The sequence below is a fragment of the Streptomyces sp. NPDC056169 genome, assembly GCF_042268445.1.
Classification (GTDB): domain Bacteria; phylum Actinomycetota; class Actinomycetes; order Streptomycetales; family Streptomycetaceae; genus Streptomyces.
The window spans coordinates 342,238-397,984 of record NZ_JBHJUO010000006.1; the positions used below are offsets into that span (position 1 = coordinate 342,238).

Annotated in this window: 56 protein-coding genes (2 of these 56 running past the window's edge); 29 read left to right on the plus strand and 27 right to left on the minus strand. The window is 73.1% G+C overall.

Annotated features, from left to right (window positions below; translation table 11 throughout):
• On the plus strand, window positions 1-562 hold the 3' portion of the coding sequence (locus ACFC0G_RS12280; protein WP_376401255.1) for a trypsin-like serine peptidase. The gene continues 605 nt to the left of window position 1, outside the view; 562 of the gene's 1,167 nt are visible here — the last part of the coding sequence; its start codon lies off the left edge, out of view; its stop codon occupies window positions 560-562.
• Window positions 563-721: 159 nt separating this feature from the next.
• On the opposite strand, the gene hflX is transcribed toward ACFC0G_RS12280, so the two are convergent.
• The 6 genes from hflX to miaA form a co-directional block, all read right to left on the minus strand.
• Window positions 722-2,215 carry a GTPase HflX gene (hflX, locus tag ACFC0G_RS12285; RefSeq protein ID WP_376401257.1) on the minus strand — a complete coding sequence of 498 codons (1,494 nt, stop codon included), beginning with the start codon at window positions 2,213-2,215 and terminating at the stop codon, window positions 722-724.
• A gap of 140 nt (window positions 2,216-2,355) precedes the next feature.
• Entirely contained in the window at window positions 2,356-3,846 is a 1,491-nt protein-coding gene (locus ACFC0G_RS12290; RefSeq protein ID WP_376401260.1) for a M1 family metallopeptidase, read from the minus strand.
• Between the two features lie 95 nt (window positions 3,847-3,941).
• Window positions 3,942-6,194, minus strand: coding sequence for a RelA/SpoT family protein (locus ACFC0G_RS12295; protein ID WP_376401263.1), 2,253 nt, complete (start codon window positions 6,192-6,194; stop codon window positions 3,942-3,944).
• A 232-nt stretch (window positions 6,195-6,426) separates the two neighbouring features.
• Window positions 6,427-7,308: a diaminopimelate epimerase gene (dapF, locus tag ACFC0G_RS12300; protein WP_376401266.1), complete on the minus strand. Its 882-nt coding sequence runs from the start codon at window positions 7,306-7,308 to the stop codon at window positions 6,427-6,429.
• Window positions 7,309-7,374: 66 nt separating this feature from the next.
• Window positions 7,375-7,851: a hypothetical protein gene (locus ACFC0G_RS12305; RefSeq protein WP_376401482.1), complete on the minus strand. Its 477-nt coding sequence runs from the start codon at window positions 7,849-7,851 to the stop codon at window positions 7,375-7,377.
• A 108-nt stretch (window positions 7,852-7,959) separates the two neighbouring features.
• Window positions 7,960-8,898 carry a tRNA (adenosine(37)-N6)-dimethylallyltransferase MiaA gene (miaA, locus tag ACFC0G_RS12310; protein WP_024754921.1) on the minus strand — a complete coding sequence of 313 codons (939 nt, stop codon included), beginning with the start codon at window positions 8,896-8,898 and terminating at the stop codon, window positions 7,960-7,962.
• Window positions 8,899-9,076: 178 nt separating this feature from the next.
• Here miaA and ACFC0G_RS12315 point away from each other — a divergent pair, with 178 nt between their 5' ends.
• A complete protein-coding gene (locus tag ACFC0G_RS12315) occupies window positions 9,077-9,388 on the plus strand; it encodes a hypothetical protein (protein WP_376401269.1) in 312 nt (103 codons plus the stop codon).
• Window positions 9,389-9,458: 70 nt separating this feature from the next.
• Entirely contained in the window at window positions 9,459-9,716 is a 258-nt protein-coding gene (locus tag ACFC0G_RS12320) for an antitoxin (protein ID WP_376401272.1), read from the plus strand.
• 117 nt (window positions 9,717-9,833) lie between these two features.
• Here ACFC0G_RS12320 and ACFC0G_RS12325 read toward each other — a convergent pair whose 3' ends face one another.
• Window positions 9,834-10,541 carry a class III extradiol dioxygenase subunit B-like domain-containing protein gene (locus ACFC0G_RS12325; RefSeq protein ID WP_376401275.1) on the minus strand — a complete coding sequence of 236 codons (708 nt, stop codon included), beginning with the start codon at window positions 10,539-10,541 and terminating at the stop codon, window positions 9,834-9,836.
• A gap of 79 nt (window positions 10,542-10,620) precedes the next feature.
• Window positions 10,621-12,150 carry a tRNA (N6-isopentenyl adenosine(37)-C2)-methylthiotransferase MiaB gene (miaB, locus tag ACFC0G_RS12330; protein WP_376401278.1) on the minus strand — a complete coding sequence of 510 codons (1,530 nt, stop codon included), beginning with the start codon at window positions 12,148-12,150 and terminating at the stop codon, window positions 10,621-10,623.
• Between the two features lie 125 nt (window positions 12,151-12,275).
• Between miaB and ACFC0G_RS12335 the strand changes: the two genes are divergently transcribed.
• The 6 genes from ACFC0G_RS12335 to ACFC0G_RS12360 all read left to right on the plus strand — a co-directional run bounded on the left by ACFC0G_RS12335 (window position 12,276) and on the right by ACFC0G_RS12360 (window position 16,963).
• Window positions 12,276-13,061, plus strand: coding sequence for a DeoR/GlpR family DNA-binding transcription regulator (locus tag ACFC0G_RS12335; RefSeq protein WP_376401281.1), 786 nt, complete (start codon window positions 12,276-12,278; stop codon window positions 13,059-13,061).
• Window positions 13,062-13,159: 98 nt separating this feature from the next.
• Window positions 13,160-13,588 (plus strand): DUF4406 domain-containing protein, encoded by a 429-nt coding sequence (locus tag ACFC0G_RS12340; protein ID WP_376401485.1) that lies wholly within the window; start codon window positions 13,160-13,162, stop codon window positions 13,586-13,588.
• Window positions 13,585-14,262 carry an NUDIX domain-containing protein gene (locus tag ACFC0G_RS12345; protein WP_376401284.1) on the plus strand — a complete coding sequence of 226 codons (678 nt, stop codon included), beginning with the start codon at window positions 13,585-13,587 and terminating at the stop codon, window positions 14,260-14,262. Before ACFC0G_RS12340 ends, ACFC0G_RS12345 begins: the two co-directional genes overlap by 4 nt.
• Before the next feature lie 129 nt (window positions 14,263-14,391).
• Window positions 14,392-15,069: a DedA family protein gene (locus tag ACFC0G_RS12350; RefSeq protein ID WP_376401287.1), complete on the plus strand. Its 678-nt coding sequence runs from the start codon at window positions 14,392-14,394 to the stop codon at window positions 15,067-15,069.
• A 110-nt stretch (window positions 15,070-15,179) separates the two neighbouring features.
• Window positions 15,180-16,328 carry a sensor histidine kinase gene (locus ACFC0G_RS12355; RefSeq protein ID WP_376401290.1) on the plus strand — a complete coding sequence of 383 codons (1,149 nt, stop codon included), beginning with the start codon at window positions 15,180-15,182 and terminating at the stop codon, window positions 16,326-16,328.
• Window positions 16,319-16,963 (plus strand): response regulator, encoded by a 645-nt coding sequence (locus ACFC0G_RS12360; RefSeq protein ID WP_376401293.1) that lies wholly within the window; start codon window positions 16,319-16,321, stop codon window positions 16,961-16,963. Before ACFC0G_RS12355 ends, ACFC0G_RS12360 begins: the two co-directional genes overlap by 10 nt.
• Window positions 16,964-17,089: 126 nt before the next feature.
• On the opposite strand, the gene ACFC0G_RS12365 is transcribed toward ACFC0G_RS12360, so the two are convergent.
• The 7 genes from ACFC0G_RS12365 to ACFC0G_RS12395 form a co-directional block, all read right to left on the minus strand.
• A complete protein-coding gene (locus tag ACFC0G_RS12365) occupies window positions 17,090-17,611 on the minus strand; it encodes a LuxR C-terminal-related transcriptional regulator (RefSeq protein ID WP_376401296.1) in 522 nt (173 codons plus the stop codon).
• Window positions 17,559-18,545, minus strand: a complete 987-nt coding sequence (locus tag ACFC0G_RS12370; protein WP_376401299.1) for a DMT family transporter — start codon at window positions 18,543-18,545, stop codon at window positions 17,559-17,561. The genes ACFC0G_RS12365 and ACFC0G_RS12370 overlap by 53 nt, the downstream gene beginning before the upstream one ends.
• 170 nt (window positions 18,546-18,715) lie before the next feature.
• Entirely contained in the window at window positions 18,716-19,648 is a 933-nt protein-coding gene (locus tag ACFC0G_RS12375; protein WP_376401301.1) for a LysR family transcriptional regulator, read from the minus strand.
• Window positions 19,649-19,685: 37 nt separating this feature from the next.
• Entirely contained in the window at window positions 19,686-20,603 is a 918-nt protein-coding gene (locus ACFC0G_RS12380) for a TIGR03619 family F420-dependent LLM class oxidoreductase (RefSeq protein ID WP_376401304.1), read from the minus strand.
• Window positions 20,604-20,768: 165 nt separating this feature from the next.
• Window positions 20,769-22,160: a hypothetical protein gene (locus tag ACFC0G_RS12385; protein ID WP_376401307.1), complete on the minus strand. Its 1,392-nt coding sequence runs from the start codon at window positions 22,158-22,160 to the stop codon at window positions 20,769-20,771.
• Between the two features lie 20 nt (window positions 22,161-22,180).
• Complete coding sequence (locus ACFC0G_RS12390; RefSeq protein ID WP_376401310.1) at window positions 22,181-23,149, minus strand: hypothetical protein; 969 nt, start codon at window positions 23,147-23,149, stop codon at window positions 22,181-22,183.
• A 49-nt stretch (window positions 23,150-23,198) separates the two neighbouring features.
• The gene (locus ACFC0G_RS12395) at window positions 23,199-23,708 is read right to left on the minus strand and encodes a hypothetical protein (protein ID WP_376401312.1); all 510 of its coding nucleotides are present in this window, start codon (window positions 23,706-23,708) and stop codon (window positions 23,199-23,201) included.
• A 669-nt stretch (window positions 23,709-24,377) separates the two neighbouring features.
• Here ACFC0G_RS12395 and ACFC0G_RS12400 point away from each other — a divergent pair.
• The 4 genes from ACFC0G_RS12400 (at window position 24,378) to ACFC0G_RS12415 (ending at window position 29,130) form a co-directional block, all read left to right on the plus strand.
• Window positions 24,378-25,637: a sialidase gene (locus ACFC0G_RS12400; RefSeq protein WP_376401315.1), complete on the plus strand. Its 1,260-nt coding sequence runs from the start codon at window positions 24,378-24,380 to the stop codon at window positions 25,635-25,637.
• 15 nt (window positions 25,638-25,652) lie between these two features.
• Window positions 25,653-26,813, plus strand: coding sequence for an RCC1 domain-containing protein (locus ACFC0G_RS12405; protein ID WP_376401318.1), 1,161 nt, complete (start codon window positions 25,653-25,655; stop codon window positions 26,811-26,813).
• Window positions 26,814-26,827: 14 nt separating this feature from the next.
• Window positions 26,828-28,018, plus strand: a complete 1,191-nt coding sequence (locus ACFC0G_RS12410; protein WP_376401321.1) for an RCC1 domain-containing protein — start codon at window positions 26,828-26,830, stop codon at window positions 28,016-28,018.
• A 113-nt stretch (window positions 28,019-28,131) separates the two neighbouring features.
• Window positions 28,132-29,130 (plus strand): TAXI family TRAP transporter solute-binding subunit, encoded by a 999-nt coding sequence (locus tag ACFC0G_RS12415; protein ID WP_376401324.1) that lies wholly within the window; start codon window positions 28,132-28,134, stop codon window positions 29,128-29,130.
• An 18-nt stretch (window positions 29,131-29,148) separates the two neighbouring features.
• On the opposite strand, the gene ACFC0G_RS12420 is transcribed toward ACFC0G_RS12415, so the two are convergent.
• A complete protein-coding gene (locus ACFC0G_RS12420) occupies window positions 29,149-30,588 on the minus strand; it encodes an ATP-binding protein (protein WP_376401327.1) in 1,440 nt (479 codons plus the stop codon).
• Between the two features lie 18 nt (window positions 30,589-30,606).
• Window positions 30,607-31,323, minus strand: coding sequence for a response regulator transcription factor (locus ACFC0G_RS12425; RefSeq protein WP_376401330.1), 717 nt, complete (start codon window positions 31,321-31,323; stop codon window positions 30,607-30,609).
• A gap of 344 nt (window positions 31,324-31,667) precedes the next feature.
• Between ACFC0G_RS12425 and ACFC0G_RS12430 the strand changes: the two genes are divergently transcribed.
• From ACFC0G_RS12430 to ACFC0G_RS12465, 8 genes are all read left to right on the plus strand, one after another.
• Complete coding sequence (locus tag ACFC0G_RS12430) at window positions 31,668-32,453, plus strand: amino acid ABC transporter ATP-binding protein (RefSeq protein ID WP_376401333.1); 786 nt, start codon at window positions 31,668-31,670, stop codon at window positions 32,451-32,453.
• Window positions 32,454-32,506: 53 nt separating this feature from the next.
• Window positions 32,507-33,328: a glutamate ABC transporter substrate-binding protein gene (locus ACFC0G_RS12435; protein ID WP_376401336.1), complete on the plus strand. Its 822-nt coding sequence runs from the start codon at window positions 32,507-32,509 to the stop codon at window positions 33,326-33,328.
• 120 nt (window positions 33,329-33,448) lie between these two features.
• Window positions 33,449-34,123, plus strand: a complete 675-nt coding sequence (locus ACFC0G_RS12440; protein WP_376401339.1) for an amino acid ABC transporter permease — start codon at window positions 33,449-33,451, stop codon at window positions 34,121-34,123.
• Complete coding sequence (locus ACFC0G_RS12445; protein ID WP_376401342.1) at window positions 34,120-35,010, plus strand: amino acid ABC transporter permease; 891 nt, start codon at window positions 34,120-34,122, stop codon at window positions 35,008-35,010. The genes ACFC0G_RS12440 and ACFC0G_RS12445 overlap by 4 nt, the downstream gene beginning before the upstream one ends.
• A 192-nt stretch (window positions 35,011-35,202) precedes the next feature.
• Entirely contained in the window at window positions 35,203-36,939 is a 1,737-nt protein-coding gene (locus ACFC0G_RS12450) for an FAD-dependent monooxygenase (protein ID WP_376401345.1), read from the plus strand.
• A 48-nt stretch (window positions 36,940-36,987) separates the two neighbouring features.
• On the plus strand, window positions 36,988-37,059 hold the full coding sequence (locus ACFC0G_RS12455; protein ID WP_312846745.1) for a putative leader peptide: 72 nt from the start codon (window positions 36,988-36,990) through the stop codon (window positions 37,057-37,059).
• A 94-nt stretch (window positions 37,060-37,153) separates the two neighbouring features.
• Window positions 37,154-37,699, plus strand: coding sequence for a cysteine dioxygenase (locus ACFC0G_RS12460; RefSeq protein WP_376401348.1), 546 nt, complete (start codon window positions 37,154-37,156; stop codon window positions 37,697-37,699).
• A gap of 71 nt (window positions 37,700-37,770) precedes the next feature.
• Entirely contained in the window at window positions 37,771-38,178 is a 408-nt protein-coding gene (locus tag ACFC0G_RS12465; protein WP_376401488.1) for a rhodanese-like domain-containing protein, read from the plus strand.
• 37 nt (window positions 38,179-38,215) lie between these two features.
• On the opposite strand, the gene recX is transcribed toward ACFC0G_RS12465, so the two are convergent.
• The 4 genes from recX to ACFC0G_RS12485 all read right to left on the minus strand — a co-directional run bounded on the left by recX (window position 38,216) and on the right by ACFC0G_RS12485 (window position 41,732).
• Window positions 38,216-38,782: a recombination regulator RecX gene (gene recX / locus ACFC0G_RS12470; RefSeq protein WP_125743203.1), complete on the minus strand. Its 567-nt coding sequence runs from the start codon at window positions 38,780-38,782 to the stop codon at window positions 38,216-38,218.
• 4 nt (window positions 38,783-38,786) lie between these two features.
• Entirely contained in the window at window positions 38,787-39,923 is a 1,137-nt protein-coding gene (gene recA, locus ACFC0G_RS12475) for a recombinase RecA (RefSeq protein ID WP_376401351.1), read from the minus strand.
• A 191-nt stretch (window positions 39,924-40,114) separates the two neighbouring features.
• A complete protein-coding gene (locus ACFC0G_RS12480; RefSeq protein ID WP_376401354.1) occupies window positions 40,115-40,900 on the minus strand; it encodes a hypothetical protein in 786 nt (261 codons plus the stop codon).
• A 10-nt stretch (window positions 40,901-40,910) separates the two neighbouring features.
• A complete protein-coding gene (locus ACFC0G_RS12485) occupies window positions 40,911-41,732 on the minus strand; it encodes an SGNH/GDSL hydrolase family protein (RefSeq protein ID WP_376401491.1) in 822 nt (273 codons plus the stop codon).
• A gap of 133 nt (window positions 41,733-41,865) precedes the next feature.
• Between ACFC0G_RS12485 and ACFC0G_RS12490 the strand changes: the two genes are divergently transcribed.
• The 4 genes from ACFC0G_RS12490 to ACFC0G_RS12505 all read left to right on the plus strand — a co-directional run bounded on the left by ACFC0G_RS12490 (window position 41,866) and on the right by ACFC0G_RS12505 (window position 46,209).
• Window positions 41,866-43,185, plus strand: a complete 1,320-nt coding sequence (locus ACFC0G_RS12490; RefSeq protein ID WP_376401357.1) for a sensor histidine kinase — start codon at window positions 41,866-41,868, stop codon at window positions 43,183-43,185.
• On the plus strand, window positions 43,182-43,859 hold the full coding sequence (locus ACFC0G_RS12495) for a response regulator (protein ID WP_376401360.1): 678 nt from the start codon (window positions 43,182-43,184) through the stop codon (window positions 43,857-43,859). The genes ACFC0G_RS12490 and ACFC0G_RS12495 overlap by 4 nt, the downstream gene beginning before the upstream one ends.
• A gap of 141 nt (window positions 43,860-44,000) precedes the next feature.
• Entirely contained in the window at window positions 44,001-45,377 is a 1,377-nt protein-coding gene (locus tag ACFC0G_RS12500) for a cytochrome ubiquinol oxidase subunit I (protein ID WP_376401363.1), read from the plus strand.
• Between the two features lie 52 nt (window positions 45,378-45,429).
• Window positions 45,430-46,209, plus strand: coding sequence for a cytochrome d ubiquinol oxidase subunit II (locus ACFC0G_RS12505; protein WP_376401366.1), 780 nt, complete (start codon window positions 45,430-45,432; stop codon window positions 46,207-46,209).
• A 25-nt stretch (window positions 46,210-46,234) separates the two neighbouring features.
• On the opposite strand, the gene ACFC0G_RS12510 is transcribed toward ACFC0G_RS12505, so the two are convergent.
• Together ACFC0G_RS12510 and ACFC0G_RS12515 are read right to left on the minus strand one after the other, a co-directional pair.
• Window positions 46,235-47,365, minus strand: a complete 1,131-nt coding sequence (locus ACFC0G_RS12510; RefSeq protein ID WP_376401494.1) for an AI-2E family transporter — start codon at window positions 47,363-47,365, stop codon at window positions 46,235-46,237.
• Window positions 47,366-47,605: 240 nt separating this feature from the next.
• On the minus strand, window positions 47,606-47,800 hold the full coding sequence (locus tag ACFC0G_RS12515) for a DUF3046 domain-containing protein (protein ID WP_055641015.1): 195 nt from the start codon (window positions 47,798-47,800) through the stop codon (window positions 47,606-47,608).
• 79 nt (window positions 47,801-47,879) lie between these two features.
• Between ACFC0G_RS12515 and ACFC0G_RS12520 the strand changes: the two genes are divergently transcribed.
• Window positions 47,880-48,809 (plus strand): hypothetical protein, encoded by a 930-nt coding sequence (locus ACFC0G_RS12520; RefSeq protein WP_376401370.1) that lies wholly within the window; start codon window positions 47,880-47,882, stop codon window positions 48,807-48,809.
• A gap of 98 nt (window positions 48,810-48,907) precedes the next feature.
• On the opposite strand, the gene ACFC0G_RS12525 is transcribed toward ACFC0G_RS12520, so the two are convergent.
• Entirely contained in the window at window positions 48,908-50,134 is a 1,227-nt protein-coding gene (locus tag ACFC0G_RS12525; protein ID WP_376401372.1) for a PucR family transcriptional regulator, read from the minus strand.
• Between the two features lie 175 nt (window positions 50,135-50,309).
• Here ACFC0G_RS12525 and ACFC0G_RS12530 point away from each other — a divergent pair, with 175 nt between their 5' ends.
• Together ACFC0G_RS12530 and ACFC0G_RS12535 are read left to right on the plus strand one after the other, a co-directional pair.
• Window positions 50,310-51,674 carry an alkyl sulfatase dimerization domain-containing protein gene (locus tag ACFC0G_RS12530; protein ID WP_376401375.1) on the plus strand — a complete coding sequence of 455 codons (1,365 nt, stop codon included), beginning with the start codon at window positions 50,310-50,312 and terminating at the stop codon, window positions 51,672-51,674.
• Window positions 51,671-53,026: an MFS transporter gene (locus tag ACFC0G_RS12535; protein WP_376401378.1), complete on the plus strand. Its 1,356-nt coding sequence runs from the start codon at window positions 51,671-51,673 to the stop codon at window positions 53,024-53,026. Before ACFC0G_RS12530 ends, ACFC0G_RS12535 begins: the two co-directional genes overlap by 4 nt.
• 25 nt (window positions 53,027-53,051) lie before the next feature.
• On the opposite strand, the gene ACFC0G_RS12540 is transcribed toward ACFC0G_RS12535, so the two are convergent.
• From ACFC0G_RS12540 to ACFC0G_RS12550, 3 genes are read right to left on the minus strand one after another with little or no spacing between them, the layout of a single operon-like run.
• A complete protein-coding gene (locus ACFC0G_RS12540) occupies window positions 53,052-53,396 on the minus strand; it encodes an AzlD domain-containing protein (protein ID WP_376401498.1) in 345 nt (114 codons plus the stop codon).
• Between the two features lie 59 nt (window positions 53,397-53,455).
• Window positions 53,456-54,199 carry an AzlC family ABC transporter permease gene (locus ACFC0G_RS12545; RefSeq protein ID WP_376401381.1) on the minus strand — a complete coding sequence of 248 codons (744 nt, stop codon included), beginning with the start codon at window positions 54,197-54,199 and terminating at the stop codon, window positions 53,456-53,458.
• A gap of 10 nt (window positions 54,200-54,209) precedes the next feature.
• A complete protein-coding gene (locus ACFC0G_RS12550; protein WP_376401385.1) occupies window positions 54,210-55,229 on the minus strand; it encodes an AraC family transcriptional regulator in 1,020 nt (339 codons plus the stop codon).
• Window positions 55,230-55,341: 112 nt separating this feature from the next.
• Here ACFC0G_RS12550 and ACFC0G_RS12555 point away from each other — a divergent pair, with 112 nt between their 5' ends.
• Window positions 55,342-55,747, plus strand: the start of a protein-coding gene (locus ACFC0G_RS12555; RefSeq protein ID WP_376401388.1) for a DEAD/DEAH box helicase. 4,244 nt of this gene lie beyond the right edge of the window; only the first 406 of its 4,650 coding nucleotides appear in the window; it begins with the start codon at window positions 55,342-55,344; the stop codon falls past the right edge of the window.

A 55,747-nucleotide genomic window follows, 5' to 3' on the forward strand; every position in this document is an offset into this window, starting at 1 on the left:
CTACAACGACCTCGGCAAGTCGGCCTCCGCGCTGAACAACGCGCAGCCGCACGAGATCGCGCCCTACGGGCAGTACTGGGCCGACTGGGCCGTGACCTCGGGTGACTGGATCCAGCGCGGCGGCACGAACCAGGCCTGGCCGTACGACTACGCCGTGCTGCACGTGCAGCCCGAGCGGGGCGGCAAGTCGCTGGAGGAGACCGTCGGCGCCGCGCTGCCGGTCGACTTCTCCGCGCCGACGGCCGCGCAGGCGGGGACGATGGGCGCCTGGGGCTACCCGCAGGCTCCGCCGTACAACGGGCTGATCATGCACAAGTGCCTCGACCGCCCGACGCGGCTCACCACGGCCCCGGCCACGCCGACGATGTACCGGATCGGCTGCACGATGACGGCCGGTTCCTCGGGCGGCGGCTGGTTCCGTGTGCTGCCGAACGGGAAGACGGCGCTGGTGTCGAACACCTCGATCGGCCCGGCCGGCAGCAACGGCTGGCTCGCCGGACCGCAGCTGGGCAAGGGCGCCAAGGCGGCCCACGAGATGGTCAGCAAGAAGTTCGCCCGCTGACCTGAGCGAGCGCGCGGCGCCGCAGGGCACCACACGGCGCTGCGGCACCACCCGGGCACCACCCGGGCACCACCCGGGACCGCACCCACCGCAGCACGACCGAGGGCGCTGCCCCCTCCCGTACGGGGAAGGGGCAGCGCCCTCAGCGGTTGCCGTGACTCAGTGCGCGGCGGGAACGTACGGCGCGAGCATCGCCGCCAGCTCCTCGTGCACCCGGGCCTTGAGCAGGGTGCCCTCCGGGGTGTGCTCCTCGGACTCCACCTCGCCCTCGGCGTGCACCCGCGAGACGAGACCGCCCTGCGTGTACGGCACGAGGGCCTCCAGCTCGACCTCGGGGCGCGGCAGTTCGGCGTCGATGAGCGCGAGCAGCTGCTCGATGCCCTGGCCCGAGCGGGCCGAGACGGCGATGGAGTGCTTCTCCATCCGCAGCAGACGCTGGAGGACCACGGGGTCCGCCGCGTCCGCCTTGTTGACGACGACGATCTCCTTGACGTTCACCGCGCCGACGTCCCGGAAGACCTCGCGCACGGCGGCCAGCTGCTCCTCCGGCGCCGGGTGGGAACCGTCCACCACGTGCAGGATGAGGTCGGAGTCCCCGACCTCCTCCATGGTGGAGCGGAACGCCTCGACCAGGTGGTGCGGCAGGTGCCGGACGAATCCGACGGTGTCGGCCAGGGTGTAGACCCGGCCGGTGGGCGTCTCGGCCCGGCGCACGGTCGGGTCGAGGGTGGCGAACAGGGCGTTCTCCACGAGTACGCCCGCGCCGGTGAGGCGGTTGAGCAGGGAGGACTTGCCCGCGTTGGTGTATCCGGCGATGGCGACCGACGGGACCTTGTTGCGACGGCGCTCCTGGCGCTTGATGTCGCGGCCGGTCTTCATCTCCGCGATCTCCCGGCGCATCTTCGCCATCTTCTCGCGGATGCGGCGCCGGTCGGTCTCGATCTTAGTCTCACCGGGACCGCGGGTGGCCATGCCGCCACCGCCGCCGCCGCCCATCTGACGGGACAGCGACTGACCCCAGCCTCGCAGTCGCGGCAGCATGTACTGCATCTGCGCGAGCGCGACCTGCGCCTTGCCCTCTCGGGACTTGGCGTGCTGGGCGAAGATGTCGAGGATCAGGGCGGTCCGGTCGACCACCTTCACCTTGACGACGTCTTCGAGGGCGATGAGCTGGCCGGGGCTGAGCTCGCCGTCGCAGACGACGGTGTCGGCGCCGGTCTCGACCACGATGTCGCGCAGTTCGCGCGCCTTGCCGGAGCCGATGAAGGTCGCCGGGTCCGGCTTGTCACGGCGCTGGATCACGCCGTCGAGCACCAAGGCGCCCGCCGTCTCGGCGAGGGCCGCGAGCTCCGCCAGGGAGTTCTCCGCGTCCTGCACGGTCCCCGAGGTCCATACGCCGACCAGCACGACGCGCTCCAGGCGCAGCTGGCGGTACTCGACCTCGGTGACGTCCTCGAGTTCGGTGGAGAGGCCGGCGACGCGGCGCAGGGCCGCGCGCTCGGAGCGGTCGAACTGCTCGCCGTCCCGCTGTCCGTCGATCTCGTGGCTCCAGGCGACGTCCTCTTCCATCAGGGCATCGGCCCGAAGGCTCTCGGTACGGCTCGTCTCCGCGAAGCGCTGCTCGTCCTGGGAAGGGGAAGAAGAGGAGGTCATTGGGTCCTAACGTCGAATGACGTCGCCTGACAGCGACGCAACTGAGTCTGTATTCGTCGCAACGCGTGACGGCACCGGAAGATTCCCGGTTCCGGCCGCGTCGCCGACCTGACGATGGTGGCACGGCCCGGCCGGGCCCGTCACCCCGGTTTCGGCGCGGTCCTGCCGGTCCCGACGGGTTGCGAGCGCCAGTCGGGGTGGCCGGGCATGGGCGGGGTCTTCGCCGCGTACAGCCAGTCGCGGAAGAAGGCGGTGAGGTCCCGTCCCGCGATCTCGCCGGCCAGGGCCGTGAAGTCGGCGGTGGTGGCGGTGGAGTCCCGGTGGTCGGCGACCCAGCGGCGCTCCAGGCGCCGGAAGGCCTCGGTGCCGATCTCCTGGCGGAGGGCGTAGAGGACGAGGGCGCTGCCGTCGTAGACGACGGGCCGGAAGAGGCTGATCTTGTGGTCGGGCGAGGGCGGCTCGGGCGCGGCGGGCGGGCCGCCGTCCGCCCGCCACGCGTCGGATGCCGCGTAGGCCGCCTTCATGCGCCGCTCCAGCGGCTTGCCGGCCTTCTCCTCCGCGTACAGCGCCTCGTACCAGCTCGCGTGTCCTTCGTTGAGCCAGAGGTCGGACCAGGTGCGGGGCGAGACGCTGTCGCCGAACCACTGGTGGGCCAGCTCGTGCACCATGATCGAGTCGACGTACCACTCCGGGTAGCCGGGCTCCGTGAAGATTCCGCGTTCGAAGAGGGAGAGGGTCTGCGTCTCCAGCTCGAACCCCGTGTCGGCGTCGGCGATGAGCACACCGTACGTCTCGAAGGGGTACGGGCCGACCTGCCGCTCCATCCACTCCAGGTGGCCGGGGGTCTTGCGCAGCCAGGGTTCCATCAGCTTCCGGTCGGCGGTCCGCACCACGTCCCGTACGGGCAGGTCGCGGGGGCCGGTGCGGTGCACGACGGTGGAGCTGCCGATGGAGACCTGGGCGAGCTCGGTGGCCATGGGGTGGCGGGTGCGGTACGTCCAGGTGGTGGTGGCGCCGTGGTCGTCGCGGCCGGTGGGCAGGCCGTTGGCGACGACGGTGAGCGCGCTGGGGGCGGTGATCCGGAAGGTGAAGAAGGCCTTGTCGGCGGGGTGGTCGTTGGACGGGAAGACGCGGTGGGCGGCGTCCGCCTGGTTGGCCATGGCGAGGCCGTCGCCGGTCCGGACCCAGCCGCCGGTGTCGGCGGGGCCGGTGGGGTCGCTGGTGTGGGTGACGGTGATCTCGATCGGCTCGCCGGCGTCGATCGGCACGGCGGGGGTGACGATCAGGTCCTCGCCGCTGCTCGTGTACGAGGCCGGCAGGTCGTCGACGGTGACGGCGGAGACGGTCCCGTGGGTGAAGTCGAGGTTGAGCCGCTCCAGGTCCTCGGTGGCGAGGGCGTCGATCCGGGTCACGGCGGCGAGCGGCTTCGTGTTGACCCCCGGATAGGTGAGGTCGAGGTCGTACGCGAGGACGTCGTAGCCGGGGTTGCCGAGGTGCGGGAAGAGCGGGTCGCCGATGCCGAGCGGCGCCGGGGCGGGCAGCGCGGCGGCGACGAGCCCGGTCGAGGCGGCGACGAGGACGGCTGCGCGCAGCCACCGGGCGCGCGGCAGGGGGTTTCGGACGAGCGGCATGGGCCAGGCCTTTCCGGAGGACTGGCCCTACGGCTACCAGGGGTTTCCCCGCTCCTCCGGGCGGCGCGCTCGCCCGCCACCCGAAGGAGGTCACGTCACGCCTCGCGCGGCTCCGCCGCGCTCCGGCGGCGGGCGCGGTGCACGTCGTACACCCCCGGGACGTCCCGCATGGCCCGCATCAGGGCGGGGAGTCCGGCCGCGTCGGGGAGGTGGAGGGTGTACGTGTGGCGGACTCGCTGCTCGCTGGGCGGCTCGACGGTCGCGGAGACGACGGCGGCCCCGGCGGTGGCGATGGCCTCGGTGAGGTCGGCGAGGAGGCGCGGCCGGCCGAAGGATTCGGCGACGAGGGTGACCCTGCACTGGGCGGTGTCGCCCCAGCGGACGGTGACGGGCTCGCGGCCCACTCCGCGCATGGTCTCGACGGCCGCGCAGCCGGTCCGGTGGACGGTGACGGAGCCGCCGCGGACGCGGAATCCGGTGATCTCGTCGGGCGGTACGGGTGTGCAGCAGCCGGCGGGGCGGACGGCGGCGGGCGGCTCGCCGTCCAGGTCGGCGTGGAGCTCGGCGCCGGAGTGCCGGTCGGCGGTGACGTTGATCTGGGGCCGGGGGCCCGCGTCGGCGGGGGCCGCGGCCGCCTCGGGGTGGGCCCGGAGCCAGGCGGTGATCGCGATCCGGGCGGCGGCGGTACGGGCGTGGTCGAGCCACTCGGGAGAGGGACCGGACCCGGCGGCTCCGGGGCCGGCCCCGGCTCCAGAGCTGCCGGGTCCGGTCACGGTGTCCTGGGCGAGCAGCAGCTGGACGGTGTCCCCGTCACCGAGGACGGTGCTCAGGGGGGCGAGGCGGCCGTTGACCCGCGCGCCCAGACAGCCGTGGGCGGCCTCGCCGTGCTGCGCGTAGGCGGCGTCGACGCAGCTGGCTCCGGCGGGCAGGCTGATCGTGCCGGGGGTGCCGCCGTCGGCGCGGAAGACGGTGATCTCGTCGTCCTCGGCGAGGTGGGCGCGGAGCGAGCTCCAGAAGGTGTCGGGGTCGGGGGCCGACTGCTGCCAGTCGAGGAGCCGGGAGAGCCAGCCGGGGCGGGTGGGGTCGACGCGCTCGCCGTCCTCGGGCTGCGGGTCGGAGGTGGGCGCGGGGGCGGACGGTCCCGTGGGCGCTGTCCGGCCGGCGTACGGCTCCTGGCCCGCGTACGGATTGCCGAGGGCGACGACTCCGGCCTCGGCGACCGTGTGCATCCGGTGGGTCCTGATGAGGATCTCGGCCACGGCCCCGTCGGGGGCGGCGATCGCGGTGTGCAGGGACTGGTACAGGTTGAACTTGGGGGCCGCGATGAAGTCCTTGAACTCGGAGATCACCGGGGTGAAGCAGGTGTGGAGCTCGCCGAGGACCCCGTAGCAGTCGGCGTCCTCGGCGACGAGGACGAGGAGCCGTCCGAAGTCGCAGCCGCGCAGCTCGCCGCGCTTGAGGCGGACGCGGTGCACGGAGACGAAGTGCCGGGGCCGGACGAGGACCTCCGCGCCGATGCCGGCCTCGCGGAGGACGGCGCCGACCTGCTCGGCCACGGCGTCCAGGGCGTCCCCCGCGTGGGAGTTGTCGGCGATGAGCGCGCGGGTGTTCTCGTACTCCTCGGGGTGGAGGATCGCGAAGACGAGGTCCTCCAGCTCGGTCTTGAGGGCCTGGACCCCGAGCCGTTCGGCGAGCGGGATGAGGAAGTCCCGGGTGACCTTCGCGATCCTGGCCTGTTTCTCGGGCCGCATCACGCCGAGGGTGCGCATGTTGTGGAGGCGGTCGGCGAGTTTGATCGACATGACCCGGACGTCGTCGCCGGTGGCGACGAGCATCTTGCGGAAGGTCTCGGGCTCGGCGGCGGCGCCGTAGTCGATCTTCTCCACCTTGGTGACGCCGTCGACGAGGTAGGCGACCTCGGCCCCGAACTCCCTCCGCACCTGGTCGAGCGTCACCTCGGTGTCCTCGACGGTGTCGTGGAGGAGCGAGGCGGTCAGGGTGGTGGTCTCCGCGCCCAGTTCGGCGAGGATGAGCGTGACCGCGAGCGGGTGCGTGATGTACGGCTCGCCGCTCTTGCGGAACTGGCCGCGGTGCGAGGACTCGGCGAGGACGTAGGCCCGGCGCAGGACCGCGAGGTCGGCCTCGGGGTGGTGGGCCCGGTGCGCCTCGGCGACGTGACTGATGGCGTCGGGCAGCCGGTCACGGGGCGCCGGTCCGGCGGTGGCGCCGAGCAGGGCGGCGCGGCCGAGGCGGCGCAGGTCGATCCGGGCGCGTCCGCGTCTGCGGGCGGTCGTGTCGGTGACGGCGGCGTCCGCCGCGCTCACAGGGTTGGTGGCCTCTGCGCTCATGGGGCACCTCCGGCAACGTCGACCGGCGGTGGGCGGGCCAGGCGTGCCCGGGGGGCCGGTGCTTGATGCTACCGACCCCACCACGTGGCGCAGTCACGCTCTCGCTCAGCGTGAATCGGATCACCCATTCGAGCGACAAATCAGTCGTTGACTGTTTCGATTCCCAGGGTTCCGGTGGGAACGGAGCGGACCCGCCGAAGACCTGAGCTCCGGAAATCTGCGCGCCGGAAAGCTATGCGCCGGGGACCGACAGCCATGCCGGGTCGATGGTGCCCTCGGCGACGATGACGGCGGGGCCGGTCATCTCGATCTCGCCGTCGGGGTGCTCGGTGATGACGAGGGTCCCGCCGAGGACGTCGACGGTGTACGTGACGGGGACTCCGCTCGCGGCGGGGTCGGCTCCGTCGCGGCGGGCCGTGGCGACGGCGACGGCGCACGCGCCCGTGCCGCAGGAGCGGGTCTCGGCGGCGCCGCGCTCGTGGACCCGCATGGCGACGTGCCGGGGGCCGCGGTCGGCGACGAACTCGATGTTCACCCCGTCCGGGTAGACCGCGGCGGGCTCGTAGGGCGGCTCGGTGAAGAGGTTGCCCGCGTGGCCGAGGTCCTCGACGAAGGCGACCGCGTGCGGATTGCCCATGTTCACGTTCCGCGCGGGCCAGCTGCGGCCGTCGACGGTGACGGTGACCCCGGCGTCGGCCAGGACCGCGCGGCCCATGGAGACGGTGACGGAGCCGTCCTTGTCGAGGTGGACGCGCTTGACCCCGCCTCGGGTGGCGACGGCCACCTCGCCCGCGGTGACGTGCCCGGCGTGCTCCAGGTAGCGGGCGAAGACCCGGACCCCGTTGCCGCACATCTCGGCGACCGAGCCGTCGGCGTTCCGGTAGTCCATGAACCACTCGGCCTCGTCGGCCAGGTGCCGGGCCTCGGGGTGGGCGGCGCTGCGCACGACGTGCAGCAGTCCGTCCCCGCCGATGCCGGCGCGCCGGTCGCAGAGCCGGGCGACGGCGTCCGGGCTCAGCTCGACGGCGTTGTCCGCGTCGGGGACGATCACGAAGTCGTTCTCGGTGCCGTGGCCCTTGAGGAAGGGGAGCGGCGAGGTCTGCGTGCTGGTCACGAGATCAACTGTACGGGGCGGGTCCGACAGGCGGCGCGGCCGTCCGCCGCGGGGCGTCCGGAGGGCTCAGCGGAGGCGGGCGACGCGCCAGACGGCCAGGGCGACCAGGACGCCGATCGTCGCCACGTACAGGCCGAGGACGCGCCAGTCGGGGCGCTCGCCCGAGCCGCGCTGCGGAAGCCCGGGCCAGGTGTAGCCGACCTTGCGGGCGGCCATCATGCCCCAGCCCGCCGCACAGGAGCTGATCAGCAGTCCGAGCATGGCGAGGACGGCGCCGCCGTCACCGGAGCCGAAGGCGAGCGGGAAGGCGAACATCAGGGAGCCGACGGCGGCGAGGCCGACGATCGGGGCGAGCTGCCAGATCCGCAGGCGGCGCTGCGGTCTGAGCTCGACCTCGACCTCGCCGGCGTCCACCTCGACGGCGGTGCCTTCCGCGTCGTCAGGACCGTCCGGTGTCAGGCCCGGGGCCCCGACCGGGGCTTCGCCCGTCGGGTCGCCAAGGACCGCTTCCTGGTGTTCTCTGTCGCGAGGGCCGGCCTCCATCGCCACGCGCCCTCCCCACTCGGACTCCACTTGGTCGATCGATTCTCGATGATGGCACGCTCCTGACCGCCGAACTGACGGGCAGGGCGTCCCGATGCCATCACGTGATCAGGCTGTAACCGCTCGTTCGACCAACGACAGCGCCTCCCGCGGGAGTTCCCCGCGGTGATCGGCGGCTCCGCTGAGCCAGTGGACGCGCGGGTCGCGGCGGAACCAGGAGTCCTGGCGGCGGGCGAAGCGCTTGGTGGCGCGCACGGTTTCCGCGCGCGCCTCGTCCTCGGTGCACTCCCCCGCGAGCGCGGCGAGCACCTGCTGGTAGCCGAGGGCGCGGGCGGCGGTGCGGCCCTCGCGCAGGCCCTGGGCCTCCAGGGTGCGCACCTCGTCGACGAGGCCTGCCTCCCACATCCGGTCCACGCGCGCGGCGATCCGCTCGTCCAGTTCGGGGCGGGCCACGTCGACGCCGATCTGGACGGTGTCGTAGACGGAGTCGGGGCCGGGCAGGTTGGCGGTGAAGGGCTTGCCCGTGATCTCGATGACTTCGAGGGCGCGGACGATGCGGCGTCCGTTGCTGGGCAGGATCGCGCGGGCGGCCTCGGGGTCGGCCTCGGCGAGCCGGGCGTGCAGGACGCCGGAGCCGCGCTCTTCCAGTTCGGCTTCCAGCCGGGCCCGGACGGCGGGGTCGGTGCCGGGGAACTCCAGGGCGTCGACGGCCCCCCGTACGTACAGGCCGGAACCGCCGACGAGGACCGGGGTGCGACCCGCGGCGAGCAGTCGGTCGATCTCGGCGCGGGCGAGGCGCTGGTACTCGGCGACGCTGGCGGCCTCGGTCACGTCCCAGATGTCGAGGAGGTGGTGCGGAACGCCGTCCCGTTCCTCCATCGTCAGTTTGGCGGTCCCGATGTCCATCCCCCGGTAGAGCTGCATCGAGTCGGCGTTGACGACCTCGCCGCCGAGCTGCTGGGCCAGAAAGACACCCAAATCGGACTTTCCGGCCGCGGTGGGGCCGACGACGGCGATGACCCGCGGGGCGGGAGCTGCGCTTCTCACCGCACCAGTCTCGCAAACCTCACGGCCCCTCCCCGAACGAGCTACGTGACGAGCCCCATCCGGCTTCGTTGCCTGTTGCGAGGTTCCGGCCGTCGATCACCGCCGAGCCCCTCCCATCCGAGTACGCTATGGAGTGAATATGGGCGTTTTTGCAGTGTTTCGCCGTAAGAAGAAGGATGTGGTCGAGGCCTCGTCGGAGGAGACCGGGACCGTCGGGACGTCGGTGGACGGCGTGACGGAGGCCGAGGCGGCGGAGACCCGCGCCGAGGCCGAGGTCGCGGTGGAGACGGACGCCGGGGTCGAGGCCGGGTCCGCTGCCGCCGACGTCGTGGAGGTCACGGCCGGAACCGAGCCGGCGGACGACGCGCACGGCGTCGACACGGACGAGCCGGCGGCCGGAGCGGTCGCCTCCGAGGTCGTGGAGATCCCGAAGCAGCAGTCGGCCGAGGCCGCCGCGGACAACGAGGCAGGCGAAGGCGCCCGCAAGTAGGCCCCCGGGGTCCTGGGGGCAGGACACGGAGAACGGACCCCGCGCGGGTCCGCGGAGGGAAGGTGCCCCGATGGGTCTCCTGGATTCGCTGAAGGCCAAGCTCGCCCCGGCCAAGGACAAGGTGGCCGACCTCGCGCAGCAGCACGGGGGGAAGATCGACGACGGCCTCGACAAGGCCGCGAAGCTGGTCGACGAGAAGACCAAGGGCAAGTACAGCGACAAGATCCAGTCCGGTACGGGCAAGGCCAAGGACGCCCTGGACCGGATCGGCCACAAGGACGACGGCACGCCCGGGAGCGGCGGCGCGACCCCGCCGCCGGCCGCCTGACGACCGGCGTCACCCGCACACGACAGTCCCTCCGCACGGCGGACGGCCGCGGAGCATCACGCTCCGCGGCCGTCCGCCGTTCTCGTGTCGTGCTGCCGCCGGTCCGCCGCGACTTCGTCAGGACCAGGCGGCGACGACGTACTCCACGCCGTACGGGGCGTCCTCGTGGAGGAGGCGACCTTCGAGCCCGGCACCCTCGGCGGCGCCCGCCAGGACCTGCCAGGGCGCGCGGCCGGCCGCCTTCAGCTCGTACGCGAGCTCCTCGTCCAGCGCGAGCAGCGCGGCCACGTCGGCCGCGCCCAGGGCGCGGGCGGCCTCGGCGTCGAAACCGGCCGCCCGCTCGTCCAGGTAGCCGGGCGCCTTGACGGTCCGGCAGGCGCTGCCGTCGCCCATCACGAGGAGCGCGACCCGCCCGGCGGAGGCGGCGAGCTCACGGCCGACGGCGGCGCAGGTCCCGGCCGCTTCCCGTTCGTTCACACCCCGGCCCTCGACGGGCGCGTCGGCCCAGTCGGCGCGGCCGAGCAGCCAGGCGCCGACGGCGAGGCTCGCGGGCAGGGGGCGGTCGGCCGCGGGCCCGTCACCGAGCTGTACGGAGAGGTCGACCCCGAAGCCGGCGAAGGAACCCGTCGAACCGGCCGGGAAGACGCCGGCGGCGGCCGCGTCGGCGGGACCGACGACGTACAGCCGGTCGGGGCGCGCGGCGGCGAGCAGTCCGACGGCGTCGGCGCAGGCGGTGCGCGCGGCGTCCAGCTCGGGGGCGGCGCCGGTCGCGACCTCGGGCAGGAGGAGCGGCGGGCAGGGGCAGACGGCTGCGGCGACAAGCATGATCCGCACCCTACTGCGCGGCCGTGCCCGCGCCCTCGTCACCGCCCCGGGCCCGCGCCCGGGTCACCGCCCCCGGGTGTCAGTGGCTCCCGCAGGCCGGCGCGTCCGCTGCCGGGAGGGGCTCCGGGACGCCGATCTTCGGGAGGCCGAGCAGCACGCCCGCCGGCTTCGCGGCGGCCGCCGTGGTGCGCTTCTCCCAGGCGTCGCCCGCGCGGGTGCGGCGTACCGACGTCGTCGGGCCCTCGGCGAGCAGGTGGTGCGGGGCGGCGTAGGTGATCTCGACGATCACGACGTCGCCGGGCCGGACGTCCTGCTCCGGCTTGGTGAAGTGGACGAGCCGGTTGTCGGGCGCGCGGCCGGAGAGGCGGTGCGTGGCGCCGTCCTTGCGGCCCTCGCCCTCGGCGACCATGACCTCCAGGGTGCGGCCGACCTGCTTCTTGTTCTCCTCCCAGGAGATCTCCTCCTGGAGCGCGACGAGGCGCATGTAGCGCTCCTGCACGACGTCCTTGGGGATCTGGCCGTCCATCTCGGCGGCCGGGGTGCCGGGGCGCTTGGAGTACTGGAAGGTGAAGGCGTTCGCGAAGCGGGCCTCCCGGACCGCGTGCATCGTCTGCTCGAAGTCCTCCTCGGTCTCGCCGGGGAAGCCCACGATGATGTCGGTGGAGATGGCGGCGTGCGGGATGGCCGCGCGGACCTTCTCGATGATCCCGAGGAAACGCTCCTGCCGGTACGAGCGGCGCATCGCCTTGAGGATCGCGTCCGAGCCGGACTGCATCGGCATGTGCAGCTGGGGCATCACGTTCGGGGTCTCGGCCATGGCCGCGATCACGTCGTCGGTGAAGTCGCGGGGGTGCGGGGAGGTGAAGCGGACCCGCTCCAGGCCCTCGATCTGCCCGCAGGCCCGCAGCAGCTTGGAGAAGGCCTCGCGGTCGCCCAGGTCCGATCCGTACGCGTTGACGTTCTGGCCGAGCAGGGTGATCTCGGAGACGCCCTCGGCGACCAGGGCCTCGATCTCGGCGAGGATGTCGCCGGGACGGCGGTCCTCCTCCTTGCCGCGCAGCGCCGGGACGATGCAGAAGGTGCAGGTGTTGTTGCAGCCGACGGAGATCGACACCCAGGCCGCGTAGGCGGACTCGCGCCGGGTCGGCAGCGTGGAGGGGAAGGCCTCGAGGGATTCGGCGATCTCGATCTGCGCCTCCTCCTGGATGCGGGCGCGCTCCAGGAGCACCGGCAGCTTGCCGATGTTGTGCGTGCCGAAGACCACGTCGACCCAGGGGGCCTTCTTGACGATGGTCTCGCGGTCCTTCTGGGCGAGGCAGCCGCCGACGGCGATCTGCATGCCGGGGCGCGTGGTCTTCATCGGGGCGAGCCGGCCGAGGTTGCCGTACAGCTTGTTGTCGGCGTTCTCGCGCACCGCGCAGGTGTTGAAGACCACGACGTCGGCATCGCCGTCGGATCCGCCGGGGGCCTTGACGTAGCCCGCCTCTTCCAGCAGACCGGAGAGCCGCTCGGAGTCGTGCACGTTCATCTGGCACCCGTAGGTACGAATCTCGTAGGTCTTGGATCCTTCAACGCTCACTGCGGGACTCCGGTCGCTGCTACTGGTCATTGGGACAAGGGTAGGCGGTCCGGGGAGTGCCCCCCGCTGGTTCCCGCCTGGTTCTCGCCTGGTCCTCACCGAGCCGTTCACACAGAGACGTGTTCGTTCGCACATCATCGTGGTAGAACTGAGTCATGGGTGTCGCCAATCGTCTGGACCTGACCCTGCGATTGGTGCAGGGCTCCGACCGGGTTTCCGTGTCGGAGCTCTCCCATCGACTGGGCGTATCCGAAATGACCGTCCGCCGGGACCTCGACGCGCTGGAGCGTCAGGGCCTCGTGCGCCGCGTGCACGGCGGCGCCGTCGCCACCCGCGTACGCGAGGAACAGGCCGGCTTCTCGGCGCGGGAGCCGTGGCAGGCCGCCACCAAGGACCGCCTGGGCGCGGCCGCGGCGGCGCTGGTGGAGCCGGGCTCGCGGGTCCTCCTGGACGCGGGGACGACGACCGTGCACGTCGCCGGGCACCTGGCGGAGCGAGGCCCGCTGACGGTCGCCGTGCTGAGCATCCAGGCGGCCGTGGTCCTGGCCGACAGGCCGGGGATCGACCTCCTGGTCGTCGGCGGCCGCTCCCGGCCCGGCGAGCGTTCCCTCGTCGGCCCGCTCGCCCTGCGGACCCTGGAGTCGCTGGCTTTCGACTGCTTCGTGATGTCCATCGGCGGGGTGCACGCCGAGCACGGCTGGTCGGAGTTCTCCCTGGACGACGCGGCCGTGAAGCAGACCGGGCTCGCCCGGGCCACGCGCACGGTCGCGGTGGCGGACGCCACCAAGCTCGGCGTACGGGCCTTCAGCCGGGTCGCCCCGCTCGGCGCGGCGCACCACTTCGTCACCGACCGGGCCGCCGAGGACGCGACCACGCACCCCGGTGGCCCCCAGACGCTGGACGCGCTGCGGGACGCGGGCGTCGACGTCCGTCTGGCCTGACACCGCGCAGCACACCCCGTCCCGCACCCGTGCCGTACCCGTGCCGGTACGTGCAGTGAGGAGTGATTCCGCTCGTGACCACCGTTTCCCGCCCGCTGATGATCCTGGTCGCCGGCCCCTACCGCTCGGGCACCGATGACGACCCGCGCAAGCTCGAAGCCCACGTCCGGGCGATGAACGAGGCCGCGCTCGTCCTCTTCCGCGCCGGGCACCTGCCCGTCACCGGCGAGGCCCTCGCCCTCCCGCTCCTGGAGGCCGCCGGCGGCGCCCGCCCCGGCGACGCGCTCTTCCAGGAGGTTTTCCACCCGGTCGCCGAACGGCTGCTCACCCGCTGCGACGCGGTCCTGCGGATCGGCGGCCCCTCGGAGGGAGCGGACATGATGGTCGACCGGGCCCGCGCGCAGGGCAAGGACGTCTACGGCTCCCTCGCCGCCGTCCCGGCCGTCGTCCCGACCGTCGTCCCGACCTCAGTAAAGCCCGCCGTCCCGGACTCCGTACCGCCCGCCGTCCCGGACTCCGCCCGATGACCGCCGGCATCGACACCCCCGACCGCCGGGGCCGCACCGGCCTCGACCGGCAGGGCCGCGACCTCACCGGCAATCCGCGCGTGCGGATCCTGGACGTGGAGGTGCTCTCCTGCGACTGGTACGTGCTGCGCAAGACCACCTTCGACTACCGGCACAGCGACGGGCACTGGAGCCGCGAGCAGCGCGAGACCCACGACCGCGGCGACGGCGCGACCGTCCTGCTCCACAACACCCAGCGCCGTACGGTGCTGCTGACCCGTCAGTTCCGCCTGCCCGCCTACGTCAACGGGCACCCCGACGGCATGCTCCTCGAAACCGCCGCGGGACTGCTGGACGGCGAACGGCCGGAGGAGGCGATCCGGCGGGAGGCCGCCGAGGAGACCGGGCACACCATCGGGGCCGCCGAGCACGTCTTCGACGTCTACATGAGTCCCGGCTCGGTCACCGAGCGGCTGCACTTCTTCGCCGCCCCCTACGACACGGCGGACTTCGCCGGCGGAGGCGGCGGAATCGCCGCCGAGGGCGAGGACATCACGACCGTGGAGCTCCCCTTCACGGAGGCGCTCGCCATGGTCCGCGACGGCCGGATCGCCGACGCCAAGACCATCATGCTGCTCCAGTGGGCGGCGCTCGACGGGCCGTTCCGGCCGACGGACCCGCCGCTCCCGGGCTGACCCCACCCTGCGGTTTTCCGCAGGAAGCCGGGCGGGAACCCTCATACCGGCGCTGAGCTGGGATTTCTAGGTTGGAGTCGTGCCGGGGAGCTCGCCCCGGCGCCTCCCCCGCGACTTGGAGACCCCGACATGCCGCTCACCCACCAGCTGCTTCTGGCCCAGGCCGCCCAGGAACCCGCCGGCGGTGTCGCCGGGTGGGCCGCCGGGCTCGTCGACACGATGGGCGGCCCCGGAGCGGGGCTCGCCATCGCGCTGGAGAACCTGTTCCCGCCGCTGCCCAGCGAGGTGATCCTGCCGCTGACCGGCTTCGCCGCCGGGCAGGGGGTGATCAGTCTGCCCTCCGCGCTGTTCTGGACGACCCTGGGCTCGGTGGTCGGGGCCCTGGCCCTCTACTGGATCGGTTCGCTGTTCGGTCGGCAGCGCATGCACGCGCTCTGGGCGCGGCTGCCCCTGGTGAAGGTCTCCGATCTGGAGCGCACCGAGGAGTGGTTCGCGCGGCACGGCACCAAGGCGGTGCTCCTGGGGCGGATGGTGCCGATCTTCCGCAGTCTGATCTCCGTGCCGGCCGGCGTCGAGCGGATGCCGCTGCCCGTCTTCCTCCTCCTCACGACGGTCGGCAGCCTCGTCTGGAACAGCGTGCTCGTGATGGCCGGTTACTGGCTCGGGGACCGCTGGGACCTGGTCGAGGGATACGTGGGCGTGCTGTCCAAGGTCGTCCTGGCGCTGGCGCTCGTGGCCATGGCCGCGTACCTGGCCGTACGGCTCCGGGGCCGCGGGCGCACCGCCCAGCACCGCCGCACCTCGTGACCGGCGAGCGGGCGCCCGCACCCTCCGGGCGATCTTGTACGGCCCCGGGGCCGGGACTAGCCTCGGAGACCGTGCGAGGTGACGAGCGAGGAGACGAGCGAGGAGACCCGGTGTCCGGACCGGCCCGCCGTCTCGCCGGCTCCCTCCTCGGCTGTCCGACCGCCCTGCTCGGCGTCCTGTTCTTCCTGGTCTCCGGGGTCGTCCTCGGGCCATTCCTGCTGTGGCCCCGCACCCGGCCCCGCGCCCGTGAGGTCCTGACGGCCGGCGCGCGGCGGCTCGCGGCGCTGGAGCGGAGCCGTCGTTCCGCCTTTTTCGGGGACCGTTTCCCCGGCCCGTACACCGTCTCCGACCGGCGGCTCCTGCGCTATCTCGCGGTCCGCTCCTGGACGGGGGTTGTGTTCGGGGTCGTCGTCGGGCTCCTCGGCTTCGGCGCCGTCCTGGCGGGGCTGCTCGTCGGGGGCGTCGTGCGCGGCACGCTCGGCTGGGGCGAGCTGCTCGCACAGCTGCTCCTCGGCGGCGTCCTGCTCTTCCTCGACGTCCAGGGCCTGTACGCGCTGACCGCCCTGGACGCCCGGCTCGCCCGCGAGTGCTTCGGGCCCTCCGAGAGCGAGCTGCTGCGGCGCCGGATCGACGAACTGGCCGTCAGCCGGGCGGCCGTCGTGCAGGCCGTGGACGCCGAGCGCCGCCGCATCGAGCGCGATCTCCACGACGGCGTGCAGCAGCGGCTCGTGGCGCTCGCCATGCTGCTCGGCCGGGCGCGCCGGAGCCGGGACCGCGATCCCGAGCAGGCGGAGGCGCTGCTCCTCCAGGCGCACGGCGAGGCCGGGGACGTGCTGGCCGAACTGCGGGACGTGGCCTGGCGGGTGTACCCCTCCGCGCTGGACAGCCTGGGCCTCGAAGAGGCGCTGGGCGGGGTGGCGCAGCGGTGCTCCGTCCCGCTGCGCATCCGGTTCGACGTCGCCGGGCCGCTGCCCCGGCCCGTGGAGACAGCCGCCTACTTCGTGGTCTCCGAGGCCGTCACGAACGCCGCCAAGCACGCCTCGGCCTCCGCCGTCTCCGTCGACGTCTCGCTCGGCGGCCCGCCCGAAGGACCGCTGCTCACGCTGCGGATCGAGGACGACGGGCGGGGCGGCGCCGATCCGGCCGGCAGCGGGCTGACCGGCCTGCGGAGCCGGGTCGCCGCGCTCGACGGCGACCTGCGTGTCGACAGCCCCCTCGGGGGACCCACCACTCTTGTCGCGGAGCTGCCGTGCGCGTGATCCTGGCCGAGGACTCGACCCTGCTGCGAGAGGGGCTCGTCCGCCTGCTCACCGAGGAGGGTCACGAGGTCGTGGCCGCGCTCGGCGACGCCGTGACCCTGGTCGCGGAGGTCGGGGCGCTGCGCCCGGACGTCGCGGTCGTCGACATCCGGATGCCTCCGACGCACACCGACGAGGGGCTGCGGGCCGCCGTGGAGATCCGCGAGCGGTGGCCGGAGACGGGCGTCCTCGTCCTCTCGCAGCACGTGGAGCGGAGCTACGCGGCCCGGCTGCTGGCCGCCGGGGCGGAGCGGGTGGGCTATCTGCTGAAGGACCGGGTGGCGCAGGTCGAGGAGTTCCTCGACGCGCTGGAGCGGGTCCACGAGGGCGGGGCGGCGATCGACCCGGAGGTCGTACGCCAGCTGGTCGTCCGCAGCACCCGCGGCGATCCGCTGGCCCGGCTGACCCCGCGCGAGCGCGAGGTCCTCGACGTGCTGGCGCAGGGGTACACGAACGCCGCCATCGCGCGGCAGCTGCACCTCTCCCTCAGCGCGGTGGAGAAGTACCTGAACGCCGTCTTCGACAAGTTGGAGCTGCGCAGGGCCGACGGCTACAGCCGTCGGATCCTGGCCGTGCTGCGGTACTTGGAGTCCTGATCCGGCAGGGCGGCCCCTCCCGTCCGCCCCGGTCGCCGCCGTCCGCCCCTCCGCCCGCGCCCCAGACCGTCTCCGCCCGCGCCCCAGACCGTCCCCGTCCGCGCCTCAGACCGTCCCGGCCGCGCCTCAGGCCGGGGAGGACGCGAACCGGTCGATGGCGGACGCCAGTTGGGGGCGCCGGCGGATGCCGAGCTTGCGGTAGATGCGGGTGATGTGCAGCTCCACGGCCCGGGTCGACACCGTGAAGTACGCGGCGATCTGTTTGTTGGTGAGACCGTCGAGCATCATCGTGACGATGCGCCGCTCGTGGGCGGTCAGCGCCGGGACGGGCGCCGGAGCGGCTCGCTCGGGGCCGGCGAGCGCCGCGTGCCCCAGCACCGCGTTCCACTCCCGTATCCGCAGCTCCCGGACGACCTGGGCCCGCGCGTACGGGTCGGCGTGGAGGATCCGTAAGAGCGTCCGGCGGTCGCGGGCCTCGCAGACGAGGAGCTCCCCGGTGCCGTCCTGCCACGGGCCGCCCGCGAGGAGAACGCCGCGGGCGGCCATTCTCCTCCAGTACGCCCGGTGCGCCTCTCCGGAACTCGACCGGTCCGTCTCACTTCCACGGAAAACGAGTTCGACCACGAAAGGCACGCGTAACTCCCCCATACATTCCGGGCGTTTCCGATTTCGACGCTACCACCGGGCCACCGCCCGTTGAATGAACGGCATGTTGCGGGCGGCGGCGGAGCAGACCGGTGGCGGCGAGCACCGCGACCGCCCCGAGCCACACCGTCCAGCCGAGGGGTTCACGCAGCACGACGGCGCCCAGGACGACGGCCACGGCGGTCATGAGGTACGTGACGGTGGAGGCGACCGCCGGCCCGTCCTTGATGATCAGCTCGAAGTTGAGCAGCGCGGCGAAGCCGGTGCAGACCACGCCGAGGACGAGCACGGAGATCACCGAGTCGGTGCGCCACGTGACGGCCCGGAGGCCCAGGAAGGGGAAGGCCGCGAGCAGCAGGACGGTGGCCGCGCCGAGCTGTCCGCCCGCCAGCACGAGCGGTGGAATGCCCTTGCCCACAAGGAACTTGCCCATGTACGCGAAGCCGGCGCCGAAGCTGATCGAGCCGAGGACGAAGCAGAGGAGGCTCCAACCGGTCCCGGTGGAGGCCGCGTTCCACGGTGACGCGATGAGTGCCGTGCCGCCGAGGCCGAGGAGCACGCCGCCCGCCCTGACGCCGGAGACCCGCTTCTCCTGACCGAGCAGCAGGGCCGCCGCCAGGGTCCAGATCGGCGCGCTGCCGTTGACCACGGCGGCGACGCTACTGGAGCCGGCGATCTCCCCCTGGGCGTACAGGGTCCACGGCACGGCGTTGCCGAGCAGCGCGGCAACGGTCAAGTGCCCCCAGACGGACGGCGACTTGGGCAGCCTGAGGCCCTTCGCGCATCCGAGGGCGAGGATCACGGCGGCGCCGAGCGCGAGCCGGATCAGCACCATCTGGACGGGGGAGAATCCGTATCCCGCGATCTTGATCCACAGGAAGACGGAGCCCCAGACGAGACTCAGCGCGGCCAGCCGCGCGCAGGTGGCTCTGGACATGGGTGTTCCCGCTCTGGAGAAGGGGCGCACGGAGCTCTCCGGAAGGGATGCGCGGAGTTCTCCGCCGTACGGGAACGAGCCTCGCGCCGGCGTCCGGGCGGGTCCAGCAACGGCTGGTGGACGGTACCGTCCACGAACCGTGGCGCATCGGAGAGCGGGGGGGAAGCGGTTCAGTCGGCGACGGCCGCCCTGGCCACCGTGCGCAGCGCGTCCAGGACGGCGGCGATCTCGGGCGAGGTCTGGCTGCCCTCCCGTACGGCCGCGAAGACCGTACGGGACGGCGCCCCCTCGCTGAACGCGCGCACCGTCACCTCGGGCCGGGGCGCCGGCCGCGCCGTCCGGGGAACCAGCGCGACCCCCAGGCCGAGCCGGACCGCCGCGAGCGTGGCGTCCCAGTCGCCGATGGCGTGCGAGGCCCGCGGGGTGAACCCGGCCGCCGTGCAGGCGGCGACGCCGATGTCGTGGCACATCCCCGTCGTGGCGAAGATCCACGTCTCCTGGGCGAGGTCGGCGAGGACGAGGCGGGGGGTGCCGAGGAGCCGGTGCCCCTCGGGCAGGGCGATGTCGAAGGGGTCCTCGCAGAGTGCGACCCGGTGGAAGCGCGCGTCGAAGCGGCCGTCCTCGCCCGCCGTGCCGGGGTGCAGCTCGGTGTCGGCGGAGATGACGACGTCGGTCTCCCCGCGGTGCAGGAGGGAGAAGCTCTCCGGCGGGTCGACCTCGGCCAGGGAGGTGCGCAGCAGCGGCCGGGTCTCCCGCAGCCTGGCCACGGCGGGCAGGATCAGCGCCGAGAGGGTGGTGGAGAAGCCGGCCACCGCCACGTCGCCGCGCTCGCCGCCGCGGTGCGCGGCGAGCTCCGCGCGCATCCGCTCGACCTGGGTGAAGACGGCGTCGGCGTGCCGGAGGACGATCCGAGCCTCCCCGGTGAGCCGCAGTCTGCGCCCGGACGGTTCGGTGAGGGGGACGCCCAACTCCCGTCCGAGGGCGCTGATCTGCTGCGAGACGGCCTGCGGGGTGAGGTGGAGTGCCCGGGCGGCCGCGCTGACCGTGCCGCGTTCGCTGAGTTCCCTCAGCACCCGCAGCTTCCGCAGATCCGGATCGGCCACGTCCCGTGCCCCCTCCCGTGCCCCTCCCGCTTCGCGGTCATCGTACGCAGCCGGCCTCCACGTCGATGACCTCCTTCACCAGCGTCTCCAGCACGTCGAGGTCGCGCGCGGTGCGGCCGGGCTCCCGCCGGTCGCCCGGGTAGGTGGGGTCGAGGACGACGGCCCGCGCGCCCAGGTCCTGGAGGAGCCCGAGGTCGTCGGCGATCTGGTCCCGCGTGCCCTCTCCGAGGAGGCGGCCGGGGCCCAACGGCCGGTCCGTGACGCGGAGTTTGATCCGGGGGCAGAGGTCGGGGACCGGCAGCTCCTGCTCCTCGGCGACCTGGCGGAGCGCGGGCAGGCCGACCCCGAGGAGCCAGTCGCCGGAGACGGAGGTCGGGTGCCAGGCGTCGCCGAGGCGGACGGCCCGGCGGAGCGCGCCGCGGCTGTGCCCGCCGACCCAGACGGGCGGGCCGGGGCGCTGGACGGGCAGGGGTCCGGTGTGGACCTCGCGGAAGGAGACGTGGGCGCCCTCGAAGGAGGCGACCTCGTCGGCCCAGCAGGCCTTGATGGCCGCGAGGTACTCGTCGCTGATGGCGCCGCGCTCGCGGTAGGGGACGTCGAGGACGGCGAACTCCCGGGCTGCCCAGCCCGCCGCCGCCCCGAAGACCAGGCGGCCGTTGCTGAACCGGTCGATGTTGGCGGCGACGCGGGCGGTGTGGACGGGGTGCCGGTACGGGAGGATCGTCACCGTCGTGCCGAGTCCGACGGTCCTGGTGACCCCGGCGAGCCAGGCGAGGGTCGCGAAGGGGTCGTAGAACGGGGCGGGGAAGAGGTGCTGCACGTCCGGGGTGAGCGCCACGTGGTCGGAGACCATGGCGTAGTGGAAGCCCAGCGCCTCGACCCGCAGCGCCCAGTCGGCGAGGGCGTCGGGGGTGGCCTCGGGCCCGTAGTTGGGCAGATTGACGCCGAATTCCACGGGGTGTCCCTCCCGGCCGTCCGGTGCTGGTCCGTGGCGTACGGAGCAGTCCTGGGGACCCTACGGCCGGAATGTCCCCGTCTCGGCGCTCACCGACGCGGAGGGTTCGGGGTTCCGTAGCACCGGGCACGGCGATGCCACGGAACCCGTCACGGGGTTGCCGCATCACCGCAGCGGCATGCTCCGGATCACCGACCGCGCCCCGGGGGCCGTCGACGCCGAGGTCCTGAGGAGGCCCTTGTCGCTGGTGCTCGCGGGCGCGTCCGCGCCCACCGGCGTGGTGGTCATGGGCCGGGCGGCGGCACAACGCTGCTTCTCCGCCTCGGACATGGGCCCGGTGCGCTGGAGCAGCCGGTCGGGGACGGCGCGGGAGGGGGCGTCGATCACGGCGTGCAGCCGGTAGTCGTCCTTCTTGCTGAGGAACCAGCCCTCGACCCGCTCGCGGCTCGGCTGGAGTTCGACCCAACTCACCTCGCCGGGCTGGATCCTCTCCACGACGGTCCGCTCGTCGCTGCTGAACCACTGCCACGGCCGCTGCCAGGTCTTCTCGTAGGCGAGGGCGAACTGGGTGGCCATGGGCCGCTCCTTGGCGCGCTTCTCGTCCACCTCCCGCACACCCGAAGTGGGCAGTTTCGCCACGTCGTTGAGCGGCAGGCCGGCGGCGGCGTAGGTCTGGGCGATGCTGTCGTGCCCGCGCTCCGAGAAGGAGAGGACGCGGGAGTGCTCCAGCGTGTTGCGGGTGCAGTTGACGAAGGCCTCGCCGACGACCCGCGCCCGGTCGTAGTACCGGAAGGAAGTGCGGGTGTCCGGCCGGAAGGTGCAGGCGTTCTCCCCGTTGCAGGCGGCGGCCGCGTTGTGGAGGGTGCTCTCCCGTTCGTTGCCCTTGTACGCCTCGGAGGTGCCGAGCGCCGTCTTGTCGACGGTCTTGTCGACGGCGGTCGGGGCCTCGACCGCCCGGATGCGGGCGATCATCGGTGAACAGGTCACGTGCGTACGGGAGTCGGTGACCCGGCTCGTGAAGGTGAGCAGCGGCTCGTTCTCCCCGGCGGTGAACTCGTAGCTGCGGCCGGTCCACCGGCCGGTGCCGGGCGTGCCCTTCACGCGGTCGGGGTCCCCCGCAGTGGTGACCTCGCGGACCGGGCCGCCGGAGGCCGTGACCGCGTACGGCTGGCCGTTGACGACCTGTTCGCCGGTGCACTCCTTGGAGACGGCGGGGCTGTCCTCGTAGGTGACGGTGACCTTGGACCCCGCACGGACCCCGCGCAGCCGCTGCTGGAGGGAGTTGCCGTCCTTCTGGAGGGCGACGCCGTGGGAGCCGTCGGTGCGGCCGGAAGCGGTGGGCGAGTAGCGCTGGTTGAGGCCGGTCCAGAAGGCGATGCCGACGGTGGTCGGACCGTCGCCGCTCATGCCGGGATCGGCGAAGTCGCCGTTGAGGACGGGGACGGCCTGCGCGGCGGGGGCGGACCGCTCGGCGGGGGCGGCGAGGGAGGGAGGAGCGACGGGGAGCAGCAGACCGGCGGCGCCGAGGACGGAGAGTGCGGCGTGTGAGCGCTTCATGGCGGGGGACTCCTCCGGGTTCAGGAACCGTGGAACGGCAGGACGACTTCGCGCTTCGGGTCGGCGCCCCGGGGGATCGCCCGCGTGGCCGGCACCTCGCGAGCGGCGTGCCGGAGCCCGCCGCCCGTTCCGGAGTCCGCGTTGTCGGTGTCGGAGGCGGTGTCACCGGCGGGGCGCTTGCGGCCGCAGAGGTTGTCGGGGACGGCGTACGTCTGCGCGACGAAGGTGCTGCTGTTGACCATGGAGGGGCTGTCCACGCTCACGTTGAGGATCTTCTTCCCCGTGTCGGTGACGAGGTCGCCGACCACGCGCCGCATGGAGGCGCTGGCACCGAAGACGAGCATGTCGTACGGCTTGACGGTGGTCTTGTAGACCGTCGCCTCGGTGTTCTCGATCGTCCAGGACTTGGAGTAGGTGGCCTTGAAGGCGGCCTCGAAGGCGAGTTTGGCGCTCAGCGAGCCGGCCAGCTTGCCGCCGCCCGCGACGGTCGTCTTGGTGCCGTTCGTCGAGGTCGGACCGTCCTTGAGATTGGGTGTCTTGTTCTCGCTGGTGATGTCGTTGGAGAGGTTGGTGGTGACCTCGCCGGAGGCGGTGACCGTGCCCTCGGCGGTGATCTTCCCGGAGATCTCTCCGCCGATGTTGTCGGTGCTGCTGGTCCGCAGGGTCACGGTCCGGTCGACGCCCATGTCGCTCTTGGTGCAGTTGACGACGGCGTTGCCGAGGGACTTGACGGCGGAGGCGTACTCGCGGTCGCGCTTGGGGTCGATCGTGAACGAGCAGGCCGTGCGCTTCGTCCCGCAGTACTCCAGGACGTCGGCGATCCTCGCCGGGCGGCCGTCGGCGGTGACGGCGCGGGCGACGGGGGCGGCGGGGATCTCGCCGGGGGTCTCCCCGGCGGCGGCGGGCGGGGCGAGGAGCGCGAGGGGAGCGGTGAGTCCGAGCCCGAGGGCGAGGGCGGACAGGCGGGCGCGGGGACGGCGCGGAGACATGACGAGGAACCCCTTTCGAGGGCACTTCGGGGGGGGAGGCGGGGAGGAATCAGGAGCCGAGCAGCGAGCAGAGCTGAGAGGCCGGGAAGGGGGACTGTCCCGGGTCGCTCGACCCCTGCGGGAGGGAGGCGGGGAAGGCGGTGCAGGTGGACTCGACGGCCTGGGCCGCGTTGTCGGCGGGCTCCGGCTTGTTCGTGGTGATGGTGGTGTTCATGTCCTTGAAGCCGTCCTCCTCGCGGCCCCCCTTGCCGGCCAGCTTCTCCATGCAGGAGCTGGAACCGGGCGGGCACTTCTCCAGGTCGCCGCCGATCTTCTTGATGTCCTTGTCGGCCTGGCCGGCCGCCTCCTGGGTCTTCTTCTGCTGCTCGTCGATCTCCTTCGCCTCCGCGGCGTTGGCCTCCTGGTCCTTGCAGGCCTGGTCCTCCGGCTCGCACTCCGCGCCGTACGCGACCGAGGCCAGGGCGGGGACCAGGGCAGGCGCCAGGGAGAGGGCGAGGGTGGCGGCGAGAAGGGCGGCACTCAACGTCGCACGACGCGGCGATGCCTTCATGCTGGACATGGGAACTCCCTTGGGACAGGGGTGAGTTGATGCGCTCGGAAGGGGACGCCAGGGGCGGACAGGGGACTGTCCTCAAGATCACCGAGCGCCTTCCGACGCTAACCGGCGGGGCCCCGGCGCCACGGCAGGACACACGGCGCGGCGTGCTCCTCCGGGCCCGCTCACCGCTTCGGCGGAGCGCACGGGGAGCCCCTCGGACGGGGTGACGGCGGGGAGCTCACCGGCCGCCGCCCGGGGCCGCCGGTCCACCCGTTCGTAGGGAATCCGGGGCGTACGCGAGAGGGCGGGCGGCCGTACGCGGCCGGGCCCCTCACTCCCCCGGCCGCCGCCGTTCGGCGGCCCGCCAGGGGCACCCGCCGGCACGCCTCCGGCAGCACGCGCCGGGGGCGAGTGCGCCCCCGGAACGCCACCCCGAACGGGCGTCCGTCAGACGGGTGTTTCAGCGGTTCCGGCTCGCTGTGGTGATCATTCTCGGACAGTCTGCTCATGTGCCCGACGGCCCGTCCCGGCCGTCGCAGCGGCCCTGGGCGTCCCATGCCCAAGGGCCCGGCACCCCGTGTTCGCATGACCCGCGCCCGGCCCCGTACGCCTCCGCCCACCCCTGCGGACGCGCACGGCACCCGCCGGACGCCGCGCTCCCGTATGTCCCCGTCGAAGGAGAGCAGAGCCATGTCCCGTTCACGACGCGATCCCGCCGGCACGCCGATGCGCGCCCCCCGCTCCGTACCCTCCCTGTTGCGCGGCCGGCCGCTCGCCGCGGCCGTCCTCACGGCCGCCGCCGCGCTCACCGCCGTACCCGCCCTGGCCCCCGCGGCCACCGCCAACGAGGGAAATCCGACCGTACTGAGCTGGGGCGCGGGCCGCACCGGCCAGCTCGGCAACGGCACCCTGAGCGACAGCCTCAGCCCGTCCTCCGTCACCAGCCTCTTCCGCGGCGACGTCGACCAGGTCTCGGCGGGCGGCACCTCCTCGTCCGACTCGTTCGTCCTGGCCCGTACGGACAGGACGGTCAAGTCCTGGGGCCACAACTCCTCGGGCCAGCTCGGCAACGGGGGCAACGCCAACCAGACCGTGCCCACCACCGTCCCCCGCCTCGACAACATCAAGGACATCGCGGCCGGCGGGAAGCACGCCCTCGCCCTCGACTCCTCCGGCCAGGTCTACTCCTGGGGCGACAACGCCTACGGCCAGCTCGGCAACAACCGCACCGGAGACAGTCGCACCGTCCCCGACCGCGTCCAGGGCATGCCCAAGGTCAAGCAGATCTCGGCCGGCTGCGACTTCAGCCTCGCCCTCCTGGAGAACGGCAAGGTGTACGCCTGGGGCCGCGGCATCCACGGCCAGCTCGGCACCGGCAACCGCGCCACCAGCTCCGTACCCCGGCAGGTGCTGGGTCTGGAGAACATCGTGGAGGTCGACGCCGGCTGCCACCACGCCCTCGCGCTGACCGCCGACGACACGGTCAAGTCCTGGGGTTACAACCTCTACGGCCAGCTCGGCAACTCCTCCACCAAGTCCTCCACCCTCCCCGTCGACGTCGACTGGATCGAGGGCGTGTCCGACATCGAGGCGGGCGCCCACCACAACTACGTGAAGACGAGCGACAGCCACGTCTGGGGCTGGGGCAACAACCAGTACGGCCAGCTCCTGGAGTCCGACGAGGCCTTCGACGCCAACGTCTCCCGCACCAACCGCACGGCCCCCGTCGAGATCCCGCGCCTGGAAGGGGTCCAGCACCTCGCGGCCGGCGCCCGGCACGGCGTCGCGGTCACCGCGGACGACGTCTTCACCTGGGGCCACAACGGCGAGGGCCAGCTCGGCAACGGCACGACGGTCTCGCGGTACGAGTCGGTGAAGATCCTCAACCAGGGCTCGGCGATCAAGGCGGTGGCCGTCTCCCTGGGCGGCAACACGACGTACGCGTACTGAGCGGGGCGTGCTCCGATGACGTACGCGTACGTACGCGGTGTCACCGCCGCCACCCTCGCGCTCCTCGCCCTCGCCGTCTCCCCCGCCCACGCCGAGCCCCGGGATCCATGGGTGCGGGCCTGGGGCGCGAACGCGGGCGGACAGCTCGGCAACGGCACCACGGCCGACCAGCAGACCCCGGCAGCCGTCCAGGGACTCGCCCGCGCCTCCGTGCGCGAACTGTCCGGCGGGGGGAACAACACCGCCAACGCCTTCGCCGTGGCACTCCTCACCGACGGCACGGTTCAGTCCTGGGGCGGGAACCTCGCGGGCCAGCTCGGCGACGGCACCACTGTGAGCCGGCCGTTTCCGGCCGACGTGGCCGGACTCTCCGGAGTCACCGAGATCGCCGCCGGCTATCAGGCCGCCTACGCCGTCCGCGGCGGGCGGGTCCTCGCCTGGGGCGACAACACCTACGGCCAGCTCGGCGACGGCGGCACGACCTCCGCCACCCGACCCGTACGGGTCCAGAGCCTCGACAAGGTGAAGGACGTCGCCGCCGGCTGCACCCACGCCGTCGCCCTCCGGGAGGACGGCACCGTCTGGACCTGGGGCCGTGCCAACAACGGCCAGCTCGGCCTCGGCGACACCACCGACCGGAACACCCCGCAACGGGTCCCCGGCCTCACGGACGCCGTCGAGATCGCGACCGGCTGCCACCACGTGCTCGCCCGGCTCGCCGACGGCACCGTACGGGCCTGGGGCTACAACAGCAACGGCCAACTGGGCAACGCCAGCCAGGAGGTCGCGTCCTCGCCGGTCGAGGTGCACCATCTCGACGGCGTGGCCCGGATCTACGGCTGCGGCTACCACAGCTTCGCCGTGCTCGACGACGGCTCGGTCCGATCCTGGGGCTGGAACGGTCACGGCCAGCTCGGCGACGGCTCCACCGTCACCCGTACCACCCCGGTCCCCGTACCCGGTCTGGACGAGGTCACCGACATGGCCGGCGGCTGGGGACACACCGTCGCCGCCCGCTCCGACGGCTCCGTCCTCGCCTGGGGCGAGAACGCGGCCGGCCAGCTCGGCGACGCCACCACCACCGGCTCCCCCACCCCGGTCACCGCACTGCCCGCAGGCAGCGGCACGACCCGCGTCTCGACTCCCCCCACCGGCAAGTCGAGCTACGCCTACTGACCCGGAAGGTCCCCATGCACCACAGCAAGCGCATCACCCTGCTCGCCGCCGTCACGGCGGCCACCGCCCTCGCCGCCCCCTGCCTCTCCGCCCACGCCGCCGCCGGCACCGACCCCTGGGTACGCGCCTGGGGCGAGAACGCCCAGGGCCAGCTCGGCAACGGCGCCGTCCTCGCCCAGCAGACCCCCACCGCCGTCACCGGCATCACCCGCGACGACGTCCGCGAGCTCTCCGGGGGTGGCGGCGGCGCCGCCGCGGCCGCCAACCAGTTCGCCGTCGCCCTCCTCAAGGACGGCACCGTGAAGAGCTGGGGTTCCAACGCCACCGGCCAGCTCGGCAACGGCACCACGACCTCGCAGAGCTTCCCCGCCACCGTCGCGGGTCTCTCCGGCGTGAGCGAGGTCTCCGCCGGCCTCAACCACGTCCTCGCCGTCAAGGGCGGCCGGGTCCTCGCCTGGGGCAGCAACGTCTCGAAGCAGCTGGGCACCGGCCAGGACACCACCAACCCGTACAAGACCCCGACCCCCGTGCAGAGCCTGGACCAGGTCAAGGACGTCGGCGCGGGCTGCGACTTCAGCGTCGCGCTGCGTCAGGACGGCACGGTCTGGACCTGGGGCGCCTTCGCCAACGGGCGGCTCGGCACCGGCAGCACCGCCAACCGCGAGACCCCGCAGAAGGTCGCCGACCTCGAGAACGTCGAAGCCATCTCGGTGGGCTGCGACCACGTCCTCGCGCTGACCGCCGACAACACGATCAAGGCCTGGGGCAAGAACACCGAGGGCCAGCTCGGCAACGACGCCGTCGCCGACGCGCCCAAGCCCGTCGACGTCGCCTACCTGGACGCGGTGGCCCGGATCTTCGCCACCTCGGCGTCCTCCTTCGCCGTCCTCGACGACGGCAGCGTCGCCGGCTGGGGCAAGAACACCGACCGGCAGCTCGGCGACGGCACGAACGCCAACCGCACCACCCCGGTCGTCCTGGACAGCCTCAAGGGCGTGCAGGACATCGCGGGCGGCGCCGACTTCACCCTGGCCGCGCTGGACGACGGCTCGGTGATCGGCTGGGGCGCCAACGCGGCCGCCCAGCTGGGCGACGGCTCCACCACCGCGACCACGGGCACGGGCACCACCGTCGCCCTCCCGCCGGGCAGCGGCATCACCCACGTCACGACGACGAAGACCGGCAAGTCGGGCTTCGCCTACTGACACCGGCCGGAGGCCGATCCGGCTTCGCGCGGGGGCCCTCGCCGGCCCCGCGCGAATGCCTCACACCGGCCGTCCCTGGTCAGCGACGACGGTGAGCTGGCAGGATCGCCCCCATGTTCGCCTCGCTCTCCCGTGCCGCCCGCCGCCGCCTGGCGGCGCTCTCGGCCGCGCTGCTCGTGGTGTGCGGGGTGCTCGTGTGGTGGCTGGTTCCCTTCGGCTCACCCGTCCCGAGCGGCTCGGTCACCTTCAGTACGGGCGTCCCCACCGGCGTCTACCAGCGGTACGGAATGCTCCTCAAGCAGGCCCTCGCCGAGGACCTGCCCGAGGTGTCGATACGTCTCACGGACAGCGAGGGCTCCCAGCAGAACCTGGCCCGCGTGGCCTCGGGCGAGGCGGACTTCACCGTCGCGACGGCCGACGCGGTCGCCCAGTACCAGCGCGAGCGCAAGCCGGGCTTCGAGCGGCTGCGCGGCTGCGCCCGGCTGTACGACGACTACGTCCAGCTGGTGGTGCGCAAGGGCTCGACGATCCGGACCGTGCGGGACCTGCGCGGGCTGCGGGTCGGGGTCGGCCAGGACGGGTCCGGTGTGCGGCTGATCGCCGACCGGGTCCTCGCGGCGGCCGGCCTCACGCCCGTACGCGACGTCGAGGCGGTCTCGGCGGGCATCAACACCATGCCGGGGCACCTGGAGGACGGCGACCTCGACGCCTTCTTCTGGTCGGGCGGGCTGCCCACCGAGGCCGTGCAGAAGCTGTCCGAGCGCTTCGAGGTCCGGCTGATCCCGCTGGACGCCACCCTCGTCGACCGGCTGCACGATGTCGGCGACTCGACCCGGCACTACCGGTCGGCGGTGATCCCGGCCGACGCGTACACGTCGGCGCAGAACGGCCAGCCGGTCGAGACGCTGGCCGTGGCGAACCTCCTGGTCACGACCGCCGAGGCCGATCCCGACCTGGTCGAGGGCTTCACCCGTACGGTGATCAGGAGCCGTGACGAGATCGGCGGCCAGGTCCACCCGGCCCAGCTGGTGGACCTGCGGACGGCCGTCTACACGGAGCCGCTGCCCCTCCACGAGGGCGCCCGCCGCTACTACCGCTCGGTGAAGCCCTGACCCTCGGCCCGGGAACGGCTACCGCTGCTCCGGTGAGAGCGCCGGGCCCCGCCCGTACCGCTGCGCCGGAGCGTGCCGGGGGACGGTGACGGTGACCCGCAGTCCGTGCGGCTCGTTCGGGGCGAACGCGATGCCGCCGCCGCCCGCCGTCAGCAGGACGCGGGTGATGGAGAGGCCGAGGCCCGATCCCTTGATGTTCTGGTGCCGGCCGGAGCGCCAGAAGCGGTCGCCGACCCGGCCGAGCTCGTCCTCGGTGAGGCCGGGCCCCTGGTCGGCCACGACGACGTCGACGCCCGCCCCGCCCGGGGGCACCGAGACGGAGACCATGACCTCCTCCCCCGCCGGGGTGAACTTCAACGCGTTGTCGATCACCGCGTCGAGGGCACTGGAGAGGGCCACCGGGTCCGCCCACCCCGTGACCGCCCCGCACTCCCCGGTCAGCAGGACGCCCTTGTCGTCGGCGACCGGCCGCCAGGACGCGACCCGCTCCGCCGCCAGCGCGCCCACGTCGGTGAGCCGCAGCTCGGCCGCCATGTGCTCGGCGAGCGCCAGGTCGAGGAGGTCGTCGAGGACCTGCGAGAGGCGCTTGCCCTCGGTCCGGACGGAGGCGATCTCCTCGTTCCCTTCGGGGAGCTCCATCGCGAGCAGCTCGATCCGCAGCAGCAGCGCGGCCAGGGGGTTGCGCAACTGGTGGGAGGCGTCGGCGACGAAGGCCCGCTGCTGTTCGAGCGCGTCCTCGACGTTGTCGGCCATCTCGTTGAACGAGAGCGCCAGGCGCCGCAGTTCGGGCGGGCCGCCGGTCGCGGCGACCCGGGAGTTCATCCGTCCGGTGGCGATGTCGTGGGTGACGGAGTCGAGCACGCGGACCGGCCGCAGGACCCAGCCGGTGAGCCGGAAGGCGGCGCCGATGGCGACCAGCATCGCCGCCGCCTCGCCCGCGAAGATCAGCAGCCAGCCGCGCAGGATGCGGGAGCGGAGCTGCCCGGTGGGCGAGTCGGTGACGACGACGGCGACGACGTCACCGTCCCGGACGACCGGGGAGGCGATGGTGAGCCGTGCGTCGCCCTGCCAGGGCCAGACCTGGGGCGGGTTGTGGCTGCGGCGCCCGAGCAGCGCCTCCTGGAAGGCGCGGCGGCCCTCGCCGTCGTACGGGACGACCCAGTCCTCGGGGGCGGCGGCCATGGCACGGTTGTCGCGGTAGAAGATGCCGGCCCGGATGTCGTACACGTCGTGGTAGCTGGCGAGTTCGCCGTTGAGGGTGGTGCGCCGCTCGTCGGTGCCGGGGTTGATCTCGCTGACGAACTGGGCGAGGGCGGCGAAGCGCGCGGCGTCGTCGAGCCGGTCGACGACGACCCGCTGCTGTTCGGACGCGGCGAGGCTGGCGGCGAGCGGGAAGCCGAGGGCGAGCAGGACGCCGGCCATCAGGATGATGAGCAGCGGGAGGAGTCGGGTGCGCACGAGCGGGCCGGCCGGGGGTTACGCGGCGGGGGCGACCAGGCGGTAGCCGACGCCCCGCACGGTCTCGATCAGGGCGGGCATCCGCAGCTTGGAGCGCAGGGAGGCGACGTGCACCTCCAGCGTGCGGCCGGTCCCCTCCCAACTGGTGCGCCAGACCTCGCTGATGATCTGCTCGCGGCGGAAGACGACCCCGGGGCGCTGGGCGAGGAGCGCGAGCAGGTCGAACTCCTTGCGGGTCAGGGCGACGGCCTCGCCCTCGACGCTGACCCGTCGCGTGGGCAGCTCGATGGTGACGGAGCCGAGCCGCAGCAGGGTGCCGTCGGCGGCTCCGGTGGCGCCGGGCGTCGTCTCCTCGGTTCCGGCGTTGCGCCGGCTGACGGCGTGGATGCGGGCGAGGAGTTCGCCGGTGTCGTAGGGCTTGACGACGTAGTCGTCGGCGCCGAGATTGAGGCCGTGGATCCGGGAGCGTACGTCGCCGCGGGCCGTCACCATGATCACCGGGGTGGCGGTGAGCTTCCGGATGCGGCCGCAGACCTGGTAGCCGTCCTGGTCGGGGAGGCCGAGGTCGAGCAGGATCACCCCGTACGAGGGCCGCTCGCCCTGCGCGGTGGGCAGGACGGCCTGGAGCGCCTCCTCGCCGTTGCGGGCGTGGGTGACGGCGAAGCCGTGCCGGGCCAGGATGGCGGAGAGGGCGGCGGCGACGTGGTCGTCGTCCTCCACGAGCAGCAGTCGCATGCGTACCTCCTCCGTGATCTTCGTTCGCGCCGGTGCCCGTTCGCGACGATCTTCGTGCCCGCCGGTCCTCGTTCGCGACGATCTTTCGTCCGCGTCTCGGCGGCGGCTCTCTGTGTACCAGGTGGTACCAGGGCATGAACGCCGATCATCGGCATCACAGTCAAGTCTCCCCCTGTTACGCCGACGTTTCTGTTATCCACCCGGTACGCCCGGGGCGTCGCCTTCACGCACTGTGTCCGTTTGCGACCGGATCGTTATCCTCAATTTCCGCTCAGATGTGATGACGGTCGTCACATCGGGTCTCTAGTGTCCTCCCCAACCGAGCAGGACGGAGCAAGAGGCCCATGAGCGGAGTGTCAGTGTCCAAGGGTCCCGAGGACGCCCCGCGCAGCGCGGACGAGCTGGTCGTCCTGTCCGAGGTCAACAAGCACTTCGGCGCGCTGCACGTTCTCCAGGACATCGACCTGACGATCACCCGCGGCGAAGTCGTGGTCGTCATCGGGCCTTCGGGGTCCGGCAAGTCGACGCTGTGCCGAACGATCAACCGGCTGGAGAGCATCGACTCCGGCACCATCACCATCGACGGCAAGCCGCTGCCCGCGGAGGGCAAGGAGCTCGCCCGGCTGCGTTCCGATGTCGGCATGGTCTTCCAGTCGTTCAACCTCTTCGCGCACAAGACGGTGCTCGAGAACGTGATGCTGGGCCAGATCAAGGTCCGGAAGACGGAGAAGAAGGACGCCGAGGCCAAGGCCCGTACCCTGCTCGACCGGGTCGGGGTGGGCACCCAGGCGGACAAGTACCCCGCACAGCTCTCCGGTGGCCAGCAGCAGCGCGTGGCGATCGCCCGCGCGCTCGCGATGGGCCCGAAGGTCATGCTGTTCGACGAGCCGACCTCCGCTCTCGACCCCGAGATGATCAACGAGGTCCTCGAGGTCATGCAGCAACTGGCCCAGGAGGGAATGACGATGGTCGTCGTCACCCACGAGATGGGCTTCGCCCGTTCCGCGGCCAACCGGGTCGTCTTCATGGCGGACGGACGCATCGTCGAGCAGGCGTCGCCCGAGGAGTTCTTCAGCAACCCGCGCAGCGACCGGGCCAAGGACTTCCTCTCCAAGATCCTTCACCACTGAGCGAGTTCGGACCTATTCTTCCCAACTCACGCCTACTCAAGGGACGTTCCACCATGAAGCTTCGCACCGCCTCCGCTGCCGCCGCGGCCGCCGTCGTCCTCGCGCTGACCGCCACCGCCTGTGGGTCCGGCTCCGACTCCGGCAGCAACGGCGACAAGATCAACGTCGGCATCAAGTTCGACCAGCCGGGCCTCGGCCTGAAGACCCCGGACGGCAAGTACGCCGGCTTCGACGTCGACGTCGCCCGCTACGTCGCCAAGGAGCTCGGCTACGCCGAAGACAAGATCAACTTCAAGCAGGCGCCGAGCGCCGAGCGCGAGAACCTGATCAAGAACGGTGACGTCAAGTTCGTCGTCGCCAGCTACTCGATCAACGACAAGCGCAAGAAGGAGGTCGACTTCGCCGGTCCGTACTTCCTGGCCCACCAGGACCTGCTCGTGCGCGCCGACGACAGCTCGATCACCAAGGTCGAGGACCTCAACGCCAAGAAGCTCTGCTCGGTCACCGGCTCGACCTCCGCGCAGAACGTCAAGGACAAGCTCGCCCCGAAGGCCGACCTCCAGCAGCTCGGCGGCTACTCCGAGTGCCTGACCGGCCTGGAGAACAAGGCCGTTGACGCCCTGACCACCGACGACTCCATCCTCGCGGGCTACGCCTCGCAGAAGGAGCACGCGGGCAAGTTCAAGCTCGCCGGCCTCCGGATGAGCGACGAGAAGTACGGCATCGGCGTCAAGAAGGGCGACGACGAGCTGCGCGGCAAGATCAACAAGGCGCTCGAGAAGATGGTCTCCGACGGCACCTGGGAGAAGCTCGTCAAGGAGCACTTCGGCCCGTCCGGCTACAAGTACGAGCCCGCGCCCAAGGTCGAGAACTGACCTGACCCGCACCGGCCGTGACGGCCGCCCCCGCACCGGGGTGGCCGTCACACCGGCACCGGCCGCTGCCCACGCACCGGCCTTCACACCGACCGACCACCAGGGGAGAGCGCGGGCATCGTGTTCGACTTTCTTGATTCCGGGCAGTACGACCTGCTCGGCGCCTTCTGGGTGACGGCGAAGCTCGCCCTCTACTCGGCGATCGGCTCACTGCTCTGGGGCACCGCCCTGGTCGGCATGCGGGTCAGCCCGGTCCCCATCATGCGCGCCTTCGCCACCGCGTACGTCAACCTCGTCCGCAACACCCCGCTGACCGTGGTCCTCGTGGCGTGCTCGTTCGTCCTCAACCAGACGCTCGGCGTCACGCTCGGCGGCGGGCGCTCCGAGGACATCGGCTTCCGCCTCGCGGTGCTCGGACTCGTCGCGTACACCGGCACCTTCGTCTGCGAGGCGCTGCGCTCGGGCATCAACACCGTCCCGCCGGGCCAGGCGGAAGCCGCCCGCGCCCTGGGCCTGAGCTTCACCCAGGTCCTCACCCTGGTGGTGTTCCCGCAGGCCTTCCGCGCGGTGGTGACCCCGCTCGCGAACGTCCTCATCGCCCTCACCAAGAACACCACGGTGGCCTCGGCCATCAGCGCCGCCGAGGCGGCCCTCCTGATGAAGGAGATGGTCGAGAACGAGGCCGACGCGCTCTTCGCCGTCTTCGCGGTCTTCGCTTTCGGCTTCATCCTCCTCACCCTCCCCACCGGCCTGCTCCTGGGCTGGGCGGCCAAGCGTCTGGCGGTGAAGCGATGAGTTCCGTCCTGTACGACACTCCCGGGCCCCGCGCCAAGCGGCGGAACGTCGTCTACACGATCGTCTTCCTCGCCGTCCTCGCCCTGGTGGCCTGGTGGGTCCTGTCCGCCATGGCCGACAAGAACCAGCTGGCGGCCGAGAAGTGGACGCCGTTCGTCACCGACTCCCGGGTCTGGACGACGTATCTGCTGCCCGGTCTGGTGGAAACGCTGAAGGCCGCCGCGCTCTCGATCGTGATCGCGCTGCCGCTCGGCGCCCTCCTCGGCATCGGCCGGCTCTCCGACCACCGCTGGGTGCGCGTGCCCGCCGGCACCGTCGTGGAGTTCTTCCGCGCCATCCCGGTACTGCTCCTGATGATGTTCGCGGCCGCCCTGTACCGCGAGTTCACGACCATCAGCTCCGACTTCCGCCCGCTGTACGCGGTCGTCACCGGCCTGGTGCTCTACAACGCCTCGGTGATCGCCGAGGTCGTCCGGGCCGGCGTCCTCTCGCTGCCCCGGGGCCAGGGCGACGCGGCCGAGGCGCTCGGCATGCGCAAGAGCCAGACCATGCTGTACGTCCTGCTGCCGCAGGCGGTCACCGTCATGCTCCCCGCGCTCGTCAGCCAGCTCGTCGTCATCGTCAAGGACACCGCCCTCGGCGGCGCCATGCTCGGCTTCGCCGAGCTGCTCAGCCAGAACCGGCAGATCACGGCCAACTACGGCGCCAACACGATCGCCACCTTCACGGTCATCGCGCTGATCTACATCGTCATCAACGCGCTCCTCACCCACCTCGCCGGCCGCCTGGAGAGGCGCATGCGGCGGGGCAAGAAGTCCACCTCGGTGGCCCTTCCGACCCAGGCGGGAGCCGCCGAGGTGAAGACGGACGCCGTCAGCGGCGCCTGACCCCGACAGGATCCGCAGGACAACAGGGGTGGGCCGGAGCGGTACTGACTTCAGGTCAGGCGCACCGCGCCCACCCCGTCGCTTGACGCAAGCACCCTCAGTGGGTTGCATACGGTCTGTGATCAACCACCGGGCTCGTGCCACACTCAGCTGTGCTGCCCTCATGACCGTCCGGCCTTCAGGAGCCGCGCCGTGGACCCGGTGATCATCGTGGGCGCTGGGCCGGTAGGCCTCGCGCTCTCCCTCGCGCTCGCCGCGCAGGGTGTGCCCAGCGTCGTCCTCGACGAGGGCACCGGCACGGAGGAACCACGCCCCGCGCGGAGCGCCGTCCTGCGCGCCGACACCGCCGCCATGGTCGAACGCCTCGGCTGCACCACCCTCCGTGACGAGGGCGTCCGCTGGGTCGGCTGGCGCAGCATGCGCCGCCGCCAGCTGGTCCGCCACACCACGCTCGACCTGGGACTCAGCGGTACGGAGGAGTGGTCGGAGGACCCCGACGCCCCCTCCGCTCCGGCCGCCCCGCTGCACATCCCGCAGCACGCCCTGGCACGCGGGCTGCGCGACGCGATCGCCCGTCAGAAGCTCGTCCGGCTCGTCACCGAGGCCCGGCTCGACACGATCGAGCAGGACCGGGACGGGGTCGTCGCCCACACCCGGGGCCCGGAGGGCACGTGGTGGCGCGGCAGCCACCTCGTCGGCTGCGACGGGGCCCGGTCCACCGTGCGCAAGCTGCTCGGCATCCGCTTCCCCGGCCGTACGGCGGTGGAGCGGCACGCGGTCGCCGCCCTGCGCACCGAACTCCCCTGGCCCGGCGAGGCCCTGCTGCACCGTCAGCCCCCGTGGCGGGGCGTCGGCGAGGAGATCACCGCCCGCCCGCTGCCCGACGGGGTGTGGCGGATCGACTGGCTGCTCCCGCCGCGCGGCGAGCTGGTCACCCCGGACGCGCTGGTCACCCGCATCCGCGAGACCCTGGCCGGCTGGTGCGACGGGGTGACGCCGCCGTACGAGCTCATCGACACCGGCGTCCACACCCTGCACCACCGGCTCGCCCGGCGCTGGCGGGTCGACCGGGTGCTGCTCGCCGGGGACGCGGCCCATCTGCTCGGCGCGGTCGGCACCCAGGGCCTCGACGAGGGGCTCCGGGACGTGGACAACCTCGCCTGGAAACTCGCCCACACCTGGCACCACGGCGCCTCGGAGCGGCTGCTCGACAGCTACCAGAGCGAGCGGCGGACGGCCATCGCCTCCCGGCTCCGCGCGGCGGACCAGTCGCTGCCGGCGCTGCGCGGCGGCGGTGGCCTGCGGACGTACCTCCTCGGGGCCGCGCGCAGCCACGACGTCCTGCTGACCGACGGCCACCTGGGGCGCGGCCCGCTCGGCGCGCCCCCCGCGTATCCGCACTCCCCCCTCGCGCATCAGAGCGCCGAGGGGCAGACCCCGGTGGGCACGCCGACGGGCGCCCCGGTCGAGGACGTCCGGGTGACCGCTCCGGACGGCACGACCGTACGGCTCCGGGACCGGCTCGGTCAGGGCCGGCTCCTGGTCCTCCTCGTCGCCCCCGGGACCGGCGTCTGGGACCGCCGCCACTGGCGGAGCGCCGGCGTGATGCCCCGCCTCGAAGAGGCCGTGCGGGCCCTCCCCGCCAAGGCCGAGGTGCTGGTGACCGAGGCGTATCCGGGTGCTCCGGCCCACGCCGTCCTGCTCGTCAGGCCGGACGGGCACCTCGTCGCCTCCTTCTCCGGGGTCCGCCCCGAGGAGCTGTACGCGGCGGCCGACGCGGCCCGCGGCGGGTCCGCCACCGACGAGACGCCGGCCGACCCTCCGGCCGGGGCGGCCGCCGCGGTCCCCGCCGCCGTGTCCACCGGCCTGTCCCCCGATGTGTCCACCGTTGTGTCCACCGACAGCGACCACACGGTGGACATGCATTGATTCCGCGCGGGCGCGCATGGTGTACTCCGGAGCGTGACCGACACCGATGTGCGCCTGTGGCGGAGGGTCCATCTGGACCTCGTCCGCTACGCGGGCTGCATGTGTCGTCCGTCCTGCTGACTTCGCCCCCTTCCCCGCGCGCGCCCCGCCACTGACGTCCGTCCGTGTGCCCGGTGCCGTCGCGCGCTCCTCGCGAACCTCAGGACGGTCACCCGTGCCCCAGCGCGTCCCCACACCCTCCCCCGTCGTCTCCACACCGCCCTCCACCGCCCCGACGGCGGCCGAACTCCTCGACTTCGTCCGCCGCACGGCCGCCGACCGCGAACTGGTCGACTCCCTGCCCCTCGACCCCGAGGGCCGTACGTGGGTACGGCTCGACGGCCCCGGCGGCAGCGAGGCCTGGCTCATCGGCTGGCCGCCCGGCACGGGCACCGGCTGGCACGACCACGCCGAGTCGCTGGGCGCCTTCGCCACCGCGCGGGGGTCGCTGACCGAGAACGCCCTCGCGGTCCGGCTGCCGGCGAGCGGCTGGAAGACCCTGGAGCTGGCCGACGGCCTCGACCGCTCCCGCCGACTGTCCGAGGGCGACGGCCGGGCCTTCGGCCGCCACCATGTGCACGAGGTGCTCAACGAGTCGCCGGACACCCACGCGGTGTCGGTGCACGCGTACTACCCGCCGCTCCCCCTGATCCGGCGGTTCAGCCGGGCGGGCGCGGTACTCCGCCTGGAGCAGGTCGAGCGTCCGGAGGACTGGCAGTGAGCGAGGAACGCGTGGGCATCGAGCACCTGGCCCCGGAGCGCGTGGGCGAGGAGCGCGTGGCCGAGGAGCGCGTGGCCGAGGAGCGCGTGGGCATCGACGAACTGCTCGAACGGGTCCGGGCGGGCATCGACCGGATCGATCCCCGCGCCGCCCACGAGGCGTACGAGGCGGGTGACGCGCTGCTGGTGGACACCCGCTACGCGGCCCTGCGGCAACGGGACGGGCTGATCCCGGGTGCGCTGGTCGTGGAGCGCAACGAGCTGGAGTGGCGGCTCGACCCGCTGGGCAGCCACCGCGCGCCGGAGGCGGACAGCCACGACCTGCGGGTGGTCGTGCTCTGCAACGAGGGCTACGCCTCCTCCCTCGCGGTCGAGTCGCTCCGCCGCCTGGGCCTGCACCGCGCGACCGACCTCATCGGCGGCTTCCAGGCCTGGAAGGCAGCGGGCCTCCCGGTCCTGCTGCCGACACCTGCCGGCTGAGCGGGACGGACGAGTCCTTCTCTCTCCCCCCCCGGGGTCAGAAGGACTCGTCCAGCCCGTCCGTGTCCTCGCCCTCGGCCTCCAGCGCCTGGCGGACGACGCGGAGGGCCATGCCCTCGGGGTACCCCTTGCGGGCGAGCATCCCGGCGAGGCGCCGCAGGCGCCGGTCTCTCTCAAGGCCGCGGGTGGCGCGCAGTTTGCGGTCGACGAGCTCGCGCGCCCTGACCTCCTCCTGCTCGGAGTCGAGCTGCTCCACCGCTTCCTGGATGAGAGTCGGCTCGACGCCCTTGGTGCGCAGCTCGCGGGCGAGGGCCCGGCGGGCGAGGCCCCTGCCGTGGTGGCGGGACTCGACCCAGGCCCCCGCGAAGGCGGCGTCGTCGATGAGCCCGACGTCCTCGAAGCGGGAGAGGACCTCTTCCGCCACGTCGTCGGGGATCTCCCGCTTGCGCAGGGCGTCGGCCAGCTGCTTGCGCGTGCGGGGGGTCCCGGTGAGCAGGCGCAGGCAGATCGCGCGCGCCCGCTCAGCCGGATCCTGGGGTGACGGCTCCTTCTCGGCCCTCGACGAGTCGGGGCCGTCACCCGGCCATTCGGTGCGACCGGTCACCGGTTCAGCTCTTGGCCGCGGTGGCCTTGGTCGCCTTCGCGGTCTTGGTCGCGGGTGCCGGGACGGTCTTGGCGGCGTCGTCCGCGCCGGCCGCGTCGGCGCTGCTCGCCGCGTCCGCACCGGGCTCGGCCGTCGGAGCCTCGGGCTTGACGCCGACGCCCAGCTTCTCCTTGATCTTCTTCTCGATCTCGTCGGCGAGGTCGGGGTTGTCCTTCAGGAAGTTACGGGCGTTCTCCTTGCCCTGGCCGAGCTGGTCGCCCTCGTACGTGTACCAGGCACCGGCCTTGCGCACGAAGCCGTGCTCCACGCCCATGTCGATCAGGCCGCCCTCGCGGCTGATGCCCTGGCCGTAGAGGATGTCGAACTCGGCCTGCTTGAAGGGGGGCGCGACCTTGTTCTTGACGACCTTGACGCGGGTGCGGTTGCCGACCGCGTCCGTGCCGTCCTTGAGGGTCTCGATGCGACGGATGTCGAGGCGCACCGAGGCGTAGAACTTCAGGGCGCGGCCACCGGTCGTGGTCTCCGGCGAGCCGAACATCACACCGATCTTCTCGCGGAGCTGGTTGATGAAGATCGCGGTGGTCTTGGACTGGTTGAGCGCGCCGGTGATCTTCCGGAGCGCCTGGCTCATCAGACGGGCCTGCAGACCGACGTGCGAGTCGCCCATCTCGCCCTCGATCTCCGCACGCGGGACGAGCGCGGCGACGGAGTCGATGACGATCAGGTCGAGCGCGCCGGAGCGGACCAGCATGTCGACGATCTCAAGGGCCTGCTCACCGCTGTCCGGCTGGGACAGGATGAGGTTGTCGATGTCGACGCCGAGCTTCTTAGCGTACTCGGGGTCGAGGGCGTGCTCGGCGTCCACGAACGCGACCTGGCCGCCGGCCTTCTGGGCGTTGGCCACGGCGTGCAGGGTGAGGGTCGTCTTACCGGAGGACTCCGGTCCGTAGACCTCCACGACACGGCCGCGAGGAAGGCCGCCGACACCGAGCGCGATGTCGAGGGCGGTCGATCCGGTGGAGATCACCTCGATCGGCTCCTGGACGCGGTCACCCATGCGCATCACGGCGCCCTTGCCGAATTGGCGTTCAATCTGTGCGAGTGCGGCGTCGAGCGCCTTCTCGCGGTCGGTTCCTGCCATGGGTTCCACCCGGTTTGCTTGAGTCGATCGCTTCATGTGAAAGACGCTAACCCCTGCCACTGACAATGGGCCCCGACGTCCCCTCCGACCTGTGGACAACTCGCCGACAAGCCCACGATTCCCCAGGCCGGACCTCCATCAGAATGGATGTTCGATTTCAGTGTCAAGCGTGCCACGCGCGGCGGGCGGGATCACGGCCACCGGGGACCGAGGCGCCCTCGCAGCTCGGTCACGGTGGCTTCGTCCGCGCCGCCGTCCGGCCCGGACGCGAGGGCGAGAGCCGCGGTGAGCAGCTCGGGCGAGGCGCGGCGGTCCGCGCGGACCGCCGCGAGGAGCGTCGGCACGGCCATCGGCGTCAGCCGGTACTTCCAGGCCAGGTGGCCGTGGGCAGCGGCGTACCGCGCCGTGAGGATTTCCGCGGGGGCGAGCGGGACCCGCATGCGTTCCAGGAACCACGCGAGGCCCGCCGCGGCCACCAGGTCACAGATCCGGCCGTCGCCGACACGGTTGCCGCGCGCGTTGTCGTGGGCCTCGTAGACCACCGCGTAGACCAGCGCCCGCTCCCGGTCGGTGGCGGGGCCCGAGAACGGCACGTCGTACCAGAGCCGCTCCACGGCCTCCGGGGTGATCCCCGGCCGGACACCGGGCGCACCCCCCATGGCCAGGCGTACGGCGCCGAGGGCGACGGTCCCCTCCGAGAGCAGGCGCCGACAGCGCGGCCCCTCCCCGTCCCCTTCCGGTCCGAGCTCCCGCAGCACCTGCTCGACCGTCGGCCCGTCGGTCCACACCAGCGTCCACACGTCACCGAAGACGCCGTTGGCGCCGTCGGCGCCGCGCTCGGCGCTGTGATCCGCCCCGCGCTCGGCCGTGCACGGCCCGTGCCGGTACCCGTCGGCGTCGAGCCCGAACCGCTCGGTGACCACCCGGGCGAGCTCGCGCGGGCGAGCCCCTCGGTCGTCAGTAGGTTCGTCCCTCACCGGCCCGAACCTACTGACGGCCACCCTCCACCGGCAACGACCGGTCTCGGACCGCGGTCACCGGCGACAGCTCGGGGCGCTTGGCCCGGCGGCCGTCGCCCGACGAGCGGCCGCGGAGGCGACGGCCCAGCCAGGGCCCGAGGAAGGCCCCGGCCCAGCGCAGTTCGGCGCCCACCGCACGCAGGCCCGTGCGCGCGGGGAGCGGCGGCGCGGACAGCGGGCGGGTCCAGGAGTCGTCGCTGCCGGGCAGGTCGAGGGCCTGGGCGACCGCGGCGGCGATCCGCGCGTGGCCGAGCGGACCGGCGTGCAGCCGGTCGGCGCTCCACAGCCGGGGGTCGGTGACGACCGGATGGTGCGAGGTCTCGACGACCGTGACGCCGTGCCGGTGCGCGGCCTCCCGGATGCGCTCGTTGAGGTCCCGCACCCGGGATCCGACCGGGCGGGCCGCCGGGATCAGCCGGCCGACGTCGGGGAACGTCAGGGTCGCGACCCGGGCACCCTGGCCGGTGAGCTCGGCGAACATCGCCTCCAGGTGCCCGGCCGTCGCGTCCGCGTCGAAGCGGGGCCGCAGCAGGTCGTTGACCCCGGCGACGACCGTGGCCAGGTCCGGCCGCAGCGCGAGCGCCGGAGCCAGCTGCTCGGCGCGCACCTGGCCGGCGAGGCGGCCGCGTACGGCGAGGTTGGCGTACCGCACGTCCGGGGCGTCGCGGGCGAGCAGCTCGGCGAGCCGGTCCGCCCAGCCGCGCAGGCCGACGGTGTCGTCGCCGTCGCCGACCCCTTCGGTCTGGCTGTCGCCCAGGGCGACGTACCGCAGAAACGTGCCGTCCGACATGAAGCCTCCGCCTTCCCCCACCACGTTACTCACTTTTTTGACTATACAACTCAACACTCACCCGCGTGGGTCGGAGACCGCGAGGAGGGTCGATCACAGGCCCCACGACCGCCCGCCGCCTATCCTTCGACGCATGCCCCTGCCCCTCCGCGACCGCCCAGGAGGCCGTCTGCCGCCGCGGACCGTCGACGCCCTCGTCGCCTGTGCCGTCCTGGCCGTCGTGGTGCTCTGGACGCTCGTCTCCGCGCGGTACGCGAGCGAACCGGCGCTCCGCACGGTGCTCGGCTGGGCGCTCGTCCTGATCGGCTGCGGGGCCCTCTTCTTCCGGCGACGGCAACCGGTCGCCGTCGCCGCCGTCACGCTGCTCGCCTGCGCCGTCTACTACCCGCTGTCCGCCCAGGACGGCCCCCTCATGATCGCCTTCGCGCTCGCGCTCTACACGACCGCCGCCGAGGGCCGGTTCGCCGCCGCCGTCGCGCTCGCCGCCGTCACCCTGCTCGCGGTCGGCCTCGGCGAGATCCGGCAGCAGCCCGGCCACCGGCAGATCGACGACACGTCGCTCGCCATGCTGGCCGGCTGGCTGATCAGCCTCGTCGCCGTGGGCCGCGCCCAGCGCACCCGGCTCGCCTATCTGCACGAGGTCGAGCAGCGCGCGCTCGCCGCCGAGCGGGAACAGGAGGCCCGGGCCCGGCAGAGCGCCACCGAGGAGCGGCTGCGGATCGCCCGGGAACTGCACGACATCCTCGGCCACAGCGTCTCGCTGATCAACGTCCAGTCCGGCGCCGCACTGCACCGGCTGAGCAAGAACCCGGCCCCCGAGGCCGGGCTCGCCACGGCCGCCGAGGCCCTGGAGGCGGTGAAGTCCACCAGCAAGGACGCGCTGCGCGAGCTGCGGGCCACGCTCGGCGTGCTGCGCCGGGCCGACGAGGCCACGCCGACCTCCCCGGCCTCCGGCCTCGCCCTCCTCGGGGACCTCGCCGAACGGGCCCGGAGCGCGGGACTCGACGTCCGTACGAGCGTCACGGGCACGCCCGTACCGCTGCCGCCGCCGGTCGACCTCGCCGCGTACCGGATCGTGCAGGAGTCGCTGACGAACGTCACCCGGCACGCGGGGGCGCACACCGTACGGATCGCCCTCGACTGGGACGCCACCGCAGACGCGAGCACCGGCACCGGCACCGGCACGCGTACGCACGCGGGCACGCGCGTGCTGCGGCTGCGGATCGCGGACGACGGCGGGGGCAAGCCCGAGGGAGGGCGCCCGGGCAGCGGCATCCGGGGCATGGCGGAACGGGCCCGCGCGCTCGGCGGCGGCCTCACCGCCGGGAACGCCGACGGCGGCTTCCTCGTCGACGCCAGGCTCCCGCTCGCCCCGCCGACAGCACACGCCGAGTCCCCCACGCCTGCAGAACCCACAGCACCCTCGCCCTCGCCCGAAGGGGACCCCCGATGATCCGTGTCGTGCTCGCCGACGACCAGACCCTGGTCCGGGCAGGTTTCCGGTCGATCCTGTCCGACGAGGACGACATCGAGGTCGTCGGCGAGGCCGGGGACGGCGAGCAGGCCATCGCCCTCGCCCGTGAACTCCGCCCGGACGTCGTCCTGATGGACATCCGCATGCCGGTTCTCGACGGCCTTGAGGCCACCCGGCGCATCACCTCCGACGAGCGGCTCGAAGGCATCCGCGTGGTCGTCCTGACCACGTTCGACGCCGACGACCACGTGTACGGGGCGCTGCGCGGCGGCGCGTCGGGTTTCCTGGTCAAGGACACCGAGCCGATGGAACTCCTGCACGCCGTACGGGTGGTGGCGCGCGGCGACGCCCTGATCGCCCCCGCCGTGACCCGCCGTCTCATCGCCGAGTTCGCCGACCGCGCCGGCGGCGCCGGGCGGCAGCCGGACCCGAGCCCCCGGCTCAACGCCCTCACCGAACGGGAGCGCGAGGTGCTCGGCCTGGTGGGCGCGGGCCTCTCCAACGACGAGATCGCCGGCCGGCTCGTCCTCTCCCCCGCCACCGCCAAGACCCACGTCAGCCGGATCATGACCAAGCTGGCCGTACGCGACCGGGCGCAGCTGGTCATCCTGGCGTACGAGTCGGGAATGATCACCCCCGGCTGGCTGGCCTGACCCTTAGGGGACGGGTCCGGGAGCCACAACTCCCGGGGTACGCGCGCGTGGGCCGGCACAACCGGTGGGGTACGTCAGGTGCCCCCAGGTGTCCTCCCCGGGCCGACGCGAAGCCTTTGACCGTACGCCGACACTGACGGGGTGAATCAGGACGTACTCGATCTCGCGCGGCTGCAGTTCGCCCTCACCGCCGGCGGCCACTTCCTCTTCGTCGCCCTCACCCTGGGGCTCGTCACCGTCGTGGCCGCGCTCCAGACCCGGGCCACGATCAGCGGCAAGCCGCAGGACGCCCGGATGGTGCGCTTCTGGGGCCAGCTGTACGTGATCAACTACGCGGTCGGGATCGTCACCGGTCTGGTGATGGAGTTCCAGTTCGGCATGGCCTGGAGCGGGCTCACGCACGAGGCGGGCAACATCCTCGGTGCCTCGCTCGCGGTGGAGACCATCGTGGCCTTCTTCGTCGAGTCGACCTTCCTCGGCCTGTGGATATTCGGCTGGCACCGGCTCAACCGCTGGGCCCACCTCGCCGCCATCTGGATCGTCGCCCTCACCGCCTACCTGTCGGCGTACTGGATCCTCGTCTCCAACGGCTTCCTGAACCACCCCGTGGGGTACTCCTCCGAGGGCGGCGAGCTCGTCCTGGACGACCCGGTCGCGGTCCTGACGAACCCCTCGGCGCTCCTCGCCTTCGGGCACGTCCTCGCCGGGGCGCTGCTCACCGCCGGGTTCTTCATGGCCGGGGTGAGCGCGTACCACCTCTTCCGGCGCAGCCCCGAGTGGGAGTTCTTCGGTCGCAGTCTGCGGATCGGGGTGTTCGTGTCCGCGCCCGCGCTGATGGCCGCCGCGGTCTTCGGCGGGATCCAGTTCGCCACCCTCACCACCTTCCAGCCGATGAAGTCGGCCGTCTTCAGCGGAAAGGCGGCGGAGATCGCGCGGCTCCAGGCGGAGCTGTCGGCCCGGTTCGGGCCCGGCGACTACGTGCCTTCGGAGGCGTGGACCCGGGGCGGCGGTCTGGTGATGCTGATCAGCTTCGGCCTGATGATGTACCTGTGCTTCGCCGGGGTGATCCTGGCCTGCTTCAAGAAGGTCGTGTTCCGGTTCCGGTTGTGGCATCTCGTCCTGATGGCCGCCGTGCCGTTGCCGTATCTCGCGATGATCGGCGGCTGGGTCTTCCGGGAGTCCGGCCGGCAGCCCTGGGTCGTCTACGGGCTGCTGAAGACGGAGGACGCCGTCTCGGATCTCTCCCCCGGCACCATGCGGCTCTCCCTCACCGTCTTCGCCACGGTCTTCGTCCTGCTCGTCGTCCTCAACGCCTGGCTCCTCGCCCGGCACGCCCGCCGCGGTCCCGTGGAGTCCGGACTCGGCCACGACGAGCGGCCGGGACGGGACGGCCCGGACGCGGACGGCCCGGACACCGACGGCCCGGACCCGGACGGCCCGGACCCGGACGGCCCTCAGGAGGGGCACGGCCCACCCCCGTCCGACCCCGCGGACGCGCTGCCCGCCCCCCGCTACTGAGCCCCCGCCGCCCCCACCGTCCCGCCCCCTGCCGCCGACCCGAGGAGCCCCCGTGGAGACCCTGGCCATCGTCCTGCTCGCCTTCTTCGCCGCGGGCTGGTTCGTGCTCGCCGGAGCGGACGTCGGCACCGGCATGCTCATGCCCTGGCTCGGCCGCGGGGACCGCGAGCGGCGCCTCGTCCTCGCCTCCTTCGCGCCCTTCTTCCTCGGCAACGAGGTCTGGCTGGTCGCCACCGCGGGCGTCCTCGTCGGCTGCTTCCCCGCACTCGAAGGGGAGCTCCTGAGCGGCCAGGCCCCGGTGCTCGTCGCCCTCCTGACCGGCTGGATCGTCCGGGACCTGGGGCTCTGGTCGCGCGGCCGGGGCCCGGGGCCGCGCTGGCGCGCCGGCTGCGACACCGCCGTGACGTGCGGCAGCTGGACGGTCGCCCTCTCCTGGGGCTGGCTGCTCGCGGCCCTGCTCACCGGACGGCCCTACGCGCCGGCCACCGGCGTGACGGCCGTGCTCACCGCCCTGGCGGTGGCCGCCCTGTTCGCCGCGCACGGGCTGGGATTCGCCACGCTCCGGCTCACGGGACTCCCGTACGAGCGGGCCCGCAGGCTCGTCGGTCGCGCGGGGCGCCCGTGGCAGTCCTTCGCCCTGACCGGCGTCCTCCTCGGCGGGCTGCCGCTCTGGGCGGGAACGGCCCTGCCGCTGACCGAGAAGGCGGCTTCCCCCACCACGCTGGCCCTGCTCGTCCCCGCCCTCCTCGTCGTCACCCCGCTGCTCGTGGCCGTCCAGGCCTGGACCTGGCACGCCTTCCGGCACCGGGTCACCCGCCCGTCGTACCTCTGAGCCGGCGGCGCGCCGCGTCCATGGGTCAGGACTCCTCCGAAGAGGCTTCCTTCTTGTGGGTCAGGGCCTTCTGCAGCCGCGCCACCACCGCCTCGCCGTATCTCCGGTGGCCGTGGACGCGCGGGTCGTCCGTCACGTCGTACCGCTTCACGTAGGCGCCGAGGAAGGCCTGCAGCGTGGCCACGGCCGGAATCGCGATCAGCGCGCCGACGGCGCCGAGCAGCGCCGTGCCCGCGATCACCGAGCCGAAGGCCACGGCCGGATGGATGTCCACCGTCTTCGAGGTGAGCTTCGGCTGGAGCACGTAGTTCTCGAACTGCTGGTAGATCACGACGAAGCCGAGCACCCACAGCGCGTACCAGGGGTTGACGGTGAAGGCGATCAGCATCGGCAGGGCGCCGGCCAGATACGTGCCGATGGTCGGGATGAACTGCGACACCAGGCCGACCCAGACAGCGAGCGCCGGCGCGTACGGCACGCCCAGGATCTCGAAGAGGACGAAGTGGGCGACGCCGGAGACGAGGGCCATCAGGCCGCGCGAGTAGAGGTAGCCGCCGGTCTTGTCGACCGCGATCTCCCAGGCCCGCAGCACCTCGGTCTGCCGGGCGGGCGGCAGGACGGAGCAGAGCGCGCGCCGGAGCCGGGGCCCGTCGGCCGCGAAGTAGAACGAGAACAGGAAGATCGTCAGGAGCCGGAACAGGCCGCCGAGGACGGTGGCGGAGATGTCGAGCACGCCGGACGCACTGTTCTGCACGTACTTCTGCAGCCAGTCGGAGCTCAGGACGCTGTCCTGGACCTCGACTCTGGACAGGTCCGTGTGGAAGCTCTGGTTGATCCAGTTGATCAGCGAGTCGAGGTACTTGGGGAAGTTCTCGACCATGTCCACGATCTGCCCGGCGAGCATCGAGCCGAGGAGCACGACGAAGCCGACGCTGAAGATCAGGACACCGAGGAAGACGAGGAAGGTGGCGAGACCTCGCCGCATCCCGCGCGCCGCCATGCGCCCGACCGCCGGCTCGATGGCGAGGGCGAGGAAGAACGCGAGCAGGATGTTGACGAGAAGTCCGACGAGCTGGTGGAAGGCCCAGCTGCCCAGCAGGAAGCAGGCGTAGAGCGCCAGGGCGAGGACGAGCGCGCGAGGCAGCCAGCGGGGCATGCGCACGGCCTGCTGCGGAGCCACCGGTGGAGCGGTCGGCTCGGCCCGGTCGGCCGGCTCGGCCCGTTCGGTCAGCTCGACCCGGGTCGGCTCGGTCGACTCGGTCGGGGGTGTCGGCTCGGTCTGGGCTGTCTTTTCGGTGTCGTCAGTCGGGGCCACCCCGCCAGTCTCGCGCACCGCACGGACATTCCACCCAGGACCCCGCACATCCCTGCCGCCACCCCGCCGTCTACCGGCCACTCACCGCTTGTCGGCCGGTACGTCGACGGCCGCGCAGACCGCCCGCCACACGTCCTTGGCCTCCCAGCCGGCGTCCAGGGCGTCCCGCACCGTCCGCCCGCCGAGCTCCGTCATCACATGGTCACGTGCGAAGGAATCCGCGTAGGACGCACCGAAGTGGTCCGCCATCCGCTCCCAGAAAATCGTCAACCGCATGACGTCAGTATCCCGCTCCCAAGAGTGCAGCCCGCTCCGGAAGCCTTGTCACCGCGACTTTCCGCCCTACGGTCGGAGCATGGCCGAAAAACCCCTCTCCTCGCCGCCCTCCAGTCCCCTGGCCCGTGCCGAGCGCTTCGTCTGGCTGACGGCCCGCGTCCTCGAACAGCACCGGTTCGCCTACCACTTCCTGCGCGGTGGCGCGGACCAGGTCGAGACGGCCCTCTCGTCGTACCTGAACGCGGACGGCGGCTACGGTCACGCACTCGAACCCGATCTGCGCGGACCGGTCAGCCAGCCCCTCCACACCGCGCAGGCACTCCGGGTCCTCGACTCGATCGGCCGCTGCGGCGGGATGCGCGTGGAGCGGATCTGCCGCTACCTCACCGACATCTCGACGCACGAGGGGGCGCTCCCGGCGATCCACCCGTCCCAGCGGGGCTACCCCTCGGCGCCCTTCGTCCCGGTCGTCGACGCCCCGCCGAGCGCGCTGCTCACGACCGGCCCGGTGGTCGGGCTGCTCCACCGCAACCAGGTGTGGCACGCGTGGCTGTTCCGGGCCACCGAGTACTGCTGGGGCGCCGTGGAGTCGCTGGAGAAGTCCCATCCGTACGAGATCCAGGCCGCCGTCGCCTTCCTGGACGGGGCCCCGGACCGGCCGCGCGCGGAGGCGGCGGCCGACCGGCTGGGGAGGCTGGTGCGCGAGCAGCGGCTCGCCGTCCTGGAACCGGACCGGCAGGAGGAGTACCCGGTCCCGGACGGGTACGCGCCCGGCGAGCACCACTTCCCGCACGACTACGCGCGCGTGCCGCACTCGCTGGCGGCCGGCTGGTTCACGGACGAGGAGATGGCCCGGTCACTGGACCGGCTCGCGGCCGACCAGGAGGAGGACGGCGGCTGGCCGATCCGCTGGCGGGCCTGGGCCCCCGGATCGGCCCTGGAGTGGCGCCCGATCGTCACGGTGGAGGCGCTGCGCACCCTCCGCGCGCACGGCCGCACCGTCGACTGACGAGGCCCTCCCCGGGCGGGGGGCTGTCCCTCCAGCACCTGTCCCTCCAGCGTCCGTCCCTCGGACGTCCATCCCTCAGCCGTACGCCCCTCCGGCACCTATCCCTCCGGCGCCTCGCGCAGCAGCAGGGCCGCGAGGGCCGTCGCCGTGCCCCTCGGCGTCGCCAGGTCGATGCCGGTCCGCTCGGCGATCCGGGCGAGCCGGTTGTCGACGGTGTTGGGGTGCGTCCCGAGCGCGGTGGCCGTGGCGCGCCGGTCCTGCCCGTGGGCGAGGTGCGCGCGGAGGGTGTCGAGGAGCTCCGGCCGGTCGGCGACGGGGTCGAGGAGCGCCGCGATCCGCCGGCCGCTCTCCCCGGGCCGGGACAGGTGGTACTCCAGGAGCACGTCGTCGAGCCGGTGCAGCCCGGGCGGCAGTCCGCACCCGGCGGCGACCCGCAGGACCTCCCCGGCGGTACGGGCGGCCTCCGGCACCTCCCCGGGGCCCTCGGCGGGCACGACGGCGACCCTCAGCGTGGTTCCCGCGGCCCGGGAGAGCCGCCCTGCCAGGTCCTCCGGCGGTTCGGGGGCACCGGGGACGATCGCCCGTCCCGGCTCCGTACCGATGTCGAGGAGGGCGGGCACCTCCACGCCGAAGCAGTGGTCCAGGGCGGTCTGGACGCGACGCAGCCGTCTGCGGGCCGCCACGTCCCCCTCCCCGGGACCGGCCGCGGGGGCGGGGACGGGGGCGGGGACGCCCGCGCCGTCGACGCCGACGGCGAGGACGAGGCACGGTCCGTCGATCCCGAAGGGCGCCTGCGCGAGCAGCGCCGGGGGCAGCGTGCCGTCGAGGAGGCCGCGGAGCAGCGAGCGGCGCTGGGCCCGCCGCTCGGTCTCCAAGGCGGAGCGCTCGTCGAGGTAGGTCTCGGCGACGGCGCCGACGATGCCCTGCTGGGACTCCAGGAGCAGGTCGGCGAGCTCGACGAGGGCGGCCTCGTCGCCGGGCCGGGCGACCTCGCGCAGCGCCTGCCACAGCACGTACATGCCGAGCGCGTGACTGCGGAGCAGGAGGTGGAGCGGCATGCCCTCCTCGGCGCGCTGCGCGGCCCGCTCGCGGAACAGCCGCATGGCGCCGCGCTCCCCGGCCTCCGGTGTGAGGGCGCGGCGGAGGAAGAGGCGTACGCCGTGGCGGACGGTCGCCGCGATCTCGACGTCCTTCATCTCGTCGGGGAGGCGGTCGTAGCCGGGCAGCCGCGCGAAGGAGTCCCTGGTCATCCTGCGGGCCAGTTCGTTGACCCGGGCCTCGCAGCGCAGGGCCAGCGCGCGGGCCCCCTCGGAGATCTCCGGCACGACCGATCCTCCTCGCTCCCGGCGGGCCGACTCGCTCATGGCGGGCAGGCCGACTGTGACGGGTCACAGTACACAGCGGGGAAAGCTGTGACGCCGCAGGATGTCGCGGCGCTCATGACAGGCCGAAACTCGGTGCCCAGGCGTTCCGCCGTACCGCACCGAAGGAGCCGCTGGTATGACCGAGCACAACTCTCGTACGTATATCGACTACGCCGATCGCGTCTGGCGGGGCGAGGAGAGCCTGCTGCCCCACCTCACGGGCGCGTTCACGTCGGAGGAGCTGATCCCGGTCCGCGACCGGATCGGTTTCTTTCCGGCCTTCGCCAACGTGGCCGTCTTCGACTCGGGCGCGGGCCTCGTCCTGGTCGACTCCGGCGACCTCCGCACCGCCGGGCTGCTGCACACGGCGGTGCGCGCCTTCAGCCCGGACCCGGTCCGGGCCGTCGTCTACACGCACGGCCATGTCGACCACGTCTTCGGGGTCGCGCCCTTCGACGCCGAGCCCGTACGGCCCGAGGTGATCGCCCACGAGGCGGTCGCCGCCCGCTTCGACCGGTACGTGGAGACCTCGGGCTACAACTCCTGGATCAACCGGCGCCAGTTCGGCGTGCCGGGCCTCGACTGGCCGACGGAGTACCGCTACCCGGACACGACGTACCGGGACCGGTTGACCGTCCGTCACGGCGAGTTGACGTTCGAGCTGATCCACGCGCGCGGGGAGACGGACGACCACACCTATGTGTGGGTGCCGGAGCTCAAAACCCTCTGCACGGGTGATCTCTTCATCTGGAACTCCCCCAACGCCGGCAACCCCCAGAAGGTGCAGCGCTACCCGGAGGAGTGGGCGCGGGCGCTGCGCGCCATGGGCGAGCTGGGCGCCGAGGTGCTGCTGCCCGGCCACGGCATCCCGATCGTCGGCGCGGACCGGGTGGCCCAGGCTCTGGACGACACGGCGACCCTCCTCGAATCGCTCTGCTCGCAGACCCGTGACCTGATGAACGCGGGGCTGCGGCTCGACGCGGTCATCCACGGCGTGAAGGTCCCCGAGGAGCTCCTCGCGAAGCCGTACCTCCACCCCGCCTACGACGAGCCGGAGTTCGTCGTGCGGAACCTGTGGCGGCTGTGGGGCGGCTGGTACGACCAGAACCCGGCGCACCTCAAGCCGGCCCCGGAGGCGGCGGTCGCCGCCGAGCTGGCCGACGCGGCGGGCGGGGCGCTCGCCCTCGCCGAGCGCGCGGCCCGGCTCCTGCACGAAGGCGATCTGCGGCTGGCCTCGCACCTGGCGGAGACGGCGGCGCTCGCGGCCCCCGAGGACGTCGAGGTGGCCCGGATCCGGGCCCGTGTGTACGGGACGCGGGCCGGCCGGGAGACGTCGACGATGGCGCGCGGGGTGTTCCACTGGGCGGCGGCGGAGTCGGCGGCGGTGGCCGAGGGCACGGACGTGACGACGGAGCTGACCCGTTCGGCCGCCGGGCGCGAGCGGGCCGCCGGCACGATCAGCGTGGGTGTGGTCGCGGACGAGGACCTGTGCTGCGGATGAGCGGGACCGCGCGAACGGCCGGGCCGGCGAAGGGCGGGACGGCACGGGCCGGGGCCGCGCAGGGCAGCCCCTGGGGGACGACCTGGCTGCTGCTCGGATTCATGCTGGTCAACTTCGCCGACAAGGCCGTCCTCGGGCTCGCCGGGCCGGACATCATGCGCGAGTTCGGCATCTCCCGGCAGGAGTTCGGGGCGGCGCAGGCGGCGTTCTTCGCGCTCTTCTCGGTCTCGGCGCTCGCCGTGTCGGTCCTGACGAAGAAGGTGCGGACCTCGGTCCTGCTGCTCGGGATGGCCCTGCTGTGGTCGGCGGCCCAGCTGCCGATGGTGTGGGCCGCCGCCGGGTTCGGGACGCTGGTCCTCACGCGCGTGCTGCTCGGCGCGGCGGAGGGCCCGGCGGCCCCGGTCGCGGTCCACCATCTGCACGGCTGGTTCGGGCAGCGGGACCGGAACCTCCCGACGGCCGTCCTGATGGTGGGCGCGGCCGCCGGGGTCGCGGTCGCCGCGCCCGTCCTGTCCGCGGTGATCTCGGGGTGGGGCTGGCGCTGGGCCTTCGGCACGGTCGGCGTGATCGGCCTGGTCTGGGCCGTCGTGTGGCGCCGGTACGGCTCCGAGGGGCCGCTCGCGCCGCCGGTCGGCCCGGCCGCGCGGCGGGCCGACGGCGCGGGGGCCCCGGCGGCGGAGGTGCCGCTCCGCAGGATCCTGCTGAGCGGCACGTTCCTGACCGCGAGCGTGGGGTCGTTCGCCGCGTACTGGCTGATGAGCTCGAAGCTGACGTGGCTGCCGGACTACCTGGAGACGGTCCTCGGCTGGGACGCGCACCGTGCCGGTCTGATGGTGGGCGCGGGGGCCGTCGCCAACGGGGTCGTCCTGCTGGTCCACGGCCTGGTCGCGCAGCGCGCGGCCCGTCGCGGCCGGCCCGGCCGCCTCCCCGCGGGCGCGGGCGCGGGTGTGCTGCTCCTGCTCTCCGCCGCCGCGGTGACGGTCTTCGCGACGGCGGGGGCGGACTGGCTGCGGGTGCCGATGATGTTCGGCCCGATGGCCCTCGCGCTGCCGATGATGACCGTGAGCCAGACGGCGGTCGCCCGGATCACTCCGCCCGCGCAGCGCGGGGTCGTGCTCGGCGCCGTGGTGTGCGTCTTCGCCCTGGGCGGGGTCCTGGCGCCGTTGGTCCTCGGCGGCATCGTCGACGCGGGAGCGACGGCGGCCCAGGGGTACGAGAACGGCTGGCTGTTCACGGCCGGTCTGCTCGCGGTGGCGGGCGCCCTGACGGCCCTGTTCCTCCGCCCGGAGCGGGACGCTGACCGGCTGGGCGTCCCCGAGACCCCGTCGCTGGGGGTCCCGGTGGCGCACTGAGCGGGTTCCGTACGGGCCCGGGGCTTCACCAGCCCAGGGCCCGTGCCCCCGCCGTGACGGCGACCGCCACGCCCACGACGACCAGGAAGGGGGCGCGCAGGACGAGCGCGACGGCGGCGGCCGCGAGTCCGGCGGCCCGGGCGTCCAGGACGAGGGAGGAGCCCGTGGCGAACGTCTGCTGCGCGGTGAGCGCGGCCAGCAGGGCGACGGGGAGCAGGGCCGCGAGTCGCTGGACGAGCGGTCGTTCCAGCGCACCCGCGGGGACGAGCAGGCCGAGGAGCTTGACCAGGTAGCACCCGACGGCGGTCAGGCCGATCGCGATCCACACGTTCGTCGAGTTCACTGAGTTCACTGAGTTCACCGCGTTCATCGAGTCCAGCGCGTTCATCGAGTCCACCGCGTCGATGGCGCTCATGGCGTTCATGGCGTTCATCGGGGGCGTTCCTCCCGTCCGGCCGGGGAGACACGGCGGCCCTGGAACCACAGCACCAGGGGCGCGGCGAGCGCCGCCGCGAGGACCGGGACGCCGGCCGGGAGGACGGGGAGCAGGCCGAGGCCGAGCAGGACGGCGATGCCGGCGGTGGCACGCTCGGTCGCCGACTTCAGCATCGGGGCGAGCAGGGCCAGGAAGACGGCGGGTCCGGCGGCGTCCAGGCCCCAGGCGGCGGTGTCGCCGAGCGCCTCGGCCCCGAGGGCCCCGAGGAACGTGGTCAGGTTCCACAGGACGTACAGCGTGAGACCGGTGAGGGTGAAGCCGAGGCGCGCGGCCCGCCGGGACGGCTGGGCGAGCGCGACCGCCGTGGTCTCGTCGATCACCCAGTGCGCGGCGAACGGCCTGACGGTTTTCGGCAGGGCGAGGAGTTGCGAGAGGCGCAGCCCGTAGAAGGCGTTGCGCGTGCCCAGGAAGAAGGCCCCGGCGGCGGCCGTGAAGGGGTTGCCGCCCGCGGCGAGCGCGCCGACGAGCGCGAACTGCGAGGCGCCCGTGAAGACGAGCAGGCTGAGCACGCAGGTCTGCAGGAGGCCGAGGCCGGCGCCGGCCGAGGTGACGCCGAAGGCGAAGCCGGAGAGTCCGACGGCGACGCCGACGCCGAGGGCGTCGCGGACGACGGCCGCGTCGGGCTTCGCCCGCGCGCCGTCGTTCCGTATGACGGGAGGTGCTGTCTGTTCTGCCACGTCAGAGAGGTTACGGACGCGGCGGCTGCGCGGTCTTGTACGTTCTTGCGCCCCGGCCCGCAACGCCGCCCGGACCGCCGTCCGGACCGCCGCCCGAGCCCTCACCCGCGCCACCGCCCGGACCGCCGCCCAAGCCCTCACCCGCGCCACCGCCCGCAACGCCGTCCGGGCTGCCGAACGGGCTGCCGCTCGCGCCACCGGAGACACCGCGTACGCCCCGCGCGCGCTGATAGGCGCCCGGCGGCACCCCGACACTCCGCGTGAAGTGCCGGTTGAGGTGCGGCTGGTCCGTGAAGCCGACGGCGACGGCCGCGTCCGCCGGGGGCGTCCCCGCGTCGAGCAGGCGCCTCGCCCGCCGCACGCGCGCGTCGGTGAGCCAGGTGTGCGGCGGCATCCCGTACGCGTCCCGGAAGGCCCGCAGGAGGGCGAAGGGGCTCGTGCCGAGCTCGGTGGCGAGCTGTTCGAGGGTCGGCGGGTCGGCCATCCGCTCCTCCAGGACGGCACGCGCGCGTGCCGCGTTCCGCGCGCCGGCGGAGCGGGGCGGGAGCGGGGTGATCAGCCCGCCGTGACTGCGCAGCATCCGTGCCGTGACGAGTCGGAGCAGGCTGTCCGCGGCGAGCGCGTTGCCCTCCTCCGCGGCCCGGTGGACGCCGACGACGAGCTGTGCGGCGTACGGGTCGTCGATGACGGGCGAGGTGAAGACGACCGAGCCGCGCAGCGCGAGGGTGTCGGCGGCGATCGACCGGACGAGCCCGGCGTCCGGGTAGATCGTGCGGTAGGTCCAGCCCTCGGGCACGCCCGCGTGCCCGGTGTGCGAGGTGTCGGGGTTGACCAGGGCGATCTGCCCGGGCCCGGCGTGGACCAGTTCGTCGCGGTAGTGGAAGGCCTCGACGCCCTCGGTGATCGCGGCGAAGACGAAGGTCTCGTGGGTGTGCCGGGCGAAGGCCTTGTGGATGTAGTGGGCGTGCAGCAGGTCGACCCCGGGCAGCTCGGAGTACTGCCAGTACCGTGCACGCTCCCCGCTCGCCATGCCTCCATTCTGCGTCAGGTGCTCGTCGTGCCGCCTTCGCCGGCCCCCGCCGCTGCCATCGGGTTTCCCCAGGTCCGGGCGGTTGTCAGTGGGCGGGTGCACGATGGGGGACATGGTCAGGTCCGCGCTCGACTCGTTCTCCCCCGCGACCCGTGGTTGGTTCACCGGGGCCTTCACCGCGCCCACGGCGGCGCAGGAGGGCGCCTGGAAGGCCATCGGCGAGGGCTCCGACGTGCTCGTCGTCGCCCCGACGGGCTCGGGCAAGACACTGGCCTCGTTCCTCGCCTCCCTGGACCGCCTGGCGTCCTCGCCTCCGCCGGCCGAGGCGAAGAAGCGCTGCCGTGTGCTGTACGTGTCGCCGCTGAAGGCCCTCGCCGTGGACGTCGAGCGGAATCTGCGCTCCCCGCTGACCGGCATCCGGCAGGAGTCGGTCCGGCTCGGGCTGCCCGAGCCGGACATCCGGGTCGGCATCCGCTCCGGCGACACCCCGCCCGCGGAGCGCCGGAGCCTCGCGACCC

Coding starts and splice junctions, on each gene's coding strand:
- hflX (WP_376401257.1), bottom strand. CDS start 2,215: ATGACCTCCTCTTCTTCCCCTTCCCAGGACGAGCAGCGCTTCGCGGAG.
- ACFC0G_RS12290 (WP_376401260.1), bottom strand. CDS start 3,846: ATGCCGCTCGTCCGAAACCCCCTGCCGCGCGCCCGGTGGCTGCGCGCA.
- ACFC0G_RS12295 (WP_376401263.1), bottom strand. CDS start 6,194: ATGAGCGCAGAGGCCACCAACCCTGTGAGCGCGGCGGACGCCGCCGTC.
- ACFC0G_RS12305 (WP_376401482.1), bottom strand. CDS start 7,851: ATGGAGGCCGGCCCTCGCGACAGAGAACACCAGGAAGCGGTCCTTGGC.
- ACFC0G_RS12320 (WP_376401272.1), top strand. CDS start 9,459: ATGGGTCTCCTGGATTCGCTGAAGGCCAAGCTCGCCCCGGCCAAGGAC.
- ACFC0G_RS12325 (WP_376401275.1), bottom strand. CDS start 10,541: ATGCTTGTCGCCGCAGCCGTCTGCCCCTGCCCGCCGCTCCTCCTGCCC.
- miaB (WP_376401278.1), bottom strand. CDS start 12,150: ATGACCAGTAGCAGCGACCGGAGTCCCGCAGTGAGCGTTGAAGGATCC.
- ACFC0G_RS12335 (WP_376401281.1), top strand. CDS start 12,276: ATGGGTGTCGCCAATCGTCTGGACCTGACCCTGCGATTGGTGCAGGGC.
- ACFC0G_RS12340 (WP_376401485.1), top strand. CDS start 13,160: ATGATCCTGGTCGCCGGCCCCTACCGCTCGGGCACCGATGACGACCCG.
- ACFC0G_RS12345 (WP_376401284.1), top strand. CDS start 13,585: ATGACCGCCGGCATCGACACCCCCGACCGCCGGGGCCGCACCGGCCTC.
- ACFC0G_RS12350 (WP_376401287.1), top strand. CDS start 14,392: ATGCCGCTCACCCACCAGCTGCTTCTGGCCCAGGCCGCCCAGGAACCC.
- ACFC0G_RS12365 (WP_376401296.1), bottom strand. CDS start 17,611: ATGGGGGAGTTACGCGTGCCTTTCGTGGTCGAACTCGTTTTCCGTGGA.
- ACFC0G_RS12370 (WP_376401299.1), bottom strand. CDS start 18,545: ATGTCCAGAGCCACCTGCGCGCGGCTGGCCGCGCTGAGTCTCGTCTGG.
- ACFC0G_RS12385 (WP_376401307.1), bottom strand. CDS start 22,160: ATGAAGCGCTCACACGCCGCACTCTCCGTCCTCGGCGCCGCCGGTCTG.
- ACFC0G_RS12390 (WP_376401310.1), bottom strand. CDS start 23,149: ATGTCTCCGCGCCGTCCCCGCGCCCGCCTGTCCGCCCTCGCCCTCGGG.
- ACFC0G_RS12395 (WP_376401312.1), bottom strand. CDS start 23,708: ATGTCCAGCATGAAGGCATCGCCGCGTCGTGCGACGTTGAGTGCCGCC.
- ACFC0G_RS12400 (WP_376401315.1), top strand. CDS start 24,378: ATGTCCCGTTCACGACGCGATCCCGCCGGCACGCCGATGCGCGCCCCC.
- ACFC0G_RS12405 (WP_376401318.1), top strand. CDS start 25,653: ATGACGTACGCGTACGTACGCGGTGTCACCGCCGCCACCCTCGCGCTC.
- ACFC0G_RS12410 (WP_376401321.1), top strand. CDS start 26,828: ATGCACCACAGCAAGCGCATCACCCTGCTCGCCGCCGTCACGGCGGCC.
- ACFC0G_RS12415 (WP_376401324.1), top strand. CDS start 28,132: ATGTTCGCCTCGCTCTCCCGTGCCGCCCGCCGCCGCCTGGCGGCGCTC.
- ACFC0G_RS12425 (WP_376401330.1), bottom strand. CDS start 31,323: ATGCGACTGCTGCTCGTGGAGGACGACGACCACGTCGCCGCCGCCCTC.
- ACFC0G_RS12430 (WP_376401333.1), top strand. CDS start 31,668: ATGAGCGGAGTGTCAGTGTCCAAGGGTCCCGAGGACGCCCCGCGCAGC.
- ACFC0G_RS12435 (WP_376401336.1), top strand. CDS start 32,507: ATGAAGCTTCGCACCGCCTCCGCTGCCGCCGCGGCCGCCGTCGTCCTC.
- ACFC0G_RS12445 (WP_376401342.1), top strand. CDS start 34,120: ATGAGTTCCGTCCTGTACGACACTCCCGGGCCCCGCGCCAAGCGGCGG.
- recA (WP_376401351.1), bottom strand. CDS start 39,923: ATGGCAGGAACCGACCGCGAGAAGGCGCTCGACGCCGCACTCGCACAG.
- ACFC0G_RS12485 (WP_376401491.1), bottom strand. CDS start 41,732: ATGTCGGACGGCACGTTTCTGCGGTACGTCGCCCTGGGCGACAGCCAG.
- ACFC0G_RS12490 (WP_376401357.1), top strand. CDS start 41,866: ATGCCCCTGCCCCTCCGCGACCGCCCAGGAGGCCGTCTGCCGCCGCGG.
- ACFC0G_RS12495 (WP_376401360.1), top strand. CDS start 43,182: ATGATCCGTGTCGTGCTCGCCGACGACCAGACCCTGGTCCGGGCAGGT.
- ACFC0G_RS12510 (WP_376401494.1), bottom strand. CDS start 47,365: ATGCCCCGCTGGCTGCCTCGCGCGCTCGTCCTCGCCCTGGCGCTCTAC.
- ACFC0G_RS12515 (WP_055641015.1), bottom strand. CDS start 47,800: ATGCGGTTGACGATTTTCTGGGAGCGGATGGCGGACCACTTCGGTGCG.
- ACFC0G_RS12520 (WP_376401370.1), top strand. CDS start 47,880: ATGGCCGAAAAACCCCTCTCCTCGCCGCCCTCCAGTCCCCTGGCCCGT.
- ACFC0G_RS12530 (WP_376401375.1), top strand. CDS start 50,310: ATGACCGAGCACAACTCTCGTACGTATATCGACTACGCCGATCGCGTC.
- ACFC0G_RS12535 (WP_376401378.1), top strand. CDS start 51,671: ATGAGCGGGACCGCGCGAACGGCCGGGCCGGCGAAGGGCGGGACGGCA.
- ACFC0G_RS12540 (WP_376401498.1), bottom strand. CDS start 53,396: ATGAACGCGGTGAACTCAGTGAACTCAGTGAACTCGACGAACGTGTGG.
- ACFC0G_RS12550 (WP_376401385.1), bottom strand. CDS start 55,229: ATGGCGAGCGGGGAGCGTGCACGGTACTGGCAGTACTCCGAGCTGCCC.